This window comes from Aeromonas sp. S5(2024), from assembly GCF_041403025.1.
In the GTDB taxonomy this organism is placed as follows: Bacteria; Pseudomonadota; Gammaproteobacteria; order Enterobacterales; family Aeromonadaceae; genus Aeromonas; species Aeromonas hydrophila.
The window spans coordinates 56,537-114,207 of the sequence record NZ_JBGLRI010000008.1; the positions used below are offsets into that span (position 1 = coordinate 56,537).

Annotated in this window: 48 protein-coding genes and 1 tRNA gene (2 of these 49 running past the window's edge); 23 read left to right on the plus strand and 26 right to left on the minus strand. The window is 61.9% G+C overall.

Going from position 1 to position 57,671, the window contains the following annotated elements; translation table 11 throughout:
- The 7 genes from ACB032_RS15625 to yqhD all read right to left on the minus strand — a co-directional run.
- Positions 1–1,180 carry the 5' portion of a CoA-disulfide reductase gene (locus ACB032_RS15625; protein ID WP_371138272.1) on the minus strand. 149 nt of this gene lie to the left of the window's left edge, so 1,180 of the gene's 1,329 nt are visible here — the first part of the coding sequence; its start codon is at positions 1,178–1,180; its stop codon lies beyond the left edge, outside the window.
- Between the two features lie 93 nt (positions 1,181–1,273).
- A complete protein-coding gene (locus ACB032_RS15630; protein WP_029304921.1) occupies positions 1,274–2,674 on the minus strand; it encodes an L-cystine transporter in 1,401 nt (466 codons plus the stop codon).
- A gap of 165 nt (positions 2,675–2,839) precedes the next feature.
- Positions 2,840–4,147, minus strand: coding sequence for a serine dehydratase subunit alpha family protein (locus ACB032_RS15635; protein WP_270814131.1), 1,308 nt, complete (start codon positions 4,145–4,147; stop codon positions 2,840–2,842).
- Between the two features lie 311 nt (positions 4,148–4,458).
- Positions 4,459–5,211, minus strand: coding sequence for an ABC transporter substrate-binding protein (locus ACB032_RS15640; protein ID WP_024945181.1), 753 nt, complete (start codon positions 5,209–5,211; stop codon positions 4,459–4,461).
- Between the two features lie 96 nt (positions 5,212–5,307).
- A complete protein-coding gene (pntB, locus tag ACB032_RS15645; RefSeq protein WP_011707742.1) occupies positions 5,308–6,792 on the minus strand; it encodes a Re/Si-specific NAD(P)(+) transhydrogenase subunit beta in 1,485 nt (494 codons plus the stop codon).
- A gap of 11 nt (positions 6,793–6,803) precedes the next feature.
- Positions 6,804–8,330 (minus strand): Re/Si-specific NAD(P)(+) transhydrogenase subunit alpha, encoded by a 1,527-nt coding sequence (gene pntA / locus ACB032_RS15650; protein WP_011707743.1) that lies wholly within the window; start codon positions 8,328–8,330, stop codon positions 6,804–6,806.
- Positions 8,331–8,837: 507 nt separating this feature from the next.
- Positions 8,838–10,001: an alcohol dehydrogenase gene (yqhD, locus tag ACB032_RS15655; RefSeq protein ID WP_026080327.1), complete on the minus strand. Its 1,164-nt coding sequence runs from the start codon at positions 9,999–10,001 to the stop codon at positions 8,838–8,840.
- A 146-nt stretch (positions 10,002–10,147) separates the two neighbouring features.
- Between yqhD and ACB032_RS15660 the strand changes: the two genes are divergently transcribed.
- Together ACB032_RS15660 and ACB032_RS15665 are read left to right on the plus strand one after the other, a co-directional pair.
- Positions 10,148–11,050: an AraC family transcriptional regulator N-terminal domain-containing protein gene (locus ACB032_RS15660; protein WP_371138273.1), complete on the plus strand. Its 903-nt coding sequence runs from the start codon at positions 10,148–10,150 to the stop codon at positions 11,048–11,050.
- A 17-nt stretch (positions 11,051–11,067) separates the two neighbouring features.
- Positions 11,068–11,580, plus strand: coding sequence for a lipocalin family protein (locus ACB032_RS15665; RefSeq protein ID WP_016352297.1), 513 nt, complete (start codon positions 11,068–11,070; stop codon positions 11,578–11,580).
- A gap of 65 nt (positions 11,581–11,645) precedes the next feature.
- On the opposite strand, the gene ACB032_RS15670 is transcribed toward ACB032_RS15665, so the two are convergent.
- Positions 11,646–13,538: a methyl-accepting chemotaxis protein gene (locus tag ACB032_RS15670; protein WP_371138274.1), complete on the minus strand. Its 1,893-nt coding sequence runs from the start codon at positions 13,536–13,538 to the stop codon at positions 11,646–11,648.
- 209 nt (positions 13,539–13,747) lie between these two features.
- On the minus strand, positions 13,748–14,245 hold the full coding sequence (locus ACB032_RS15675; RefSeq protein WP_371138275.1) for a lactoylglutathione lyase family protein: 498 nt from the start codon (positions 14,243–14,245) through the stop codon (positions 13,748–13,750).
- A gap of 100 nt (positions 14,246–14,345) precedes the next feature.
- Between ACB032_RS15675 and ACB032_RS15680 the strand changes: the two genes are divergently transcribed.
- Positions 14,346–15,218 (plus strand): LysR family transcriptional regulator, encoded by an 873-nt coding sequence (locus ACB032_RS15680; protein WP_371138276.1) that lies wholly within the window; start codon positions 14,346–14,348, stop codon positions 15,216–15,218.
- Positions 15,219–15,284: 66 nt separating this feature from the next.
- Here ACB032_RS15680 and ACB032_RS15685 read toward each other — a convergent pair whose 3' ends face one another.
- From ACB032_RS15685 to ACB032_RS15695, 3 genes are all read right to left on the minus strand, one after another.
- On the minus strand, positions 15,285–15,884 hold the full coding sequence (locus ACB032_RS15685; RefSeq protein ID WP_371138277.1) for a hypothetical protein: 600 nt from the start codon (positions 15,882–15,884) through the stop codon (positions 15,285–15,287).
- Positions 15,885–16,018: 134 nt separating this feature from the next.
- A complete protein-coding gene (locus tag ACB032_RS15690; protein WP_371138278.1) occupies positions 16,019–17,389 on the minus strand; it encodes a phosphatidylserine decarboxylase family protein in 1,371 nt (456 codons plus the stop codon).
- Positions 17,390–17,681: 292 nt separating this feature from the next.
- Positions 17,682–17,758, minus strand: a tRNA-Trp gene (locus ACB032_RS15695).
- A 208-nt stretch (positions 17,759–17,966) separates the two neighbouring features.
- On the opposite strand from ACB032_RS15695, the gene ACB032_RS15700 reads away from it, so the two are divergent.
- From ACB032_RS15700 to ACB032_RS15720, 5 genes are all read left to right on the plus strand, one after another.
- On the plus strand, positions 17,967–18,509 hold the full coding sequence (locus ACB032_RS15700) for a hypothetical protein (RefSeq protein WP_371138279.1): 543 nt from the start codon (positions 17,967–17,969) through the stop codon (positions 18,507–18,509).
- 99 nt (positions 18,510–18,608) lie between these two features.
- Positions 18,609–18,803, plus strand: a complete 195-nt coding sequence (locus ACB032_RS15705) for a hypothetical protein (RefSeq protein WP_123785055.1) — start codon at positions 18,609–18,611, stop codon at positions 18,801–18,803.
- The gene (gene pyrB / locus ACB032_RS15710; protein WP_371138280.1) at positions 18,784–19,704 is read left to right on the plus strand and encodes an aspartate carbamoyltransferase; all 921 of its coding nucleotides are present in this window, start codon (positions 18,784–18,786) and stop codon (positions 19,702–19,704) included. The genes ACB032_RS15705 and pyrB overlap by 20 nt, the downstream gene beginning before the upstream one ends.
- Before the next feature lie 16 nt (positions 19,705–19,720).
- Complete coding sequence (gene pyrI / locus ACB032_RS15715; protein WP_011707750.1) at positions 19,721–20,185, plus strand: aspartate carbamoyltransferase regulatory subunit; 465 nt, start codon at positions 19,721–19,723, stop codon at positions 20,183–20,185.
- 217 nt (positions 20,186–20,402) lie between these two features.
- Complete coding sequence (locus ACB032_RS15720; RefSeq protein ID WP_016352302.1) at positions 20,403–20,894, plus strand: arginine repressor; 492 nt, start codon at positions 20,403–20,405, stop codon at positions 20,892–20,894.
- Positions 20,895–21,071: 177 nt separating this feature from the next.
- Here ACB032_RS15720 and ACB032_RS15725 read toward each other — a convergent pair whose 3' ends face one another.
- The 4 genes from ACB032_RS15725 to arcA all read right to left on the minus strand — a co-directional run bounded on the left by ACB032_RS15725 (position 21,072) and on the right by arcA (position 25,891).
- Positions 21,072–22,475 (minus strand): YfcC family protein, encoded by a 1,404-nt coding sequence (locus ACB032_RS15725; RefSeq protein ID WP_011707752.1) that lies wholly within the window; start codon positions 22,473–22,475, stop codon positions 21,072–21,074.
- Between the two features lie 123 nt (positions 22,476–22,598).
- On the minus strand, positions 22,599–23,603 hold the full coding sequence (gene argF, locus ACB032_RS15730) for an ornithine carbamoyltransferase (RefSeq protein WP_017409770.1): 1,005 nt from the start codon (positions 23,601–23,603) through the stop codon (positions 22,599–22,601).
- Between the two features lie 77 nt (positions 23,604–23,680).
- The gene (gene arcC, locus ACB032_RS15735) at positions 23,681–24,607 is read right to left on the minus strand and encodes a carbamate kinase (RefSeq protein ID WP_073352119.1); all 927 of its coding nucleotides are present in this window, start codon (positions 24,605–24,607) and stop codon (positions 23,681–23,683) included.
- Positions 24,608–24,670: 63 nt separating this feature from the next.
- The gene (gene arcA, locus ACB032_RS15740) at positions 24,671–25,891 is read right to left on the minus strand and encodes an arginine deiminase (protein WP_011707755.1); all 1,221 of its coding nucleotides are present in this window, start codon (positions 25,889–25,891) and stop codon (positions 24,671–24,673) included.
- Between the two features lie 745 nt (positions 25,892–26,636).
- Between arcA and ACB032_RS15745 the strand changes: the two genes are divergently transcribed.
- The 3 genes from ACB032_RS15745 to ACB032_RS15755 all read left to right on the plus strand — a co-directional run bounded on the left by ACB032_RS15745 (position 26,637) and on the right by ACB032_RS15755 (position 27,931).
- Positions 26,637–26,813, plus strand: coding sequence for a hypothetical protein (locus tag ACB032_RS15745; RefSeq protein ID WP_017409769.1), 177 nt, complete (start codon positions 26,637–26,639; stop codon positions 26,811–26,813).
- A gap of 100 nt (positions 26,814–26,913) precedes the next feature.
- Positions 26,914–27,561: an AAA family ATPase gene (locus ACB032_RS15750; RefSeq protein WP_011707757.1), complete on the plus strand. Its 648-nt coding sequence runs from the start codon at positions 26,914–26,916 to the stop codon at positions 27,559–27,561.
- 1 nt (position 27,562) lies between these two features.
- Positions 27,563–27,931: a CopG family transcriptional regulator gene (locus ACB032_RS15755; protein WP_011707758.1), complete on the plus strand. Its 369-nt coding sequence runs from the start codon at positions 27,563–27,565 to the stop codon at positions 27,929–27,931.
- Between the two features lie 600 nt (positions 27,932–28,531).
- Here the strand turns inward: ACB032_RS15755 and ACB032_RS15760 are convergent.
- The 6 genes from ACB032_RS15760 to ACB032_RS15785 all read right to left on the minus strand — a co-directional run bounded on the left by ACB032_RS15760 (position 28,532) and on the right by ACB032_RS15785 (position 38,440).
- Positions 28,532–30,265, minus strand: coding sequence for a methyl-accepting chemotaxis protein (locus tag ACB032_RS15760; RefSeq protein WP_371138281.1), 1,734 nt, complete (start codon positions 30,263–30,265; stop codon positions 28,532–28,534).
- Between the two features lie 51 nt (positions 30,266–30,316).
- On the minus strand, positions 30,317–31,327 hold the full coding sequence (mglC, locus tag ACB032_RS15765) for a galactose/methyl galactoside ABC transporter permease MglC (RefSeq protein ID WP_011707760.1): 1,011 nt from the start codon (positions 31,325–31,327) through the stop codon (positions 30,317–30,319).
- Positions 31,328–31,343: 16 nt separating this feature from the next.
- Entirely contained in the window at positions 31,344–32,864 is a 1,521-nt protein-coding gene (gene mglA, locus ACB032_RS15770) for a galactose/methyl galactoside ABC transporter ATP-binding protein MglA (protein ID WP_011707761.1), read from the minus strand.
- A 54-nt stretch (positions 32,865–32,918) separates the two neighbouring features.
- Positions 32,919–33,905 carry a galactose/glucose ABC transporter substrate-binding protein MglB gene (gene mglB, locus ACB032_RS15775; RefSeq protein WP_011707762.1) on the minus strand — a complete coding sequence of 329 codons (987 nt, stop codon included), beginning with the start codon at positions 33,903–33,905 and terminating at the stop codon, positions 32,919–32,921.
- Between the two features lie 234 nt (positions 33,906–34,139).
- Positions 34,140–37,217: a beta-galactosidase gene (locus ACB032_RS15780; protein WP_371138282.1), complete on the minus strand. Its 3,078-nt coding sequence runs from the start codon at positions 37,215–37,217 to the stop codon at positions 34,140–34,142.
- Between the two features lie 218 nt (positions 37,218–37,435).
- Complete coding sequence (locus ACB032_RS15785; protein ID WP_011707764.1) at positions 37,436–38,440, minus strand: substrate-binding domain-containing protein; 1,005 nt, start codon at positions 38,438–38,440, stop codon at positions 37,436–37,438.
- A gap of 204 nt (positions 38,441–38,644) precedes the next feature.
- Here ACB032_RS15785 and galE point away from each other — a divergent pair, with 204 nt between their 5' ends.
- The 6 genes from galE (at position 38,645) to bacA (ending at position 45,229) form a co-directional block, all read left to right on the plus strand.
- Positions 38,645–39,658 (plus strand): UDP-glucose 4-epimerase GalE, encoded by a 1,014-nt coding sequence (galE, locus tag ACB032_RS15790; protein WP_371138283.1) that lies wholly within the window; start codon positions 38,645–38,647, stop codon positions 39,656–39,658.
- A 107-nt stretch (positions 39,659–39,765) separates the two neighbouring features.
- Positions 39,766–40,824 (plus strand): UDP-glucose--hexose-1-phosphate uridylyltransferase, encoded by a 1,059-nt coding sequence (locus ACB032_RS15795; RefSeq protein ID WP_042862890.1) that lies wholly within the window; start codon positions 39,766–39,768, stop codon positions 40,822–40,824.
- Positions 40,821–41,969 (plus strand): galactokinase, encoded by a 1,149-nt coding sequence (gene galK, locus ACB032_RS15800; protein ID WP_139391305.1) that lies wholly within the window; start codon positions 40,821–40,823, stop codon positions 41,967–41,969. Before ACB032_RS15795 ends, galK begins: the two co-directional genes overlap by 4 nt.
- A 64-nt stretch (positions 41,970–42,033) precedes the next feature.
- Entirely contained in the window at positions 42,034–43,026 is a 993-nt protein-coding gene (gene galM, locus ACB032_RS15805) for a galactose-1-epimerase (protein WP_371138284.1), read from the plus strand.
- A gap of 184 nt (positions 43,027–43,210) precedes the next feature.
- Positions 43,211–44,221, plus strand: coding sequence for an aldo/keto reductase (locus ACB032_RS15810; protein ID WP_371138285.1), 1,011 nt, complete (start codon positions 43,211–43,213; stop codon positions 44,219–44,221).
- 192 nt (positions 44,222–44,413) lie between these two features.
- A complete protein-coding gene (gene bacA, locus ACB032_RS15815; protein WP_016352313.1) occupies positions 44,414–45,229 on the plus strand; it encodes an undecaprenyl-diphosphate phosphatase in 816 nt (271 codons plus the stop codon).
- 61 nt (positions 45,230–45,290) lie between these two features.
- Here bacA and ACB032_RS15820 read toward each other — a convergent pair whose 3' ends face one another.
- From ACB032_RS15820 to ACB032_RS15830, 3 genes are all read right to left on the minus strand, one after another.
- A complete protein-coding gene (locus tag ACB032_RS15820; protein ID WP_371138286.1) occupies positions 45,291–45,956 on the minus strand; it encodes a ChrR family anti-sigma-E factor in 666 nt (221 codons plus the stop codon).
- Entirely contained in the window at positions 45,949–46,518 is a 570-nt protein-coding gene (locus tag ACB032_RS15825; protein ID WP_065392591.1) for a sigma-70 family RNA polymerase sigma factor, read from the minus strand. Before ACB032_RS15825 ends, ACB032_RS15820 begins: the two co-directional genes overlap by 8 nt.
- Before the next feature lie 132 nt (positions 46,519–46,650).
- Positions 46,651–47,217: an LON peptidase substrate-binding domain-containing protein gene (locus tag ACB032_RS15830; RefSeq protein ID WP_024945164.1), complete on the minus strand. Its 567-nt coding sequence runs from the start codon at positions 47,215–47,217 to the stop codon at positions 46,651–46,653.
- 313 nt (positions 47,218–47,530) lie between these two features.
- On the opposite strand from ACB032_RS15830, the gene argS reads away from it, so the two are divergent.
- The 4 genes from argS (at position 47,531) to hslU (ending at position 52,264) form a co-directional block, all read left to right on the plus strand.
- Positions 47,531–49,276, plus strand: a complete 1,746-nt coding sequence (gene argS, locus ACB032_RS15835) for an arginine--tRNA ligase (protein WP_024945163.1) — start codon at positions 47,531–47,533, stop codon at positions 49,274–49,276.
- 3 nt (positions 49,277–49,279) lie between these two features.
- Positions 49,280–50,119 (plus strand): SPOR domain-containing protein, encoded by an 840-nt coding sequence (locus ACB032_RS15840; RefSeq protein WP_011707775.1) that lies wholly within the window; start codon positions 49,280–49,282, stop codon positions 50,117–50,119.
- A 187-nt stretch (positions 50,120–50,306) separates the two neighbouring features.
- The gene (gene hslV / locus ACB032_RS15845) at positions 50,307–50,840 is read left to right on the plus strand and encodes an ATP-dependent protease subunit HslV (protein ID WP_005306539.1); all 534 of its coding nucleotides are present in this window, start codon (positions 50,307–50,309) and stop codon (positions 50,838–50,840) included.
- Positions 50,841–50,935: 95 nt separating this feature from the next.
- The gene (gene hslU / locus ACB032_RS15850) at positions 50,936–52,264 is read left to right on the plus strand and encodes an HslU--HslV peptidase ATPase subunit (RefSeq protein WP_024945162.1); all 1,329 of its coding nucleotides are present in this window, start codon (positions 50,936–50,938) and stop codon (positions 52,262–52,264) included.
- A 142-nt stretch (positions 52,265–52,406) separates the two neighbouring features.
- Here hslU and ACB032_RS15855 read toward each other — a convergent pair whose 3' ends face one another.
- Complete coding sequence (locus ACB032_RS15855) at positions 52,407–53,831, minus strand: MFS transporter (protein WP_371138287.1); 1,425 nt, start codon at positions 53,829–53,831, stop codon at positions 52,407–52,409.
- Positions 53,832–53,998: 167 nt separating this feature from the next.
- Between ACB032_RS15855 and ACB032_RS15860 the strand changes: the two genes are divergently transcribed.
- Entirely contained in the window at positions 53,999–54,910 is a 912-nt protein-coding gene (locus ACB032_RS15860; RefSeq protein ID WP_371138288.1) for a LysR family transcriptional regulator, read from the plus strand.
- Between the two features lie 287 nt (positions 54,911–55,197).
- Positions 55,198–57,671 carry the 5' portion of a nitrite reductase large subunit NirB gene (gene nirB, locus ACB032_RS15865; protein ID WP_371138289.1) on the plus strand. Its footprint extends 73 nt past the window's final position, so the window shows 2,474 of its 2,547 coding nt (coding positions 1–2,474); the start codon lies at positions 55,198–55,200; its stop codon lies beyond the right edge, outside the window.

Here is a 57,671-nt window from a genome sequence, read left to right on the forward strand (position 1 = left end):
TGCGACCGAGGATCTGGCCCCCCAGCAGCCGCTTGCTGCCCGCCTCGTAGACCAGCTTGACGTGAATGTCGGACTGGCCCGGGCAGTAGTTGGTATGGCACTTGTCCTTGATCACCACGGTGCGATAGTCGATGCCCACCACCTTGGCCTCCTGCTCGGAGAGGCCGGTACGGCCCGCCTCCAGCCCCAGCACCTTGAGTGCGGCAGAGCCGAGGGTGCCCGGGAACTCCTGCTCGGCACCGGCCAGGTTCTCACCCACCATGCGCCCCAGCTTGTTGGCGATGGTGGCGAGCGGCACATAGACCTGCTGCTGCTTCACGGCGTGCCAGACGCTGGCACAGTCACCGGCCGACCAGACGTTGGCCAGCGAACTGCGCCCCTGCTGGTCCACCTTGATGGCGCCATTACCAAGCCGCTCGATGCCGGTATCGGCCAGAAACTCGGTGTTGGGTTTGACCCCGGTGCAGACCACCACGATGTCGGCCTCGTACTCGCCATGGCTGGTACGCACGCCGGTCACCCGGCCCTCCCCCAGCAGGGCTTCAACTCGCTCGCCAAGATGGAGAGAGACCCCCTGCTCGCGCAGTTCGGTCTCGATATGCTGGGTGATCTCGCCATCAAACGCGTCGGGGATGACCCGCTCCGCCAGCTCGATCAGACGCACCTCTTTACCCTGATGCACCAGCGCCTCCACCACCTCCAGCCCGATAAAGCCGGAGCCGATCACCAGGGCACGGCTGTTGGCCTTGTCCTGCACGGCGGCCTTCAGCGCCAACCCGTCGGCCATCCGGCGCAGACCGAATACCCCCTCCTGCTGCAGGCCGGGGATGGGGGGCATCACTTCGCGGGCGCCAGTGGCGATCATCAGCCGATCGTAGCGATCGGTGAAGGTATCGCCCTTGTGCTCCACTGTCAGCGTCTGCGCGGCGGCATCCAGGCCCAGCACCCGGTGGCCGGTCTTGACCTCGATCCCCTTGGCGGCGAACTGCGCCGGGGTGAACTCGGCCATGTAGCCGGGCTCCTGAAACTCGTCGCCAACGAAGTAGGGCAGACCGCAGGCACCAAAGGAGATCACCTCGGATGCCTCATACACCACTATCTCGGCCTCTTTGGCCAGCCGGCGCGCCTTGGCCGCCGCACTCATGCCGGCGGCTTCGCCACCGATGATCACGATTCTCATACTCGCTCCTTTCCATGCAACGGGGAGGGCATGCCCTCCCCGCTCTCTCTTGTTTGCTCGCCGGGGCAGGGTCAACTCCCCCGGACAGACGGATCAGATGGTGGACTCTTCGCCGTCCAGACACACCTCGTGCTCGCTGTTGAACACCGCCATGTCGGTCTCCCCCAGCAGACGGCTGGTGACCGTGCCCGCGGTGATGGAGCCGGAGACGTTCAGCGCAGTACGGCCCATGTCGATCAGCGGCTCGATGGAGATGAGCAAACCGGCCAGTGCCACCGGGAAGTCCAGCGCGGAGAGCACGATCAAGGCGGCGAAGGTGGCACCGCCACCAATGCCGGCCACCCCGAAGGAGCTGACTGTGATGATGGCGATCAGGGTCATGATGAAGCCGGGATCCATGGGGTTGACCCCCACAGTCGGGGCTATCATCACCGCCAGCATGGCCGGATAGATGCCGGCGCAGCCGTTCTGGCCGATGGTCGAACCGAACGAGGCGGCGAAGTTGGCGATCCCCTCGGGAATGCCGAGCGCCTTGGTCTGGGTCTGCACGTTCATCGGGATGGAGCCCGCACTGGTACGGGAGGTGAAGGCAAAGGCCAGCACCGGCATGATCTTCTTCAGGAAGCGAGCCGGGTTGATGCCTACCAGGCTCACCAGCAGCAGGTGCACCGCAAACATGATGGCGATGGCGCCGTAGGAAGCCATCACGAAGCTGAGCAGATTGAGGATGTCGGCATAGTTGGAGCCCGACACCACCTTGGTCATCAGCGCCAGCACGCCGTAGGGGGTGAGGCGCAGCACCAGGGTCACCATCCGCATCACGATGACGTGGGCAACCTGCATGAAGTGGCCGAAGCTCGCGAAGATCTCCGGCTTCTTGCGGGCGATACCGGTGGCCGACAAACCGATGAAGATGGAGAAGATCACCACGGCGATGGTGGAGGTCTTGCGCGCGCCCGTCATGTCGAGGAAGGGGTTGGCCGGGATGAACTCCAGCACCATCTTGGCAAAGGACATGCTCTCGACGCTGCCGAGAGTGGTCTGCAGGGCCGCGCCACGGGCGGTCTCGGCGGCGCCGGCGGTGAGCCCCTCGGCGGTCAGGCCGAACAGGTTGGACATCAGGATGCCCGCCCCGGCGGCAATCATGGTGGTGAAGATCAGCACGCCTATGGTCATGGCGCTGATCTTGCCGAGCGCGGTGCCGCCGTTGAGCTTGAGAATGGCGCCGATGATGGAGACCATGATGAGCGGCGTGATGATCATCTGCAGCAGCTTCACGTAGCCGCTGCCGACGATGTCCAGGTAGTCGCCGGTCTGTACCAGCACGTCGGAGCCGGCGCCGTAGAGCAGCTGCAGGGCGGCACCGAACAGGATGCCCAGCCCCAGCCCCGAGAAGACCCGGCGGGTGAAGCTGACGTGGGTTTGCTGCAACCGATAGAGAAACAGCAGCAACATGACCAGGATGGCCAGATTACCTATAACGCTAAGAGTCATGACGATATTCCCCAAATGATCGGGCCGGGCCCGAGGTGTACGGGCGAGTGCCCAGTGCGCACTCTCCCCTGAAACGCGCCGCATCGTGGCGGCCCGCCCCCCGGTGTGGCCGGGGTGGCGTCAACAGGCAGAAAAACGGAGGGTGGCCTGCGCCACCCTCTTGCATCACTCGGCCTTGCCTTGTTGCTTGGCCCGCATGATGTTGATGATCTCGATATCGGTATCCAGCATCCCCTGTTTGGAGAGGCGACCCAGGTTGGCGATGGTCTGATCCACATCGTCGGAGACGATGCCTTCGCTCTGGGGCACGTGCAGGTTGTTGATGGCCATCAGCGACGATTTGACCGCCGCCGAGGTGGAGGTAGAGACCTTCATGGAACAGGCGCTGCCCGCGCCGTCGCAGATGATACCGGAAACGTCGCCGATCATGTTGTTGATGCAGTGACTAATTTGCTCGAACTGGCCGCCCAGCAGCCAGGTGATGGCGGCCCCCGCCCCCATGGCGGCGGTGCTGGCGGCACAGAGGGCCGACAGCTTGTTCTGGTAGGTCTTGATGTAGATGGCCACCAGGTGGCTCATCACCAGCGCCCGGGTCAGCTGCTCGTCGCTCGCCTGGAGGAAGCGGGCGGCCGCCACCACCGGCATGGTGGCGGCAATGCCCTGGTTGCCGGAGCCCGAGTTGGACATGGCGGGCAGCATGGCGCCATCCATCCGCGCATCGGAGGCGGCGGACGACAAGCGCATGGCCAGGGTCATCAGGTCATCGGAGAGCAGCTTTCGCTCCACCTGCTCGGTGAGGATCTTGCCGATGCGCAGGCCATACCCCTGCAACCCTTCATCTGCCAGCGCCTGGTTCATGGTGGCCGCCTCGCGGATGAAGTCGATCTCGGCCAGCGGTACCTGCAGGGCGAACTCGACAATCTCGCGCAGGGTCATGGCTGGCTTGCTGGAAGGGGCGGCCTGGATCTGCACGCCGGGGGCGCTGTCCTGCGCCATCAGCACCTCGCCGTCACGCTCCATCAGGATGATGCGGGTATGATCGGTACAGATCACCACCCGGGCGCTGTGCCCCTCCACCTCTGCCAGCACCTCGGCGTAGAGCACGTCCGGCACGTCCTTCACATCCACCTTGATGGCGGGCAGCAGGGCCTTGGCGGCGTCGACCTGCTCCGGCGTGAGAGTCTTGAGCACCTCCAGCCCGGCATCCGGGTTGCCGCCGGTGATGCCGACGGCGGCCGCCACCGGCAGACCTATCATGCCGGTACCCGGCACGCCGACCCCCATGCCGTTCTTGAACAGATTCCCGCTGACCCAGACGCTGACGCGAGTCGGCACCTGCCCCAGCAGCTTGCGGCAGTTGGCCGCCGCCAGCGCCACCGACATGGGCTCGGTGCAGCCAAGGGCCGGCACCACTTCACGCTTGAGCAGGGTAATAAAGTCGGTCCATTGTGCTTTCATTGCGATGTGTCTCATGTTCACGGTGCCCGATGCGGGCTTGTCATTGTGCTGTCCGCTCCACAATGGCGGAGCGACATATAACCAGTATGGCGGGAGATGCCGGGTCGGCTGCAGCCGGTCGAGGGCCGAGCCGATGATCGGGGCCGCCTGAGTCGTTGGGCAATCCGATCAACTTTTGGTAACTCTAAAGCAATAGGACTCAAATAAATTTGAGCTGATTCGCTTTTTGCGCAGGCATTATGCCCAACTGGCGGTGAAGTGCCACAAAATGTGAACAAGCGCACGGCAGGTCGCTGCCGACCTGGTTCAGCCGGCAGCGGGAGGCGTCAGAGCCCGTAACGGGTCAACAGGGATTGATATTCGGGGGTCTGCTTGAAGGCCTTGAGGGCGAGGGAGAACTGATAAGCCAGCCGTTCGTTGCCAGGCCTGTGGGTAAAGGCGAGAAAATTACGGTTGCTCTCGCTCACCAGTTTTTCGCTGTGACCGACCTGATCCTGCAGCCCCTGCCCCTTGAGCAGGTAACGGCCCACCATCTGGTTCATCACGACCCCATCGAGCCGCCCCGCCATCATCAGGTGCAACTGCTTGATCATGTTGCTCTCCCCGGTCATGGCCACCCGGGTAAACAGGGCCGAGGTGAGGAACTCCTCGCCATAGGCGTAGTCGGCCTGGGTACCGATACGCAGCCCTTTGAGGCTGGCCAGCCCCTGGAAGTCGACGGGTCTGGCGAACGGGAAGAAGAGCACTTCTCCACTCTGGGAGAGGGGTTCATCCGGATAGTGCAACCACTCCAGCCGGCGCTCTTCGAAGAAGGCATCGACGATGGCATCACCGCGCTGGAACCTCGCCTCCTGCAGCACCCGCTTCCAGGGCAGTACCTTGACCGTGGTCCGGTAACCCATCCGCTTGAGCACGGTGCGGGCCAGCTCCAGATCGGCACCGCCCAGGCTGCCGTCATCGAGCCGCATCACATAGGGCGGCCACAGCTCGGTCAGCAGGGTCAGGGTCGGTGGCTCGCTCGCCTGTGCCGCCCACCCCCACCAGAGGCAAAGCAGGATCCATCCTTTACGCCACACCATGCAGTGATCTCCTCTGTGTATTGGCTGAGGATATACCAAAAAGTGAGTAATAAAAAAGGAGGCCGGAGCCTCCTTTTTTGCTTTCCTCTCCGGCGCTTACAGCGCTTTCAGGATAGCCTCGACGCTGGCCTTGGCATCGCCAAACAGCATCTGGGTGTTCTCCTTGAAGAACAGCGGGTTCTGCACACCGGCATAGCCAGTGTTCATGGAGCGCTTGAAGCCGATGACGTTCTGCGCCTTCCACACTTCCAGCACCGGCATGCCGGCGATGGGGCTGCCCGGATCTTCCATGGCGGCCGGGTTGACGGTGTCGTTGGCACCGATCACCAGCACGGTATCGGTATCGCTGAAGTCTTCGTTGATCTCGTCCATTTCCAGCACGATGTCATACGGGACTTTCGCTTCCGCCAGCAGCACGTTCATGTGGCCTGGCAGACGACCGGCCACCGGGTGGATACCGAAGCGCACCTTGACGCCGCGATCACGCAGCTTCTGGGTGATCTCGGCCACCGGATACTGGGCCTGTGCCACCGCCATGCCGTAGCCCGGGGTGATGATGACGGAGCTGGAGTTCTTCAGCAGGTCAGCCACGTCTTCAGCGCTGGTTTCGCGGTATTCGCCCATCTCCTGGTCGGCCGTGGAGGCCACGCCGTCGGAGCCGAAGCCACCGGCGATCACCGAGATGAAGGAGCGGTTCATCGCCTTGCACATGATGTAAGAGAGGATCGCACCGGAGGAACCCACCAGCGCACCCACCACGATCAGCAGGTCATTGGAGAGCATGAAGCCCGCCGCCGCCGCCGCCCAACCGGAGTAGGAGTTCAGCATGGAGACCACTACCGGCATGTCGGCGCCACCGATGGAGGCCACCAGGTGCCAGCCGAAGGCGAAGGCGATCAGGGTCATCACCAGCAAGGCGAAGGTAGAACCGCCCGCGTTGACGAAGTAGACCATCAGCGCCAGCGAAGCGACCACGGCCAGCAGGTTCAGCTTGTGGCGGTGCGGCAGCATCAGCGGCTTGGAGGAGATGAGGCCACGCAGCTTGCCGAACGCCACCACGGAACCGGTGAAGGTCACCGCACCGATGAAGACGCCGAGGAAGATCTCGACCAGGTGGATGTTCAGCATGGCGCCGGAGAGGTGCTCGACCTGGGCGACGCTGGCCGCCTGCTCGAACGCCGCACGGGCGGCAGCCAGGGTGGCATCCAGGTTCGAGCCAACAGACACGACCACTTCAGCAGGTGCGGAGGGGTGCAGGTCGATGAAGCTGTTGAAGCCCACCAGCACGGCCGCCATACCGACGAAGCTGTGCAGTACGGCCACCAGCTCGGGCATCTCGGTCATCTCGACCTTGAGCGCCAGACGCACGCCGATGGCACCACCGATCACCATGGCCAGAATGATCCAGTGCACGCCACTGGTTTCCGGGTTGAACACGGTCGCGAGCAGGGCGATGGCCATCCCCGCGATACCGAACAGGTTGCCATGCTTGGCCGTCTCTTGCTTCGACAGTCCCGCGAGACTGAGGATGAAGAGCACGGCGGCAACGATATAGGATGCTGTTACCAGTCCTTGAGACACGTTAAACCCCCTTAATCCTTACGGAACATCTTCAGCATGCGCTGAGTGACGGTGAAGCCACCGAAGATGTTGATACTGGCAATCAGCACGGCGACGAAGGCCAATGCGGTGACCAGGGTCGACCCTTGCCCAATCTGCAGCAGGGCACCGACCACGATAATGCCGGAGATGGCATTGGTGACCGACATCAGCGGCGTGTGCAGGGCGTGAGAGACGTTCCACACCACGTAGTAACCGACCACGCAGGCCAGGATGAATACGGTGAAGTGGGAGAGGAACGCCGCAGGCGCCACGGCAGCAACCCAACCGAAGGCAGCGATGCCGAGGGCACCGAACACGAACTTCTTGTTGGAGGGCTTGGCCGCTTCCTTCTTGGCGGCCGGTTTGGCGGCAGCCGGTTTTTGCGGGGCGGCAGAGACCGAGATGGCGGGCGGCGGGAAGGTCACTTCACCGGCCTGGATCACCGTCATGTTGCGCTGCACCACGTCTTCGAAGTTGATGGCAACGTTGCCGTCCTTCTCCTTGCACATCAGCTTCATCAGGTTGACCAGGTTGGTACCGTAGAGCTGGGAGGATTGGGCAGGCAGGCGGCCCGGCAGATCGGTGTAACCGATCACCTTGACGCCGTTGCCGGTGACATGCAGTTCACCTGGTACCGTGTATTCGCAGTTGCCGCCAGCCTGGGCAGCCATGTCCACGATCACCGAGCCCGGCTTCATGCTGTCCACCATCTCTTTGGTGATCAGCTTGGGTGCCGGCTTGCCCGGGATCAGGGCGGTAGTGATGATGATGTCCACTTCCTTGGCTTGCTGGGCAAACAGCGCCATCTCGGCCGCGATGAACTCTTCGCTCATCACCTTGGCGTAACCGTCGGAGGAGGAGCCATCCTCGCCACCGAAGTCCAGCTTGAGGAACTCGCCACCCATGGACTCGATCTGCTCGGCCACTTCCAGACGGGTATCGAACGCCCGCACGATGGCACCGAGGGAACCGGCAGTACCGATGGCGGCCAGACCGGCGACGCCGGCACCGATCACCAGTACCTTGGCGGGCGGCACCTTGCCGGCTGCGGTGATTTGGCCGGTGAAGAAGCGACCAAACTGGTGCGCGGCCTCAACCACGGCGCGATAGCCACCGATGTTGGCCATGGAGGAGAGGGCATCGAGGGACTGGGCACGGGAGATCCGCGGCACCATGTCCATCGCCATCACATTGATGTTGCGCGCGGACAGCTTCTTGACCAGCTCAGGGTTCTGGGCAGGCCAGATGAAGCTCACCAGGGTGGCACCATCTTTAATTTGTGCGATCTCGGCATCGGTCGGCGCATTGACCTTGAAGATGAGGTCGGCTTGCCAGACGCTCGGCACCACACTGGCACCGGCAGCCTCGAAGGCGGCATCATCGAAGCTGGCCAGCAGGCCGGCACCGGCCTCGATGGCGACCTCGAAGCCGAGCTTTTTCAGCTGCTCAACGGTGGCCGGGGTCGCTGCGACCCGGGTCTCACCGGCGAGACTCTCTCTCGGTATTCCAATCTGCATGACTATTCCCTGATGGTTAATAAACAATCGCTGCCCAGTGTCGCATTTCTGGCGAAACAAGACATGACCAAAGTGCAGGTCACGGGCCCTTTGTTATGAAAATCAGTAGGCTTTACCTCAACCTCCTGTCATGGCCAGGCCCCCGCTTTTCAGGCGCGAAGGTGATTAGTATCAAATTTTGGAGTTTTATTACAACCGCAGTCCCGGCGGGGCGCGTACAGAATTCAGCCCATCCCGGACCATGATTTAAAAAAACAAACCAAATTAGCGACTTATACCAGTAAAAAGCGCTGGAAAAAGTGATCCAACCAGTCAAAAAAAATGTTTTACCGGCCCTCTATCTTAGCGCTTTTTGTTCTTACGAAATCCGCACGGATCACAGATATCGGGCCGAAAACGAAAAAAGTAACTGTTTTGTAACAGACAAGGGGCCGGCTACCCGCCAAATGAGCGGATCCGGCCCCTGCTATTTAATCGTTTCGATGGTGACGGGCCAGTGCGCCCCGCTTACCAGGCCGCCTCATAAATATGCTGACTCTGCACCAGGTCGATATCGCCGTGCTCGCCGATGGCGGTCATGCCGTGTTCTGCCAGCTTGCCGAGCAGGGTATCAATTCCTGCGTCCGCCACGCCGTAATCCCGCAGCCGGGTCTTGACCCCCATCCGCTCGAAGAAGTCGCGGGTGGCGGCGATGGCGCCATCGATGCGCTCCGCTTCACTGCCGCTGCGCAGATCCCACACTCGCTCGGCGTATTGCAGCAGTTTGGCGTGTTTCTGCTGGCGCTTGGCCTGCAGCAGGGCCGGCAGCACCACTGCCAGGGTCTGGGCGTGGTCGAGGCCGTGCAAGGCGGTGATCTCGTGGCCCAGCATGTGGGTCGCCCAGTCCTGCGGTACACCGGCCCCGATCAGGCCGTTCAGCGCCAGGGTGGCGCTCCACATGATGTTGGCGCGCACCTCGTAGTTTTCCGGTTCCACCAGCGCCTTGGGGCCCTCTTCCAGCAGGGTCAGCAGCAAACCTTCGGCGAAGCGATCCTGCACCTTGGCGTTGACCGGATAGGTGAGGTACTGCTCCAGAATGTGGATGAAGGCATCCACCACCCCGTTGGCCACCTGACGGGCCGGTAGGGTGTAGGTCAGCACCGGATCGAGCACGGCGAAGCGCGGCATCACGAACGGCGAGAAGAAGTGCACCTTGTCGCCGCTGCTGCGACGGGTCACCACGGCGCCCATGTTCATCTCGGAACCGGTGGCCGGCAGGGTCAGCACGGCGCCAAGCGGGATGGCGGAGCGCACTTCGTTGCCCACGGTCTCGAGGATGTGCCAGGGATCCCGGGCCGGATCATAGTGAGCGGCCGCGGCGATGAACTTGGTGCCGTCGAGCACGGAGCCGCCGCCGACGGCCAGCAGGAAGTCGACCCGTTCGGCGCGGGCCAGCTCGACCGCTCCCATCAGGGTTTCATAGGTGGGGTTGGGCTCGATGCCACCGAATTCAAACAGGGTCATGCCGGCCAGCTCGCTGCGGATCTGGGCCAGCAGGCCGCTGCGTACCACGCTGCCGCCACCGTAGGTGATGAGGATGCGGGCATCGCGCGGCAGCTGTTCACGCAGCTGGGCGACCTGGCCCTTGCCGAACAGGATCTTGGTCGGGGTATGCAGGGTAAAGTTGTTCATCGACATTGCCTTTGTGAGTATCTGGCGGCCTGGCCGCAAAAATGTGATTGCATTTTTCTCCAGACAACCAATACCATCAAGGCAACATCCTGCTTTATTTTTGCCTATTCCTACAAAGCAGCCAAAACAGAACCCAAGAGCATCCCATGCAGACCCGCTACACCGATCTCGCAGCCAAGCTGGCTCGTCACGTCACTGCCCCCGGCATCACTCCCTCGCCAGTGGATCAGGTGAGCCTCATCTACACCACCGAATACCACGGCCGCACCCCTGTGCTCTATCAGCCGCGGATGATAGTGATCCTGCAGGGGCACAAGGTGGGCTATCTGGCGGACCAGGTGTTTCGCTACGACCCCAACCACTACCTGCTGATGACCCTGCCGCTGCCCTGCGAGTGCGAGTGCTTCGCCTCCCCCGAGCAACCCCTCATCGGCTTCTCCCTCGAGATCAACCTGGTCACCCTGCAGGAGTTGCTGCTGGAGCTGGGGGATGCCCTGCCCGCCCCCACCCAGCAAAAGAGCGGCGTCCACTCGGTGCCCCTGTCGGAGGCCATGTTCTGCGCCGCCGAGCGGCTGATCGATCTGATGGACAAGCCCCACCACGCCCGGGTGCTGGGGCCGCAGACGGTGCGGGAGATGCTGTTCTACGCCCTGCACGAAGGGGGAGGCCCGGCGTTGCAGGCACTCGCCAATCGCCACAACCATGTGGGCCAGATTGCCCGGGTGCTGCGTATGATAGAGTCGCGTTACGCCGACAACCTGACCATGGAGGAGCTGGCGCGGGAGGTGAACATGAGCGTCTCAGCCTTCCACCACCACTTCAAGGCGGTCACCGCCACCTCGCCGCTGCAGTACATCAAGTCGTTTCGCCTCCACAAGGCGCGGATGATGATGCTGCACGACGGCATCAAGGCGGGCACCGCGGCGACCAGGGTCGGCTACGAGAGCAACTCCCAGTTCAGCCGGGAGTACAAGCGCTTCTTCGGCAGCACGCCGATGGATCAGGCCTCCCGCTTCCGGGAAGGCCAGTTGCGCATCATAGAGGGATAACCAGAGAGGAATTGTTCATGCGTGCACTGCTTTGCCTGCTCACCGCCTGCCTGCTGACGGCCTGTACCGGCCTCGCCGACGGCATCCGCCCCGTTACCGGCTTCCAACTCGACCGCTACCTCGGCACCTGGTACGAGATCGCCCGCCTCGACCACGGTTTCGAGCGCGGACTGGAGCAGGTGAGCGCCACCTACAGCCTGCGGGACGACGGCGGGGTCAAGGTGCTCAACCGCGGCAAGCAGAGCGATGGCAGCTGGCGTGAAGCCGAGGGCAAGGCCTACTTCGTCGACAAACCGGACGAGGCACGGCTCAAGGTGAGCTTCTTCGGCCCCTTCTACGGCGGCTACAACGTCATCGAGCTGGATCCCGATTACCAGCTCTCGCTGGTGACCAGCTACAACCACGACTACCTCTGGATCCTCGCCCGCTCACCCAATCCGCCCAAGGCCAACGTGGATGCGCTGGTCGCCAAGGCGGCATCGCTGGGCTTTGCCACCGATCAGCTGATCTGGGTCAAGCAGACCCCCTGAGCCTGTCGCAAAACAAGAAAGGGCAGCCCGCAGGCTGCCCTTTTTCATGGACGTTCGCCTGATGATCAGAGCCGGAAGCGACCGATCTCCTGCTCCAGTCGCTCGGTCAGCCCCTTCAGCTCGGCCGCCTGCGCCGCCTCCTGATTGGCCTGCTCGGCCAGCTCCTGGGAGACGTGGCGGATATTCTCGGTGTTGCGGCTGATCTCGCTGGTGACCGAGGTCTGCTCTTCGGCCGCCGCTGCAATCTGGGTCGCCATGTCGCTGATGGCGCCGATCGCCTCGTTGATCTGCCCCAGGCTCAGGTTGGCGGACTCAGCGTCCTCCACGCTGGTACCCGCCAGCTGGCGACTGGTCTCCATGCCGCTCACCGCCCGACGGGTGGTCTGCTGCAGGGTCTCGATCATCTGCTGGATCTCGTCGGTGGAGTCGTGGGTACGGCGCGACAGCACCCGCACCTCGTCCGCCACCACCGCGAAACCGCGGCCCTGCTCGCCGGCCCGGGCTGCCTCAATGGCGGCGTTGAGCGCCAGCAGGTTGGTCTGCTCGGCGATACCGCTGATGGTGGCCAGAATGCCGCTGATCTTCTGGGCGTGGGCATCCAGCTCCACGATGATCTGGCTGGCGTCCGCCACTTCGTCCGCGAGCCCGGTGATGCTGCGCTGGCTCTGGCCGACCTGCGACTGACCGGCGACCGCCAGCTTGACCGCATCGCCCGAGGTGGTGGCGGCAAACTCGGCGTTGCCGGCGATCTCCTGGGTGGCGGAGGCCATCTCGGTCACCGCGGTCGCCACCATCACGATCTCGTCCTGCTGCTGGCGTACCCGCTGGCTGCGGGACTGGGCCCCGGCTGCCTGGGCGCGGGACTGGGCCGCCAGCTCGACGGTGACGTCCCGCAGCCGGCTGACGATGCCGTGCAGCCGCGCCACGAACTGATTGAAGCTCTCCGCCAGCTGACCCACCTCATCCTTGCTGCGGGTGTTGATGTGCACCGTGAGGTCCCCCTCGCCGTGGGCGATGTCGTGCAATGCGCCGGCCACCCGGCCCAGATCGGCAAACAGATACTTGAACATGGCGGTGAGCAGGGCACTGAACATCAGCATCAGCACCAGGGTCAGCCCCACCAGTTGCCACAGCAGGGAGGCGAGCGGCGCCTCCAGCACGTCGCGATACATCACCATGGCCAGCAGCCAGTCGGTGCCCGCCACCGGCTGCACCGCCAGCAGCACATCACGCCCGTCCAGGGTGGCGGCGTGCAGCTCGTTGTTCTCACGGCCCCACTGCTGGAAGGTGGCCGCCGACAGGTCAGGGGAGAGCTCCGCTATCTGCTTGAGCGCCAGCTCCTTGTTGGGATGGCCGACGATGAGACCGCTGCTGTCGAGCAGCATGGCGTACCCCTCGCCCTGCACCTGCATCGCCAGCACCTCGTCGATCAGCTTGTCGAGCGCCAGGTTGGCCCCCACGGCGCCGACCAGCTCACCCTGATGCAGCACCGGCTCGGAGAGGGTTACTACCAGCTTCTGCATGGTGACGCTGACATAGGGGGCAGTGACGATGAGCTGCCCCGCCTTCACCGCATCCTGATACCAGGGGCGCTCGCGCGGGTCATAGTTGCCGGTGTTGAGGGAGGGATCCTGGCGGGTCATCACCCCCTGGGTCGAGCCAAAGTAGGTGAGGCCGAAGCCGCCCGAGGTGTAGGCCTGCTTCAGGTGCGGCACCAACTCGGCCTGCGGATTGTCGGCGATCAGGTTCACCAGCGCGTGCACCGTGTTCTTGCGATCCGCCATCCAGTCGCCGATGGCGACCGAGTAGGCGTGACCATAGTTGACCGCCTCACTCTGGATGGCGCTCATGGTGCGGGATTTGAGGGTGTGAAAGGCAACGATGCCGAGCAGTGAGGCCATCAGCAGCACCACCCCCAGACTGGTGGCCAGCAGCTTGCCGCGCAACGAAAGTGTCATGACTACGGATCCTTGTTGTTGTGACGGGCCAGGGAGAGACCCTTATTTAATCAAGGCTATCGGCCACATGCTGAACAGACTTTAGTGAATCCCAGTATTTTTACATCTATCAACAACAGAACCCGCTACTCGTCATTACTGGATCGCTATTCCATGCTGCTGACCATCGCAACAACAAAGCAGCAGGCCGCCCTTAGGCGGCCTGTCACTTACTCCTGATATGCACCGGCGGAGTAGGTCAACTCATAGCTGTGGCTGTAGATCTCGATGATGTTGCCGAAGGGGTCTTCCATGTAGACCATGCGGTAGGGCTTCTCGCCCGGATAGTATTCGCGCACCGGCATCCGCTGCTTGCCGCCCGCCGCGACGATGCGCGCCGCCAGCCCCTCGACATCCGGATCCTGCACGCTGAAGTGGAACACCCCGGTCTTCCAGAATTCGAAGTTGTTGTCGCGCTGCTCGCTGTTGGGGAACTCGAACAGCTCGATGCCGATCTTGTCGCCGGTGGAGAGGTGAGCGATGCGGAAGGAGCCCCAGCCCGGGCCAAACACGTCGTTGCACATCACGCCGATGGCGGAGTCATCCTCGCTGATGGTGGTCGCCGGCATGATGAGATACCAGCCCATCACCTTGGTATAGAACTCGACTGCCTTGTCGAGGTCAGTCACCGTGATGCCGATGTGGGAGAAGTTGCGCGGGTAAGTCATAAGTCACCTTGAAATTGTGTGTGGGAAACAGGTGACATGATAGGAAGAAGAGACATAATGAAAAATAAGGCCAAACTAATGAAATGCATAAATTAAATTTATGGTTAATCCACTCTGGCTCCACACTCTGGTGGTGGTGCATGAAACCGGCAGTTTTACCCGTGCCGCCGATCGGCTGGATCTCACTCAGGCCGCCGTCAGTCAGCATATCTCGCGCCTCGAGGCCGAATTCGGCCCCCTGCTGCTGCGCAAGCCTCGTCTGCTGGAGCTCACCCCGCGCGGGCTGGTGCTGCTCGACTTTGCCCGCCAGCAGGAGCAGGCCGCCGAACAGCTGCGAGCCCGTCTCTCTGACGACGATCCTCACCGCGGCGCCATCACCCTCAGCACCCCCGGCAGCATTGGCCTGCTGCTCTATCCCCTGCTGCTCGACCAGCAACAGGAGCACCCCGGACTCACCATCCAGCACCGCTTTGCCCCCACCCCCGACATAGTGCAGGCGGTGCTGGCAGGGCGCAGCGATCTAGGACTGGTGGATCAACCGCCGGAGCACCCCAGCATCGCCGCCGAGCCCTTCGCCCGCGAGCCCCTCTGTCTGGTGGTGCCCAACGATGGCGAGGAGCAGAGCTGGCAGCACCTCTGCCAGCTCGGCTTTATCGATCACCCGGATGGCCGCAGCATGGCACAACGCCTGCTGGGACGGCGCTACCCCGGCCGGCGCTTCGACGAGATCCCGCTGCGCGGCTTTACCAACCAGATCGGCCTGATCCTGGAGCCGGTCGCCCGTGGCCTTGGCTTTACCGTGCTGCCCCGCTTCGCCGTCACCGCCTTTGCCCAACAGGAGAAGATCCGGGTGCTCCAGAGCCGGATCGAGGTGATCGACACCCTCTGGCTGATCTACCGCGCCGAGTGGCCGCTCCCAGCCCGCCACCAGCGGCTGGTGGAAACCCTGAAGAGTAAAATTGCGAGTAGCTAATAGCGCAGCAAATATCACCCTGTATTACATAGCTATAATGCAGGGTGATACTGATAATAAACTGGTTTATTTTTGTTCACTCTTTTCGGTTAAGGCTTTCAGCTTTCTAATCATATTAGCCCCAATGCCATTTCTATATACGCGGCCATCTGAGACTGGCAGTGTATTTTCACCATTTTGCAACATCAACTTGTACCTAATCCCAAATGCTAACTGCCTTGTTTCTGTAAGCAACTCAATCAAGGTCGCACTGCTTAAGCCGTGCTTGGGATGGGTTTCCCTTCCCACATAAACTGATTTATCTGCATGTGCCAACACAAGATTCCTGTAATCCTCTATGTTGATAGACTCCTTGATTTCCCTTATCACGTCCCTATGTATATTGAGTTCATCATCCAATAAATGCGCATAGGAATTAACCAAGTTACATAAACTGAAATATTCATATTTGATTTTTTTATATTTATAGCATTGGCCATCATATAGTACGCGAGCTATTGACATCAAAATGTCATCATGCAAAGAACGCTGAATTATTTGGATTCCTTGTGGGGATAGTTTATTAAGAACGTTTATTGTTTCATCACTACCATAAAGTTCATCATAAAAATGAACCAGTGTTTTCACTCTATCCAATTCAATAATAAACCTGTCCAAATCAGTCATGCTAAATTAATCTCATCTGGTTTCAATTCCAAACGACAATACAAGCGATGCTTTTAAGAAACAAGTAAACGGATATCACAAGTAAATAGTAAAAGGCCGCCTCTAGGGCGGCCTTTTACTATTCAGTGACGGTACTACTTAACCCGGGCGATGGCGTTATTGAGCCGCATATTGGTCGCATCCAGCCCGGGGGTCTGACCATGGAAGTCGAACTCCAGCCTGACGCCGGGGCGGAACAGCAGGCAGTGGGTGGAGCCGCCGAAGTGGAACATGCCGAGCGGATCCCCCTTCTGCACCCGATCCCCCGCCTGCACCGTGATCTCGCAGCTCGACACCTCGGCCATCCCCACCGGCACCACGCACATCAGACCGATTCTGGGGTTGTCGGCCTCGATGAAGATGAGTGCCCGGGTCGCCACCGAGGTGAGGAACGGCTGGGAATTGTTGGGGGCGCTGGGATCCGCCCCCTGCGGGTCGGCAAAGCCTTCGAACTGGTTTTCCAGATAGTAGGTGCCGTTGACGATGCGCACCTTGCGGATGGTGCCGCTCACCGGGCTGTGCCAGCGGTGGTAACTGAGCGCACTGAGGAAGGCCTGGTAGACGGTGCCGCCTTCGAAACGGGGCGCCAGATCGTCAAAATCGAGCATGTTGTCCAGCGAATAGGGCTGCCCCTTGAGCCAGAACTGATCGCTGCGGCTCACCTCCTTGCGTACCTGCAGTGGCGCCGACTCGCAGGCGTTGACGATGACACTGTCATCCGTCGGCGCAGATACCGGCCGCACCCCGGCCCGAAAACGGCGGGTGAAGAAGTCGTCCCAGCAGCTGAACCCGTGGTATTCGGCCGCCGGCTCGCACTCGAAGATCTGCTCGAAGCTGCCCGGCGTGGGGTTGGGCCCCTCCCCGACCGCCTCGTTCGCCACCTTGACCATCTCGGCCTTGGCCACCTTGCCGAGCCAGGGCACCACCAGGGTCTCCTGATCCAGCCGGCTGACCGGTTCATTCAACACATAGCGAGACGCCGGGCTTTGCAGGAACCGGGCCCAGTAGTCGAGGATCTTCTTGAACTGCTGGTTGATCAGGGCGTTGGCAAAGAAGTGATAGCCGGACTGGGTGGCCATGGGCCAGTCGAGCAGGGCATTGATGGGAAAGCCGATGAGACCTGATGGCTCGTGGCTGGGGATGTCCTGATACGCCTCGGGCGCCGTGGTCATGATGCCGTTGAGCAGCCCCAGGAACTCCTCGAACGAGCGTACCTCCGGCTGACCGAGCGGGGTCAGGTGCTTGTGGCGCCAGGCTTCCTTGAACATGGCTTCGGCCTGGGTATGCAGCGCAGGGTCGGCATGGACCAGATCCCGCAGCTCGGCGATGGGTGGCACCAGCGCCCGCGGCTGCTGGGTCACGTAGTGCTTGATCCGCCGGATCCAGCGCTCGATATGGGCGCCATCACGGGGGATCCAGCCACCGGGACGGGACTTGTTCAATCGGGTTTCCACTGCCTTGTTCATGGTTCGCTCTCCTCAGCTGATGTTCACGCCCACAATCCACGGCTTGAGCATTGAGTGCCGGCCTGCCAACGGCATGCCAGGGTACCGACCCTGTTATGTAGCACAGGGAGCGCAGCGGGACGATTGCCAGAAACGACAGGGCAAACCGGCGCAACAACGACTAGCGGTCGGGACGAACGAGTACAACGGGAGGGAACGCCCTGCTACAGCAGGCGGGACAAGGGACGGTGGGAAAAAACGGGAGGCCCGGAAAAGCGAAAAGCCAGCTCAATGAGCTGGCTTCTCTAAAAAATGGCAGGGGCGGCAGGACTCGAACCCGCAACCATCGGTTTTGGAGACCGCTGTTCTACCAATTGGAACTACGCCCCTGCAACAAACGAGGCGAATTATACAAAGCCGGGATCAAAGGTAAAGGCTTTTTTCTCACTTTCGGTGCGATTGCACAAAGGACGAGCAGATCTGGTTACTTTTTGCAGCCAAAGGGGGTAACTCGCTGTATTTACAGCCTTGTTTGGGTAGGAAAGCAGCGGCAATGGGGGTAGGGTGAAGAGGTGGCCAGGCAATGAGGAGGCTGCTCATGCTCAATTATCGGTTACTTCAACAACTTGCACCGCTCAACTTCCGGGATGAGAGCAAAACCGAGGGCCTGCCGGACTATCTGGCACGGGTCGCCCCGCTGGTGCCCTTCATTCCCGACAATGTGCTCTCCCAGTGGATTTACCGCCATTGGCGCGGTTTTGAATCCAACTGGAGCTTTATCGATCTCGCCCACCACCAGTTCGAGTGTGAAAGCTGGCCCACCGCCAGGATCATCGAGCAGACCGGCTCCCGCCATATGGAGGTGGTCGAACGCTGGGGCGAGATGCTGAGACACAACCGTTACGTCCGTCGATCCTGGCTCGGGGAGTACATGCTGAGCCAGGGTACCTGGTCCGAACCCATCATAGTGCTGGCATCGGCAGCAGGCAGCAGCTACCCGGACGGTCACCCGCTGCCACAACCCTATTGTCTGCTGGAGGGGCACCACAGACTCGCCTATCTGCGCAGCATGGCCGAAGATGCGCAGCCCTTGCAGGCCGAACACCAGGTGTGGGTTTGCCGGCCAGTTCACGACAGTTAAACGTTTTTCAGTGCAAATCTTGCCTTTGAAATAAATTTTTGACAATTCAAAATGCGACTCTATAATCTGTCCGGTTTGAAAAAAGGTCAGGACAGGACGATGCAGTTTTTGCTGAAAAAAACAGCCTTGCAGACGGGTGGAGCGCACCAGAGCGGCCCCGTTGTTTCCGGTTCCCGACCCACAGATCCCCAATTGTTTTTAAAAAAAGCCCCTGTTTCAGGGGCTTTTTTTTGTGCCCGAAAAACCTTCATTGATGTCAAAGGGAATGCAGACGATGACCAATCCACTCTATAAGAAACATGTCATCTCCATTTCGGACCTGACCCGGCCCGACATGGAACTGGTGGTCGCAACCGCACAGCGGTTGAAGACCGAGCCCGACACCCGCTTGCTGAAAGACAAGCTGGTTGCCAGCTGCTTCTTCGAAGCTTCCACCCGTACCCGCCTGTCGTTCGAGACCGCGGTCCAGCGCCTGGGCGGCAACATCATCGGCTTCGCCGACGGTGGCAACACCAGCGCCAAGAAGGGCGAGACCCTGGCCGACTCCATCAAGATCATCGGCTCCTACACCGATGCGGTAGTGATGCGTCACCCGAAAGAGGGCGCCGCCCGCCTCGCTTCCGAATTCTCCCGGGTACCGGTCATCAACGGCGGTGACGGTTCCAACCAGCATCCGACCCAGACCCTGCTCGACCTCTTCTCCATCCACGAGACGCAGGGCAAGCTGGACGGCCTCAATGTCGCCTTCGTCGGTGACCTCAAGTACGGCCGCACCGTGCACTCGCTGGCCCAGGCCCTCAGCCTGTTCAACTGCCGCTTCTTCTTCATCTCGCCGGAAGCGCTGGCGATGCCGGACTACATCTGCGAGGAGCTGGAAGAGAAGGGCATCCAGTTCAGCGTGCACGAGACCATGGAAGAGGTGATGCCGGAGCTCGACATCCTCTACATGACCCGGGTCCAGAAAGAGCGCTTCGACGAGACCGAATACAAGCACATGGCCGCCAAGTTCGTGCTGGAAGTGGCCACCCTGGAAGGCGCCAAGCCCACCATGAAGATCCTGCACCCCCTGCCCCGCGTCGACGAGATCGACGTCGCGGTCGACAAGACGCCCCACGCCTACTACTTCCAGCAGGCGGAGAACGGGGTTTATGCACGCCAGGCGCTGCTGGCTCTGGTACTGAACGAAACCGTCTAAGGGAAAGGGGTATATCATGTCCGAGAAGAACCAACTGCAAGTCGAAGCCATCCGTCACGGCTCCGTCATCGACCACGTCCCCGCCGGCCAGGGCATCAAGATCCTCAAGCTGTTCCAGCTGATCGAGACCCAGGAGCGCATCACCGTCGGTTTCAACCTGAAATCCGGCGCGCTGGGCAAGAAGGATCTCATCAAGATCGAGAACACCCGCCTGACCGAGCAGCAGGCCAACCAGCTGGCACTGTTCGCCCCCAAGGCGACCGTCAACATCATCGAAGACTTCGCCGTGGTGAAGAAACACCAGCTGGAGCTGCCGGAGTTCATCGCCGGGGTGTTCCACTGCCCCAACTCCAACTGCATCTCCCACAACGAGCCGGTGGACAGCTACTTCCGGGTGCGGGAGGTGAAAGGCGTGGTGCGGATGAAGTGCAAGTACTGCGAGAAGTCCTTCACCCAGGACATCGTCAGCGAACGCTACTGATAGCCAGACTCAAAAGATATCCAGGTGGGCCCCAAGGGGCCCATTTTTGACCCCTGTCACATCACCAAATAACCAGTTGGTTATAATTTGCCATCCAAACAGAGCTATTCCCGCTCATTTCCTGCCAGTGCATTGATTGCCAGTATTTTTTGCTGATATTCAGCGAATGCGGCAGATATCGAGCGTTTACCGTCGGTCATCATCAAAGGAATTCGCCGTGGTCAAAACCCTCAGTCGTCCCGTGGAACAAGAGCCCGATCTGGCCCAGCTGGATGCCTGTCGCCAGATCATCGGCCAGCATTGCTACAGCACCCAGGAGGAGATCCGGCGCGAGCTGTCGGAGCGCGGTTTCGCCGACATCAGCCAGTCCACCATCTCCCGTCTGCTGCGCCGGCTCGGCGTGGCCAAGGCCCAGAACGCCAACGGCAAGAAGGTCTACACCCTGGTGGACGAGCAGCTGGAGCCCGCCGGCAGTACCCGCTCAATCCACGACATGGTGCGCGAAGTGGTGCACAACCAGCAGATGGTGCTGATCCACACCACCCCGGGTGCCGCCACCGTGGTGGCCCGCCTGCTGGATCGCAACGCCAATCCCGAGATCATGGGCGCCGTCGCCGGCAACGACGTGGTGCTGGTTGCCCCGCGCCACATCAGCCGTACCCGTCAGGCCCACGCTGCCGTGGTGCGCACCCTGGCCCAAGCCCGCTAAGCCCTCTCCCATGAAGAGATCGAGGCGACCAGAAGGTCGCCTTTTTGTTGCAGCTGATCTTCGCCAAGGCAGTTCATCCTCATCCGTTCTCCCCTCCCCACGACTTGAGTCGTCATGAGTCAGCCATAAAAAACGGGAGCCAGTGGCTCCCGTTTTCAGCTTTCTCTTCGTGGTGGATCAGAGCACTGCACCCAGGCTCAGGCAGACCACGATCAGCACGGTCAGCAGGCCGAGCAGCGGGGCCACCCATTTCAGCCAGCGTACATAAGGCACCTTGGCAATCGCCAGACCCCCCATGACCACGGCGGAGGTCGGGGTCACCAGGTTCACCAGGCCGGAGGCGGACTGATAGGCGGTGACCACCAGCTCGCGGCCCACATTGGCGAAGTCGGCCAGCGGCGCCATGATCGGCATGGTCAGCACGGCTAGGCCGGAGGAGGACGGCACCAGGAAGGAGAGCACCACTTCCAGCACGAACATCACGTTGATGAACACCACGGTGGAGAGGCCGGTCACGATCCCTTCTGCGCTGTGCAGTATGGTGTGAGTGATCATGCCGTTGTCCATCACCACCACGATACCGCGGGCGATACCGATGATGAGGGCGACGCCGAGCAGGTCACGAGCACCGTCGATGAAGTTGGAGGTCAGTTCCTCTTCGCTCATGCGGGAGATGACACCGACTATGATGGCAGCGGCCAGGAACACACCGGAGATCTGCGCCATCCACCAGCCCAGCACGGCCACCCCGTAGATCATCACGGCGAAGGCGGCGACGAAGATACCCAGCACGATTTTACGGGTCAGGGTGAACTCCAGCATCTGGTCGCTCTTGTTGCCGAGGAAGTGGGCGCGGTTCTCTTCCCACTTGTCAGCCACCAGGGATTTGCTCGGGTCGTTGCGCACCATCTTGGCGTAACGCATCACATAGGCCACGCACAGCAGCCAGCCGGCAACCAGCATGGCGACGCGCAACCAGATGCCGTCGGTGAAGGAGATACCGGCCGCGTTGGCGGCAATCACGGTGGCGAACGGGTTGATGGTGGAACCCAGGGTACCGATACCGGCCCCCAGCAACACGGTTGCGGCAGCCACGACCGGGTCGAAGCGAGCGGCCATCATCACCGGCACCAGCAGGGTGTAGAACGGCAGCGACTCTTCGGCCATGCCGTAGATGGTGCCGCCCGCGGCGAACAGCGCCATCAGGATCGGGATCATCCACTCTTCCCGGCCGCGCAGACGGTCGGTTACACGCTCGATACCGGCATCGATGGCACCGGTCTTGGTCACAATGCCAAGAAAACCACCGATGATCAGGATGAACAGGGAGACGTCGATGGCGCCTGCCTGATAGGTGTCATGGTTATAAAGACCGTCGATAGGTGCCAGCAGCACGTCGACGATCCCCTGGGGATTACCCTCCACCAGTTTGTAGGTACCAGCCACCGGCACTTCCTTGCCGAGGGCTTCGTTCATGGTCATTTCATATTTGCCGGCCGGCACTATCCAGCTCAGGGCGGCCACCAGGGCGATCAGCACGAACAGTATCGTGTAGGCTGACGGGAACTTGAATTTGGTCATGGTCCAGCTTCCTTCTGTGGGTGTGGTATCCATGCAGGCTGCGGGTCGTAGGGTTAGAGGTATTATGCCGCTGTCACATGGTCGAAAAGCCGGGGGTCACCCCCCGGCACCACTACTGCGACCTTAGTCGCCCAGCGTAGCAACCATCACTGCCTTGATGGTGTGCATCCGGTTTTCGGCCTCGTCGAACACGATGCTGTGCTCGGATTCGAACACGTCCTCGGTCACTTCCAGGCCTTTCATGCCATATTTGTCAGCCACTTCCTTGCCCATGGTGGTCTCATCGTTGTGGAACGCCGGCAGGCAGTGCATGAACTTCACATCCGGGTTCTTGGTGGCGTTGATGACATCCATGTTGACCTGATACGGGGTCATCAGTTTGACGCGTTGATCCCAGGCTTCTTTTGCTTCACCCATGGAAACCCAGACGTCGGTGTAGAGGAAGTCGGTACCCAGCACACCCTCTTTGACGTCTTCGGTCAGGGTGATGCGTGCGCCGGTCTCTTCGGCGATCAGGCGGCACTTGGCAACCAGCTCTTCTTCCGGCCAGAAGGCTTTCGGCGCAACCAGGCGGATGTCCATGCCCATCTTGGCGGCACCGACCATCAGGGAGTTGCCCATGTTGTTGCGGGCATCACCCAGGTAGGCGAACTTGATTTGATCCAGACGTTTGCCCTTGCCGTGCTCCAGCATGGTCATGAAGTCGGCCAGGATCTGGGTCGGGTGGAATTCGTTGGTCAGGCCGTTCCAGACCGGTACACCGGCGTAGGCACCCAGCTCTTCCACGATCTCCTGACCGTAGCCACGGTACTCGATGCCGTCATACATGCGACCCAGTACCCGGGCGGTGTCCTTCATGGACTCCTTGTGACCGATCTGGGAACCGCTTGGGCCGAGGTAGGAGACTTGCGCGCCCTGGTCGAAGGCCGCCACTTCAAACGCACAACGGGTGCGGGTGGAGGTCTTCTCGAAAATCAGGGCAATGTTTTTGCCGGTCAGGTGTTTACGCTCATAGCCACCGTATTTGGCTTTCTTCAGGTCGATGGCCAGATCGATCATGTATTGGATTTCGCGCGGGGTGAAGTCCAGCAGTTTCAGGAAGTTACGGTTACGCAGATTAAAAGCCATGATGAGTTCTCTCTATATTTGTTCAGACCAATTTAGGCAGTAGTGTTGACTACGCATTCTTCAGTACAGATTTGTAACTATGCATTCACGGTACGGGTGGCGACTATATTGGTACCGGCTTCGCCCTTGAGGATGGCCAGGCCATCTTCCAGCGAACCGATGCCGACCATGCCGCCGGTAGCTTTGACAAATTCACAGGAGGCTTCGACTTTCGGCCCCATGGAGCCGGCATCGAACTTGACCCCGGCCAGCTCGTCCGGGCTGGTGATCCGCAGCGGACGCTGGGTCGGTTTGCCCCAGTCGAGATAGACGGCATCAGCATCGGTCAGGATCAGCAGGGCGTCGGCCTTGATCTGCTTGGCCAGGTAGGCGGCTGACATGTCCTTGTCGATGACGGCTTCGATGCCGGTCAGGCTCTGGCCATCCCAGGTCACCGGAATGCCACCACCACCGGTACAGATGATGAGGTGACCCTGGGCGATCAGGGTTTCGATGGCGTCGCCTTCGACGATGCGCTGGGGCAGCGGGGACGGCACTACACGGCGGAAGAACTTGCCGTCAGCCTTGACCACCCAGTGCTTCTCGGTCGCCAGGGTGCGGGCTTCCGCTTCTTCGTAGACGGGGCCGATAAATTTGGTCGGATTGGCAAACGCCGGATCCTTGGGATCAACCTGCACCTGGGTCAGCAGCGCGGTGACGTTGCGGCTCGGCATCAGGTTTTTCAGCTCCTGGATCAGCATGTAGCCGATCATGCCTTGAGACTCGGCACCCAGCACATCCAGCGGATAGGGGGATACCTTGGTGTAGGCACTGTTTTGCAGGGCCAGCAGACCGACTTGTGGGCCGTTGCCATGCACCAGCACCACGTTGTACTCCTGAGCGATCAGGGCGATGGTCTTGGCCGCGGTGGCGATGTTTTTGCGCTGGATGTCAGCTTCGAGCGGCTCGCCACGACGGAGCAAAGCATTGCCACCCAGGGCGACGACGACAGTTGGTTTTTTCATGAGTGTTACTCTCGAGTCTTGGTATCTGTGGCGCCGGCCTCTTGCCGGCGCCACGCCGTCTTGTTAGATGCCGTCGCGTTCCATCGGGCAGCTCATGCAGCGGGCGCCGCCGCGACCACGTCCCAGCTCTTCACCCGGGATGGGCAGCACTGTGATGCCTGCCTTGTCGTACTTCTCGTTGGTGTAGGTATTGCGCTCGTAACCCACCACCACGCCGGGACGCACGGTCAGCACGTTGTTGGCATCGTTCCACTGCTCGCGCTCGGCCTCGAAGGTGTCACCACCTGTGGTGATGAGCTTGAGCTGATCGACACCCAGTGCCTTCTCAATGGCGGTGACGAAGTAACCCTCTTCCTTGATGTTCATGCCGGTGGCGCCGCCCGGAGTCAGGCTCCAGCAGTTCACATCCTTGCGGATGACTTCCGGATAAACGGAGAAGGTGTCTATGTCCATGTGGGTCATGACGGTATCGAGGTGCATGCAGCTGCGGTGTTTCGGCAGTTGCATGGCGATGACCTGCTTGGCCTGGCCGTGTTTGAACAGGCCGCGCGCCAGGTGTTCGACCCCTTGCGGTGTGGTGCGCTCGGACATGCCGATGAGCACGGAACCGCGGCCGATGACCAGCACGTCACCCCCCTCGATGGTGGAGTTGTCGTAGTCGCGATCTTCATCACCGAAGTATTTGATGAAGTCCTGACCGGCGAACTGCGGGTGCCAGCGGTAGATGGCCTTCACATGGTTGGTCTCGCGACGACGGGCGGCCTTGGCCATGGGGTTGATGGAAACGCCACCATAGACCCAGCAGGAGGTGTCACGGGTAAAAAGGTGGTTGGGCAGCGGCTCGATGATGAAGTCGGTCGGGGCGTGCATGCCGACGACCATGTTGACGCCGCTGTAGGGCATCTCGGAGTAGGTCAGGCCGCCGGAAAGAATGCGGGCCAATTCACGGTGCGGCATGTCTGCCAGGAAGCAGCGCACGTCGTTGGCAAAGGAGGTGCCGAGGCGATAGTCGGAGACCTGATGTTGCAGCAGCCAGGTTTTGGCTTCCGGCACGTCCAGGGTTTCGGCCAGCAGATTGGTCAGCAGGAAAACTTCGACATTCTGATCGCGCAGTACCTGAGCGAATTTGTCGTGCTCCTGACCGGCACGTTCAACTGACAGGACGTCATCAAACAGCAGATCCTGGCAGTTGGAAGGAGTCAGACGCTTCAGACTGAGGTTGGGGCGGTGCAACATGACACGGCGCAATTGGCCAACTTCAGAACCTACATAAAATTTGCTCATGATTATATTCCGTCTAGCAGTGGTCCCTGCGAGTGATTGAATAGATTCCTTCTATTCATGCTCGTGGCTAAGGCGGGATATTCTTTATGTAGGGTAATCGGCTTGTGTTCTATCCTGCCCTTGCCTTTCGAGACCGAGGTTAGACCTGCGAATCACACCAAACTTAGACATTGATCACATTCACTTATAACTGAATAAAATCACGGTTTATTCTTTGATAGGGATAACAGAACTGACAATCTCCCATTCATTACCTTCGTTTAAATACGCACTTTTCATCGTGAATTTTTCATATTTCTTCTTATTTCATTCATCCGATATATCTACTAAGGGATATATAGAAAAACAAAAAACCTTCAATTTCATAGAGATAAAAACAAAATCAACATTCATTGAATTTAATATGCAAAAAAATGAATTTTATGAGATTTCAAAGCGGTGATACGGGGAAATAAATAGTCATTGCCTGCCTGCTCACTGAATAATCTGTTTGTTGTCCCAGATCATGGCATCTCGTCTAACCCGCTCGCGCAGGCCCGCTGCGGCGCACCTGCCGGCTCATCATTTATATGGATATGCACCCAGCCCGCATCTTGGCCGCTCATTTTTCAGGACGCCTGCCATCGGCTCTTTTCAAACTTTTTTCATTAGTTGAATTTATTTCAGCACCTTGCGTCACCAACCACCTCGGCTTAACTCAGAAAGTGATCAGGATCACACCCGTTTTATCACCAAGGAGCTAACCATGAAGATCAAATCACTGCTGTTGTTTGCAAGCCTGCTGCTGCCCATGACCCCAGCACTGGTCAGTGCAGAAGGGGCGCCGGCCATGCCGCTGGTGGTATGCCAGGTCGATAAGGCTCCCCAGATGCTGGTGCCGGCCTATGTCTGTCAGTGGTATGGCGGCAGCCAGCACTACTGAGAGTGAGAGCCCAAGAGGAGGCCACCTCCTCTTGGCTTGTCATGGCCCAACCCCCTCCTATACTCAATGCAGCTGTTTTTCATAGGGATAGGAGACGGTCATGATCCTGCTGGTCGGTGGCGAAAAAGGGGGGAGCGGCAAGAGTTGCCTGGCCCAGAATCTGGCGGTTTACCTCAGGACCCAGTTTCATGGCGAGGTGTTGCTGGTCGATTGCGATCCACAGCGCACCACCTCGGACTGGATCCAGGAGCGCAATGACAATCCGGACCTGCCCCAGATAAATTGTGTTCAGCTCTACGGCAACATCCGCAACGACCTGCTCAGCCTGAAGAACCGCTATGACTATCTCATTGTCGATTGCGGCGGCCAGGACAACCGGGCATTGCGTTCCACCATGGCAGTTGCCACCCACGCCCTGATCCCGCTGCGCCCCAAACGCCGCGACCTCAAGACCTTGCCGCACATGGAAGACCTCATCACCACCTGCAAGATGGTCAACCCCAGCCTGCGGGCGGCCGTGGTGCTGACCCAGTGCCCTGCCCTCCCCAACCAGGTGAAACGGATCCTGGAGGCCAAGGAGGTGTGCTCTTCCTTCGGTGTCGACGTACTCAACTCCATTACCTATGGCCGCAATGTCTACGACGACAGCGAGGAGAAGGGGTTGTCGGTGATGGAAATAGAACCGGATGGCAAATCGGCCGAAGAGATCCGGGCCATCGCCAAGGAGTTTCTGGAGCTGGGGGTGTGAGATGGGCCTTGCCGACCTGAAGAAGAAACACAATCTGCATCATCAGAAGAAGTTCACCATTGACGAGTTCATCGAAGATGCTGACTTCTACGCCAAGGGCAAACCCAAGGTTGTCAGCCTGGAACTGAATCTGCATCGGGAGGAAGCCCTCACTGCACTCGCCTTCATCGAGAATGGTGAACACCTGAAACCCAGCTACAAAAAAGCGACCTTTTCACTGAGTACCACTGCTATCGATGAGCTTGGCAGCCTGACCCAGCAGGATGGCATGAACAAATCTCTGTTGCTGCGTCTGTTTACCCATTACTTCTCCTCCTTGAGCCCGGAAGAGCGCCAAACCATCTATGAACGGCTGCAGGAACACAACTGACACGACGCTAGTGACACGTATTATCGCCCCCAGCTCCCCACGATCTGCTCCCCTTATCCCTTTCTGAACCCCGGTTAAACGGGGTGTGAGACATTCGCCATTCACCTCGTGAGCAAAGCGCCGAAAAATCTCTCGCGATAGTCGGAAGATAGGATCAAAAACCTGAACACAAACAAACCAAACCACTGATTTAAAATGAAATATATCGAAACAAGTTTCCTTCGTAACGAGATGCGTAAAAACGTTTTTCAATCTACCGTTGTCGTGCCCCGTGAAATCCTTATAGTTACTCCTGCACGGACGCAATGAAGTCGGTCAGGAAGACTGGCTGCCAGGGTTGGGCAAATGGACTCACCACAGGATGTGGTAAAGGACACCTCCCAGGACGGAGAAAGTGCGACGGGAAAGGATGACTCGTCAGGCCATGATGGCTAAAGGACACCCCAAAGGATTGGGAAGGGGAAACCTAAAGGAAGAGGTATAGTCAGGGATTGCAGGGAGCAACTTCGTTCAAGGACATGAGCGATAAGACTATCGGGGGCGACGCAAGTCGCCCCCATCTTTTTTGGCCATTTTTCTTAGGCGGCCAGCCTCCAACATCTACTCGAGCCGGAAGTGGCCCACAATCTCCCGCAGCCTGTCATAGGTCTGCTGCATCGCGGCGGAGCTGGCTACCGTCTCCTCCCCGTTGTGAGTCAGCTGGCGGATCACCTCGGCAATTGTACTCATGTTGCGATTGATCTCTTCGGCTACCGCGCTCTGTTGTTCCGCCGCCGTGGCGATGTGGCTGATAAGATCGTTGATCTCCACCACCTCTCTCGCCATCAGATCCAGCGATTCATTGACCCGGGTGGTGTTCTCGGCGGCGCCCTGGCAACTCTGCTTGGTGTTGCCCATGGCATCCACCACCGTCTGGGTACCCCGCTGCAGACTGGCCAGCATGGTCTGGATCTCCGCCGTGCTCTGCTGGGTGCGAGCGGCGAGGGAACGCACCTCGTCGGCCACCACCGCAAAACCGCGCCCCTGTTCGCCGGCGCGGGCCGCCTCGATGGCGGCGTTGAGGGCCAGCAGGTTGGTCTGCTCGGCTATGCTGCCGATAACCCCCAGCACTGAGCCAATCTGCTGCACATCTTGCTGCATCGCCTCGATGGAGCGGGCAGTGGCCTCCACCTCGTCCACCAGCGCCATCACGCTGGCCATGGCCTGATCCACCACCTGGCGGGACTGGCTCGCCAGCTGCTGGCTCTGGCCGGTCAACTGGGCCGTGCTGGCCGCACTCTCCGATACCGAGACCGCGGTGCGGCTCATCTCGTTGATGGCGGTCACCACCTGTTCGGTCTCGCGCACATGATCCGCCAGCAGGGACTGGGCGGCGCCGGTCTGGCTGGCCAGCCCCTCGATACCGCTGTTGAGCTGGCCGCTGGCCTGCCGTACCTCGTTCATCATCTCCTGCAGTCGCTCGATAAAGCGGTTGATACCGGCTGAAATCTGGCCAAGGTCATCGGTACTGGTTACCGCCAGCCGACGGGTCAGGTCGCCGCTGCCACGGGAGAGCTCCAGCACCAGATCCCGCAGCGAAAGGATGGGACGGTAGGCAAGATTGAGCGCCAGTACGGCGAGCACCATCACCACCGCCGCCACCCCGAGCAACGCCATGATGATCTGGCCATTGAGCGCCTGGGTCATGGTGCGGATGTAGTCGAGATCGATGTAGCCAGTCAGCGTCCAGCTGCTGCCACGGATATCCAGCGGATTGGGACGAGCCTCGTTCTCTCCCTGCGGCTTGCTGCTGTAAAGCACATTGCCCTGGCCATCGGCCAGCGAGAAGTAACGCCCCTCGCCGCTCACCTTCTCCAGCAGGTTCTTGAACTCGCTCATGTCGAGGTAATAAAGGTAGGCAGAGTCGGCCCCTCGCGGCACCAGAATGGAGATGACGGGCTTGCCATCCACCTGCTGCAGCGGGCTGATGGTGATCTGGTTGTTGGCGGCGGGGATCAGCTTGCGCAGCGCATCGACCTTGGCCGTATCGTTGATGACCCCGCTCACGTCGAACGCCATGTCGCCAATAACCTTGACGATATTGTGAAAGCCGGTCTCTTCCAGCGTCTTCTTGACGTTGGTGACCCCGAAGTTGAGGTTGGCCGCCAGCAGGATTTTTTGATTGATGTCGCTGGCCAGCTTCTCTTTGACCAGAGAGATCTGCTCGTTGATGTTCTGGGTGGCCTGGGTGCGGATGTAGGCGCTGATGAAGTGATTGACGCTGAACCAGGCAGTGCCGATGGTGACCAGAATGGCCAGCAGCAGCAAGACGTAAATCTTGACCTTGAATGGCATGGGATCCCTCCAGAAGAGAGGGCTGGCACTGCCAACCCTCTCTGCCAATCGTTATTTCTTCTTGGCGTACTTCATGGAGTCCAGCGCCACCGCCAGAATGATGATGCCGCCCTTGATGATGAACTGCCAGTAAGGGCTGACCCCGATATAGGTCAAACCATAGTTGATCAATGTAAAGATGAGTACCCCGGTGATCACCCCGGCGACCGTGCCCACCCCGCCGGCAAACGACACCCCACCCACCACGCAGGCGGCGATGGCATCGAGTTCATACATGAAGCCAAGGTTGTTGGTGGCACTGCCGATCCGGCCTGCTTCCAGCATGCCACCGAAGGCGTAGAACACCCCAGCCAGCGCATAGATCATCACCAGGTTGACCGCCACGTTGACGCCCGAAACCTTGGCGGCTTCCGGGTTGCCGCCGATGGCGAAGATGTTCTTGCCAAAGCGGGTCTTGTTCCACAGCACCCAGACGAACACGCTGGCTATGGCGGCGTAGAAGGTCAGATAGGATAGCTTGAAGCCGCCCAGCTTGATGAACCCCTGCGCGAAGCTGGAGAAACGGGGGTCAAAACCGGCTACCGGCGAGGCCCCTACCGAGTCAAAGTAGAGGGAGTTGATGCCGTAGACGATGATCATGGTCCCCAGGGTGGTAATGAACGGGGTGACGTTCAGATAGGCCACGATGAGACCATTGACCAGACCAATCAAGGCCCCCACCACGCACACCAGCAGGATCACCGCCGGAATGGGTACTTCGCCCAGGCTGGGAAACACCTTGTTGACGTTCGTCAACGCCTGCAGCATGGTCGCCGCGATGAGCGCCGCCAGGCCGACCTGACGGCCGGCCGACAGATCCGTCCCCTGGGTGATGATGATGCCAGCCACCCCCAGCGCTATGATGACCCGCACCGAAGACTGGGTCAGGATGTTGCTGAAGTTGGTGAGACTCAGGAAGGAGGGTTCCTTTATCACGATGATCATGAGCAGCACCAGCAGCACCACGTAGATGCCGTTCTCCTTGAGCGCCCGCATCAGATTGAAATTTTTAGCCGACTCCATAAATGTCTTCCTGTCTCTAGAGGTACAGAGATGCCAGGCGCAGTATCTCGCTCTGGTCAGTTTCTTTGGTATTGACGATCCCGGCGACCCGGCCATTGCTCATGACCATGATGCGATCAGTGATGCCGAGCAGCTCGGGCATTTCCGACGAGATGATGATGATCCCCTTGTCCTTCTTCGCCAGCTCCAGGATGAGCTGGTAGATCTCGAACTTGGCCCCCACGTCGATGCCGCGAGTCGGTTCATCCAGCATCAGGATCTCCGGCTGGGTCAGCAGCCAGCGGCCGATGATCACCTTCTGCTGGTTGCCCCCCGAGAGGGAGCCGATCTGGGTCTGCTGGGTCGGGGTTTTGACCCGCATGGAGTCGATGACCCACTGGGTATCGCTCTTCATCTTGTTGTCGCTGAGCAGCCCCATGGAACCTTTGTAGTTGTCCATGTTGGCGATCAGGGAGTTGAAGGCGATGTCGAGACGCGAATAGATGCCGGTGGAGCGCCGCTCCTCGGTCACCAGTGCAAAGCCGTTGCGGATCGCCTCGTGGGCATTGTGGTTCGCCACCGGCTGACCGTGCAGCTTGATGATACCTTCACTGCGATCGCGGATGCCGAACAGGGTCTCGACGATGTCGGTGCGCTTGGCCCCCACCAGTCCGGCGATGCCGAGGATCTCCCCCTTGTGCAGGTTGAAGGTGATGTCCTGAATGGAGGGCTGGTTCTTCGCCGTCAGGTGCTCGACTTCGAGGATCACCTCTTTCGGCTGGTTGGTCTTCTCCGGGAAACGCTGGGTCAACTCACGGCCGACCATCATGCCGATGATCTGATCCATGGTCATGCCCTTGAGCGGCTGGGTCGCCACCCACTGGCCATCCCGCAATATGGTGATCTCGTCACACAGCTGGAAGATCTCTTCCATCTTGTGGGAGATGTAGACGATGCCGCAGCCCTTCTCCTTGAGCTTGTTGATGATCTTGAAGAGGTGGCTCACCTCTTTCTCGGTCAGCGAGGAGGTGGGCTCGTCCATGATGACGATCTTGGCGTCATAGGAGAACGCCTTGGCGATCTCGATCATCTGCATCTGGGAAACGGAGAGGGTCCCGACCTTGACCCGCGGGTCGATGTCGATGTCCAGCTCGTCGAAGATATGCTTGGTGTCCTGATACATCTTGCCGTGGTCGACGAACAGTCCCTTGGTGGGATAGCGGCCGAGCCACATGTTGTCCATCACCGAGCGTTGCAGCACCAGGTTCAACTCCTGATGCACCATGGAGACGCCATTCTCCAGCGCCTCTTTCGAGGAGGTGAAGTTGATCTCCTGCCCCTTGAAGAAGATCTTGCCCTGATCCTTCTCGTAAATGCCGAACAGGCACTTGAGCAACGTGGATTTTCCTGCCCCGTTCTCGCCCATCAACGCATGCACAGAATGAGGACGGACCCGTAAATTGACATTATCGAGTGCCTTGACGCCGGGAAAGCTTTTACTGACGTCAATCATCTCCAACAGCCATTCTGATTGTTGCTGTGTTGTCATATCAGCCATCACATCTGGTTGAAACTGAGGGCAAGGGGAGACCCCTTGCCCGGGAGGAGGGAATTATTCGAATTTGGACAGGTTGTCAGCATCGACACCAACGTAGGGAACGCGCACAACCTTGTTGACGATGTTCCACTTGGTACCTTCCCCGGCCGCTTTGCCTTCCGCCAGGTTCTTGGTCAGCTCGTAAGTCGCCTTGGCCTGGTTGGCGGCATCGTTCAGCACGGTACCGGCCATGGCACCGCTCTTGACCAGTGCCAGCGCTTCCGGCAGGGCATCAACCCCGAATACCGGGATGGCGGTCTTGCCCTGGGCCTTCAGCGACTCGACGGCACCCATCGCCATACCATCGTTGTTGGCGATGACCACTTCGATCTTGTTGGCGTTGGGGCCGGAGATCCAGGCGTCCATCTTGTCCTTGGCCATGGCGGTATCCCACATACCGGTATCCATGTGAAGCTGCTCGGTCTTGATGCCGCCGTCGTTCAGGGTCTTGATGACGTAGGTGGTACGGGCTTCCGCATCGGGGTGACCCGGCTCCCCTTTCAGCAGCACGAACTGGATGACGCCATCCTTGTTCAGATCCCAGGCCGGGTTGGCTTTCCAGTGCTTGGCGATCAGCTGACCCTGGATGATGCCTGACTCCTTGGAGTCGGTACCCACGTAGTAAGCCTTGTCATAGCTGGCGAGATCGGCAGCGCTCGGCTCCTTGTTGTAGAACACCACGGGCACATCCTCGCCACGGGCCTTCTCGATCACGACCGGGGCCGCAGCCGGGTCAACCAGGTTGATGGCCAGCGCCTTCACGCCTTTGGCCAGCAGTACGTCGACCTGATCGTTCTGCTTGGACTGGTCATTCTGGGAGTCATTCATCAGCAGCTCCACCCCCGGGTTGGCCGCAGCTTCCTTCTCGATTGCCTTACGCACTACCGCCATGAAGTTGTCGTCGTATTTGTAGACGGTCACCCCGATGCGGGTTTCGGCATGAGCGGTGGCCCCAGCCATCAGGCTCATCAATACGGCGGCAATGGTCGTGATCTTTTTCATTGTTATGCTCCGATCTCTCTATCTGTTTTTGTAGGGAATGCTGTACACCAAGTGAACTGGCGCCAGCCTAATGTAATCAGTTTGTTGTATGACAATCTGTGATCATGACAACAAAATGAAAACGTTTACACTCTGTTACATAGCAACAAATCAATTAAAAATCATGTAGTTACATTTGACTTCCGAGACTAAAGCCCTGAATGAGGCTCTTTCTTGTTAAGCAATCGCTCAGATTCAGCGTAGAACACAGTTCCAATAGTAGCCGCCCGGCTGCAACCAATATTCCGGCCGCACGCTCTGGCTCCAGGAGTCATCGCCCCCAATCCCCATATGAAAGCCATCGAGACAGAGGTGCAGCCCTCCCTCGGCCACCAAATCGGTCTGGTGGCGGGCCTGTGCCAGCTGCTGCTGACTGAAGCGGCTCAAGCTGAAATGGAACAGCCCCTCGACCTCGACAGTACCCAGCTGCAGCTGGCGGGTGTCGCAGCGCAGTCCGTTGTCGGTCGGGAACACATACGCGGTGTGCAGCGCATCGAGCGACGACTGCCAGCGACCGAGGTCGGCAGCCAACAGGCGATCCGGGTAGTTCTCGTGCGGACCGCGCCCCAGCCAACTCACCTCCTCCCCTGTCGCCAGCACCTCGTCGGTCAGCCAGAGCCGGGCGCCGATGCGTGGCAGAGAGGGCATCTCGGCCGCCACCTCCACTTCGATGGCGAGGCGCATGGCCCCATCCTGATCGAACTGGTGGCGCCAGCGGGTCAGCAGCTTGAGCGCCTCACCGACGAAGTAGCCGTGATACACCGTCACAACCCCTTGGTCAGGGCTCACTACCAGGTCGAGACAGCGATGCTGCAACTCATTGAGCCCGGCCTCCTGCCAGCGAGCGATCCAGGCGTTGGGATCGGCGTGGTCCGCCTCGCTGGTACCGATGTCGTTGTCGAGCGGCGCCCGATAGAAGTGATCGGCGATGGCCTCTTTCAGTTGCTCGCGGCCCAGCTTGCACCAGCTGTGGACGCGGCCGCTGGCCTTGTCCAGCCGCCACTCGCTGGTGGCCGCCCGGATCTGCCAGCCATCCGCCAGCTCGATGAAGGTGGCTGGCGTGCGGGCGACAGGCAGCGCCAGCGGCGCAGGCAACATGCATTGCTGGCGCGCCACCTCGTGACCGACCGCAGACCAGGGCGTGGCGGCAGGCTGCACGATGGCGAGATCCAGCAAGGCGAGCGCCCCCGGCGCAAAGGCCGGCAACCTATCCAGCAGAGTCAGCGTCACGCTTTCCTGCGGTGCCAGGGTGAGTGGGCATTCACCCTGGCTCACCACTACGCCGTCTTCGCACAGCCGCCACTGCAGCCGCTCGTTGTCCGTCTCGCGAAACAGGTATTCACTGCGGATTTCGACCGTCAGCGGTTGGCGCTCGAGCAGCCTCAACCCGAACGGCTGCTGGGCACGTTTTGCCTCAAACAGGGCGGGATGGGGGGTGCGGTCGGGGAACACCAAACCGTTGCAGCAGAACTGGCGATCATTCGGGGTATCGCCGAAATCACCGCCATAGGCCCAGAAATGGCGGCCGTCATCGGTCAGCTTGTCCAGTCCCTGATCGACCCAATCCCAGACGAAACCACCCTGCAACCGTGGATGATCGCGAAATGCCTGCCAGTAGTGGGCATAGCCCCCCAGGCTGTTGCCCATGGCGTGGGCGTATTCACACAGGATCAGCGGGCGAGTCTCTCCCGGCAGGCCGATCCACTTGGCCAGCGCCCACTTGGGCACCGCCGGGAAGGGCTGATCCTGATGGGTACGGGCATACATGGGGCAGATGATGTCGGTGGCCGGCGTATCGGCCCCACCCCCTTCGTATTGCACCGGACGGCTCGGATCCGCCCGCTTGACCCAGCCATACATGGCATCGTGGGCCGGGCCGTAGCCCGACTCGTTGCCAAGGGACCAGATGATGATGCTGGGGTGGTTGAAGTCGCGGGCCACCATGCGGGTCACCCGCTCCAGGAAGGCGTTGCTCCAGGCGGGATCCCGCGCCAGCCGCCCCATGGGGGTCATGCCGTGGGTCTCCAGGTTCGCCTCGTCCACCACATAGAGACCGAGCCGGTCGCACAGCCGATAAAGCTCGGGGTGATTGGGGTAGTGAGAGCAGCGCACCGCGTTGAAGTTGTGCCGCTTCATCAACAGCAGATCCTGCTCGATGGCTGCGGGGGTCACCACATGACCGCTGGCCGCATCGTGTTCGTGACGGTTGGCGCCGCGAATGAGCAGCGGCTGGCCGTTGACCCGCAGCAGGCCGCCACGGATCTCCACCGCCCGAAAGCCCACGTCATAGGCTTCGCTCTCGATGGGCTCCCCCTGCTCGTCCAGCAGGGTCAGGGTGAGCCGATAGAGGTGGGGGGTCTCGGCGCTCCATTTGCGCGGGGCCGCCACCTCGAGCCAGCACTCGGCGCGATCGTCATACACCCCTTTCTCGTCAATGGCTTGCGTGCCGATCGGCTGGCGCAGGGTCGCCACCCGCTCACCGCCGTCATAGAGATTGGCCGCCACCGACAGACCGGCCCCATTGGCCGCCTGCAGCGCGATCTTGAGTCGGCCATCCCGATAGCAGGCGTCCAGCTCTGGGGTGACCCGGATGTCCATCAGATGACGAGCCGGTTTGTGCAGCAGGCTGACGGAGCGGAAGATACCGCTCATGCGCCACATGTCCTGATCTTCCAGATAGGAGCCGTCGGACCAGCGCAGCACCAGCACTGCCAGCCGGTTGTCACCGCTGCAGAGGAAAGAGGTCAGGTCAAATTCGGCAGGCAGCCGGCTGTCCTGGGAGTAACCGACCCAGCGGCCGTTGCAGAAGAGGTGAAAAGCGCTGTCCACCCCGTCGAAGATGATCCGGGTCTGGCCGCTGGCGAGCCAGTCGGCCGGCACGCTGAACTCGCGGGAGTAGCAGCCGGTGGGATTCTCGGCCGGCACCCGCGGTGGATCGCACGGGAAGGGATATTTGATGTTGGTGTAGATGGGCACATCTGTCGCAGGCCGCAACCCTGGGTAGGCCGCATCCAGCTGCCAGTTGCCCGGCACCTTGATGGGACAGGCATCCGGCAGATCCTTGACCAGCCAGTGCTCCGGCACCAGCTCGGGCGCCGCGAAGAAGGAGAAACGCCACTCCCCGTCCAGCAGGGTGCGCGATGGCGAGGCGAGATCATCCCGCGCCGCGGCTTCGCTGCGCCAGCTGAACAAGGGGGTATGGGCAGGCAACCGATTCACTGCGGTAATCGCCTGGGTCTGCCAGTCCTGACGGGCCACTATCTCCCTGAGCATTCTTCTCTCTCCCTGCATGAACGCCGAAAACGTATGCAGTGTAGGGGAGTTTTGCCCGGTGATCGGCGATCTCGCTCACACAGATGTAAACGATTACACTGAATTTGTTAAGTAAAACAGGGTAAAAATGCGCTAAATGCAGGTAAAAGACCAAGGCTCCGGATCAGGCGCCGCAAAAACGGCGATCCGGAGCGACAAACAGAGGTAAATGAAAGGGATCAGCTTCGAACGGGCGCCACCGAGTGGCGGTTGATCAGGGTCGGGGTGTAAATGCGGCTCTGCACCGCCTCGCTTTCCCCCGCCGCCAGCTGCAGTGCCAGCTTGGCCGCCTGGGCTGCCATCAGTTCAACCGGGTAGCGCATGGTGGAGAGCTTGGGGCGCAGGTATCTGGCATAGATAATGTCATCGAAGCCCACCACCGACACCTCCTCCGGCACCTTGAGGCCGTTGTCCGCCAGTACCGAGATAGCCCCCGCCGCCATGGCATCGTTGTAGGCCACCACGGCCGTGATGGGCAGCCCCTTGGCCAACAGGTTGAGCATGGCGCGCTCGCCGCCCTCCTCGTTGGGCATGCCGCTCTCCACCAGCTCGGGATCGGCCCGTAGCCCCGCCTCGGCCAGCGCATCCTGATAGCCCTGCAGCCGCAGGATGGCATCCTCGATGGCGTGATCCGAACTCAGGAAGGCGATGTGGCGGTGGCCTAGCTCCAGCAGATGGCGGGTCGCCGTGGCGGCCCCCTGCCGGTTGTTGAGGGCGATGCAGCGCCCCTTGAGCGCCGGGATGTCGCGGTTGATCAGCACCATGCCAGGCACCCGCAGCGCGTAGTCGATCAGCTCCTCGTCGCTCAGCGCCTTGCTGTGCACCACCAGCGCCTCGCAGCGCTTGCCGATCAGTAGTTCGATGGATTCGCGCTCCTGCCGTGCCTTGTGAAAACCATTACCCATCAACAGGTGCAGACCCTGCTCCACCGCCACCGCGGCCACCCCCTTGACCAGGGCGCCGAAGAAGGGATCCGCCACGTCGCCCACCAGCACCCCCATGGTGTCACAGGTCTGGCTGACCAGTGCCCGCGCGTTGGCATTGGGGGTGTAGCCCAGTTCGGCCATGGCCTTCTGCACCACCTCGCGGGAGGCGGCGCTAGCCTTGGGTGAGTTGTTCATCACCCGTGAAACCGTTGCCACCGATACGTTGGCCAAACGGGCGACATCCTTGATGGTACTCATGCTGTTTTCACTTATTTCACGGCTCGGGATGGCGCCATTATACCGAGCAATGTCACTGATAACAGGGGGGAAAACCATATTGCTGAAATGATGACCATCAAAACAAGTGTAATCGTTTACACATATTTGTTAGCCAGTTCACAGTTTGCCCGCCGGCCCCTCGGCTAGACTCCTTCACAGGCTTTTTTCAGCGTGGAGATGAGGATGAAAGTACTGGTCACCGGCGGCTGCGGCTACATCGGCAGCCACACCTGCCTGGCACTGCAAGCGGCTGGCATGGAGCCCGTGGTGGTGGACAACCTCTGCAACAGCAAGGCGGGCGTACTGGCTCGCATCGCCGCCATCAGCGGGCGCGAGCCCCGCTTCTATCAGGGGGACATCCGTGACCCGGCTCTGCTGGATCGCATCTTCAGCGAGCAACGGATAGACGCCGTGATCCACTTCGCCGCCCTCAAGGCGGTCGGCGAGTCCACCCGCCTCCCCCTCGCATACTACGAGAACAACCTGAGCGGCACCCTGGTATTGCTGCAAGCGATGCAGCGGGCCGGCGTCCATAACCTGGTGTTCAGCTCGTCGGCCACCGTCTACGGCGACCCGGCCAGCACCCCCATCCGGGAGGATTTCCCGCGCAGCGCCACCAACCCCTACGGCCGCTCCAAGCTGATCATCGAAGAGATCCTCGAGGATCTGCAACGGGCCGAGCCGCACTGGAGCATGACCCTGCTGCGCTACTTCAACCCGGTTGGCGCCCACGAGTCGGGCACCATGGGGGAAGATCCCCAGGGGATCCCCAACAACCTCATGCCGTTTTTGACCCAGGTCGCCATCGGCCGGCGCGACTGCCTTTCCATCTTTGGTAACGATTACCCCACCGTCGACGGTACCGGCGTACGCGACTACATCCACGTGATGGATCTCGCCGAAGGGCACGTCAAGGCGCTGCAGCACTGCGCCAGCAAGGGTGGCGTGCACGTCTACAACCTGGGCACGGGCCAGGGCCAGAGCGTGCTGCAGATGGTCACGGCGTTCGAGACGGCCAGCGGCCGCCCCTTGCCCTATCGCATCGAACCAAGACGTCCCGGCGACATCGCCGAATGCTGGGCCGATCCCGCCAAGGCCGAGCGCGAGCTGGGCTGGCGTGCCCGGCGGGATCTGGCCGCCATGTGTGCCGACAGCTGGCGCTGGCAATCTGCCAACCCCCAGGGGTACGAGGCGTGATGTCCGTTTTGCTCCCTTCTCCCGTCGCGGGAGAGGGGCCACAGATGAGCGGCGCACCTGCCCTCATCACTGCCCGCAATTCCTTTTATTGAGCTTGAGGAGTGATGATGTTCAACCCGGTTGATCACCCCCACCGTCGTTTCAACCCGCTGACCGGCCAATACGTGCTGGTCTCCCCTCACAGGGCCAAGCGCCCCTGGCAGGGCCAGGTAGAGAAGGTGAGCCAGGCGCCGAGCCAGGCCCATGACCCCGACTGCTTCCTCTGTGCCGGCAACAAGCGCGTCACCGGCGACCAGAATCCCGACTATCGGGACACCTTCGTCTTTACCAACGACTTCGCCGCCCTGATGCAGGACACCCCGGCCGCCAGTGGCGAGCAGGATCCCCTGCTCAAGCTGGAAGCCGCCCGTGGCACCAGCCGGGTCATCTGCTTCTCGCCGGATCACGGCAAGACCCTGCCCGAGCTGCCCCTGCCTGCCATCGAGCAGGTGATCACCACCTGGATGGAGCAGGTGGCCGAACTGTCGGCCCAGTGGGAGTGGGTGCAGGTGTTTGAAAACAAGGGCGCCGTCATGGGCTGCTCCAACCCTCATCCCCACGGCCAGCTGTGGGGCAGCGACTTCCTGCCCAATGAAATTGCCCGCGAAGAGCAGCACCAGCGCGACTGGCTGGCGGAGCACGGCCGCCCGCTGCTGGTCGACTACGTGGAGCGGGAGCTGCAGGATCGCTCCCGCATCGTGGTAGAGACCGCCCACTGGCTGGCGGTAGTCCCCTTCTGGGCGGCCTGGCCGTTCGAGACCCTGCTGCTGCCCAAGCGCCACGTTCCCTCTCTGCTCGACCTCACCCCCGAGCTGCAGCAGGATCTGGCCATCGCGCTCAAGGAGCTCACCAGCCGCTACGACAACCTGTTCGAGTGCAGCTTCCCCTACTCCATGGGCTGGCACTTTGCCCCGCCCCGCTCCGACTGCCCAGAGGCGTGGCAACTGCACGCCCACTTCTATCCGCCGCTGCTGCGCTCCGCCACGGTGCGCAAATTCATGGTGGGCTTCGAGATGCTGGCCGAGACCCAGCGAGACCTTACCCCGGAGCAAGCCGCGGAACGGCTGCGGGCGCTTTCCCCCATTCATTACAACCAAACCAATCAGGCCAACGAGGAGGCCCTATGACCCCGAGCCAGCGCGTCAGCGCCGTGTTTGCCGAGCAGTTTGAGCAACAACCCGACCTGCTGGTGCGGGCCCCCGGCCGCGTCAACCTCATCGGCGAGCACACCGACTACAACGATGGCTTCGTGCTGCCCTGCGCCATCGACTACGAGACCTGCGTCGCCATCGGCCTGCGCGATGACAGCCTGGTGCACGTGATCGCCGCCGACTACGGCAACCAGCGCGACCTGTTCGATCTCGACCAGCCCATCGGCCACCATGCCGATCAGCGCTGGAGCGACTACATCCGCGGGGTGGTGAAGTACCTGCAGGAGCGAGGCTATCCACTGCGCGGCCTCAATCTGGTGGTCTCCGGCAACGTGCCGCAGGGGGCCGGCCTCTCCTCTTCCGCCTCGCTGGAGGTGGCCATCGGCCAGGCCTTCAAGGAGGCACTGGGGCTCGCCATCACGCAGGCCGAGATTGCCCTCAACGGCCAGCAGGCGGAGAACCAGTTCGTCGGCTGCAACTGCGGCATCATGGACCAGATGATCTCCGCCAGCGGCAAACAGGATCACGCCCTGCTGCTCGACTGCCGTTCGCTGGAGACCCGACTCATCCCCATGCCCACCGATCTGGCGGTGCTGATCGTCAACTCCAACGTGCGCCGCGGCCTGGTGGACAGCGAATACAACACCCGCCGCCAGCAGTGCGAAGCAGCCGCTCGTCACTACGGGGTCAAGGCGCTGCGCGATCTGGATCTGGCGGCGCTGGAAGCGGGCAAGGCCGGGCTGGATGAGGTCTGCTACCGCCGTGCCCGTCACGTGGTGGGCGACAACAGCCGCACCCTGGCCGCCGCCGACGCGTTGGCGCAAGGGGATCTGGTGCGCCTCGGCGAGCTGATGGCCGACTCCCACGCCGCCATGCGCGATGACTTCGAAATTACCGTGCCCGCCATCGATGGTCTGGTGGAGATCATCAAGGCCAGGATCGGCACCGAGGGCGGTGTGCGGATGACCGGTGGCGGCTTCGGTGGCTGCGTGGTCGCCCTGCTGCACCCCGACAAGGTGGCCGAGGTGATCGCCGCGGTCGATGTCGAGTACCCGGCCCGCTTCGGCCTCAAGGCCGACAGCTACGTCTGCCGCGCCAGCGCGGGGGCGGGAAAACTATGAGCCCATTGATGATGCAGGCCGACGGCGACGTCTGCCTGATCGGCAATACAGGTGCAGGCAGACTATGAACGACGCCATGATCCCGTTCGAGCTGGAAAATGAGGAGGGGCTGCGCCTGCGCGGCCTCGATTTTGGCGCCACCCTCACCTCCCTCACCCTGCCGGTGGCGGGCGGGCGCCGCGAAGTGCTGCTGGGCTGTGCCGATGAGGCCTACCCCGCTCAGCAGGTGTGGCTGGGGGCAGTGGCGGGGCGCTTTGCCAACCGCATCGGCGGCGCCGAGCTGCTGCGCGACGGCCAGCGCTGGCCGCTGGATGCCAACCAGTCACCCCACTGCCTGCACGGCGGACGGGCGGGGTTTCATCGCCAGCAGTGGCAGCTCAAGGAGCGGGAGGCGGACCGGGTCAGGCTGACCCTGCTCTCCCGGGCGGGGGATCAGGGCTTTCCCGGCAACCTGCGGGTCACGCTGGAGTACCGGCTGGAGCAGTGCGATCTGGTGGTGGATTTCGTCGCCAGCACGGATGCCCCGACCCCGGTCAGCCTCACCAGCCACACCTACTTCAATCTCGATGGACAAGCCGCCGATGGCAATGTCCGCGATCACCTCATCCGCCTCAATGCCGACCGTTTCCTGCCGACCGACCCGAGCGGGCTCCCGCTCGCGCTCGCACCGGTGGAGGGGCCGTTCGATCTGCGCCACGAACGCCTTATCGGACAAGAGTGGCTGAGCCATCCGCAGCAGCAACAGGCCAAGGGGTATGACCACGCCTTCGTGCTCAACGGGCCGAGCGCCGAGTGGGCGGCGCGGATGGTCTCGGGGGATCGCCAGCTGGCGATGGAGGTCTACACCAACCAGCCCTCGCTGCAGTTCTACACCGGCAACTGGCTGGCCAATACGCCAGCACGCGATGGCCAACTCCATCAGGATCACGCCGGCTTCTGTCTGGAGGCCCAGCAGCTGCCGGACAGTCCCAACCGGCCCGAGCTGGGGGACCCCTGGCTGTTGCCGGGGCAGACCTATCGTCACCAGACCCGTTATCGCTTTATCGCCGCCGGCTGACCCGGCGCCCTCCGCCAGGCCTGCGCTGACTACCACAGGCGAGGCCGGGGCGGCGTCACCGTTTCGCGGCACTCTGGCTACATGCTGGCCCCGTGCACTCTGCTCCACGCCGACATGGCGGATGAAGAGGGCGCGGGGTCACCCGTCACATCCGCTCGCACACAAGTCCACGCAAGGAGTCGTTATGGATGATCACTACCTCGCCGCCCCCGACCGCTATCAGCGCCAGGTCTATCGACCCGCCGGTCGCCACGGCCTGCGTCTGCCCGGTATCGGTCTCGGGCTCTGGCACAACTTCGGCGCCGAGTGCGATCCCGCCACCGCGAAAGCCATGGTGCACCAGGCGTTCGATCTGGGCATCACCCACTTCGATCTGGCCAACAACTACGGGCCGCCGCCGGGGTCGGCCGAAATCACCTTCGGCAAGCTGCTCAAGGGGAGCCTGGCTCCCTATCGAGACGAGCTCATCATCGCCAGCAAGGCGGGGTACATCATGTGGGATGGTCCCTACGGCGATGGCGGCAGCGCCAAATACCTGTTTGCCAGCCTGCACCAGAGCCTGCGCCGGCTCGGCCTCGACTACGTGGACATCTTCTACCACCACAGGCCGGATCCTCGCACCCCGCTGGAAGAGACCTGTCAGGCGCTGGCCCTGATGGTACGTCAGGGCAAGGCGCTCTACGTCGGCCTCTCCAACTACCCGGCCCCGCTCGCCGCGCAGGCCGCCGCCCGGCTGGCGGAGCTGGGCACCCCCTGTCTGGTCAATCAGCTCAAATACTCCCTGTTCCAGCGCGATATTGAAGCCGACACCCTGCCGGTCTGCCGCGAGCACGGCATGGGGGTGGTCGCCTTCTCCCCGCTGGCCGGCGGGCTGCTGAGCGATCGCTACCTGGCCGGCATTCCAGCGGATTCGCGCGCCGCCAGTGCCAGCCCCTTCCTCAAACCCGAGCAGATCACCGCCGGCAAGCTGGCCACCATCCGAGCCCTGCATGCGCTGGCGCAGCAGCGGGGCCAACCGCTGTCGCAACTGGCGCTGCAGTGGGTGCTGCGCGACTCTGTGGTGAGCTGCGCCCTGATCGGTGCCAGCAGCCCGCAGCAGATTGTCAGCGCGGTGGAAGCCCAGGCCCAACCCCCGCTGGATGCGGCGCTGCTGCAGCAAATCGAGGGGATCCTGGCCAGCCAGGGCACCGCCTGATCGGGGCCGATGCCGACGGCAAACAAATCTGACTCGAACGAAAACCCATGGCCCCGCCGTCGATCCCGCCAGCGGGGCCTGCCACCGACACAATATTCACTGGTTGCCCGCCCGATTTTCCTCCATCATTGGTCGCCCCTGGCTCGGCTCGGGGCCGACTTCATCCGGACCAATAATCAAGAGATCTGAAACATGACAGAGTCTTACGCCCTGTTTGTCGCCTTCGTGCTGGGCATAGTGGAGGGCCTGACCGAGTTCCTCCCCGTCTCCTCCACCGGCCACATGATCATCGTCGGCCACCTGCTTGGCTTCGACGGCCCCAAGGCTGCCACCTTCGAAGTGGTGATCCAGATGGGCTCCATCCTGGCGGTGGTCGCCGTGTTCTGGCGCCGCCTGTTTGGCCTGATCGGCATCCACTTCGGCCAGAAACCGGCGCAGGGACACGCCACCCTCTCGCTGGTACACATCATCCTCGGCATGCTGCCCGCCGTGATCATCGGCCTCGCCATCCACAGCTGGATCAAGGCTAATCTGTTCGGCCCGCAAACCGTGATGTACGCCCTGGTGGCCGGCGGCATCCTGCTGATCATCGCCGAGAAGTTCCGCCCGGCAGTGCGTTCCGAAACCCTGGACGACATCAGCTACAAGCAGGCGCTCGGCATCGGTCTGTTCCAGTGTCTGGCGCTCTGGCCCGGTTTCTCCCGCTCCGGTGCCACCATCAGCGGCGGCATGCTGATGGGGATCAGCCGCCAGGCGGCGGCCGAGTTCTCCTTCATCCTGGCGGTACCCATGATGGTGGCGGCCAGCGGACTGGATCTCTACAAGAGCCGGGATCTGCTCTCCATGGCCGACTTCCCCATGTTCGCGGTGGGCTTCATCACCGCCTTCGTGGTGGCCATGATCGCCATCAAGACCTTCCTGGCGCTGATCCGTCGCCTCGACTTCATTCCGTTCGCCATCTACCGCTTCGTGGTGGCCTTCGCCGTCTATCTGGTGTTCGTCGCCTGATCCGGCCGCGACACCATGCAAAAAGGGACCTCGAGGGTCCCTTTTTTATTGTCGCCATGACTCAGTAGAGACGATGGCTGATGCCGTTGAGCAGCCGCGACAGCCCCTTGGTGAACTGTACCGGCGCATCCTGCACCGTGTAGCAGAGGCAGCCGTCCGGGGTGTGCGGACTGTGGGCGTGGCTGGCATCGCGCCAGATGAAGTCCCCGGCCTGATAGCAGGTGTCGCCATCTTCGATGGTGCCTGCCAGCAGCAGGGTCAGCTCGTAACCCTTGTGGGTGTGCTCCGGGATGCGGCCGCCTGCCTCTATGTGCAGCAGGCTGGCGCGGGCCCCCTGCTCGTCGAGCGGCAGGCTCACCTGCCGGATGGCACCGATGTGGCGCCAGCTGGGGGCGTGGTGACGGGCCAGCACCCGCGGCAACCGGTACGACTGGCCCGCCACCTGCAGCTCGGGCTGGACCGCCGCCGACTGACTCAACGCGGCGGCACTGGCCACCGGCTGCTGCAGGATGCCGGCCAGCATGGCATCGAACGCCGCCGGCAGCGGCTCGCACTCTTCGGCGGGCGCCAGGTATTGCCGGGCCAGCTCCTCTTCGCAGGCCCGCAGCCGGGCCGCGCAATCGGGGCAGAGCTCGCAGTGAGCGGAAACGCCGACGGCCAGCGGCAGGGGCAGTTCGTCGGCGGCAAAGGCGCGCAACATGGCCTGAACGGGATGGGCTTTAATCATGGCCTTGCTCCACTTGTTCCTTCAATTTTTGTAATGCCAGTCTGAGGCGGGATTTGATGGTGCCGAGCGGCACGCCGAGCCGGTCCGCCAGCTCCTGCTGGGAGAGCTCCTGCAGGTAGATGCCGCGCACCACCTGCTGCTGCGGTTCCGGCAGGGTGCCGACGTAATGGGCCATCTGGCGGGTCAGCACGGCGTCTTCGCCGCCGCTCAGGTGCTCCTCTTCCGCCCTGAACTCCAGCATGGGCCACAGCTCCTCGGCACACAGCTCTTCTTTGCTGGCGCGGCGTCGGCGCAGCATGTCGAAGCCCTGATTGCGCATCACGGTGTAGATCCAGGTGGTGGCAGCCCCCTTGTCGGGGTGATAGAGCCGGGCCTTCTGCCACACCAGCAGCATGGTCTCCTGTACCAGCTCCATGGCGTTGGCCTCGCTGCCGAGGTGGCGCAGCCCGTAGCTGCGGATGCGCGGGGCAAAGTGCTGGAACAGGGTGGCGAAGGCGGCCTTGTCACCATGCTCGGCCACCCGCACCAGCAGGGATTTCAGATCGCCGGCGGAGTCATCCATGGGGGGCGATATCCTGTGCGGAGTCGATTGTGATTGGCCAGTATATGCCATGGCGCCGTACCTTGAAGAGGGTGATGAGTGCCAATACGTGCGCCGCGGCAAAAGGATCACCTGCGCCGTATCAAAGAGGGCTCAATGGCTGGCGACCAGCAACCCGCTCAGCAGGGAGAGCGCCGGCTGGTTGTCTTCCGCCGCCACCAGCCACTGCTTCTGCTCCACCGGGATCGGCAGCACCTCCAGCCAGCGCTGGGCCACCCAGCTGGCATCGCCCCAGTCGGGGTTGCGATAGAGGGCCGCGTATTCCGGGTAGTCCTCGAACACCTCCTGCAGCGCCCTGGCCAGCGAGTGCTGGTCGGCATTGAGCCGGCCGGTGCGCCAGGCGGGCAATTGCTCCACCTCCCCAAGCCGCAAGCCGTCTGCCTCCTGCCACAGATCGGTGATCCTGACCCGCTCCATGCCAAGCACCGTGATGCCGAGCAGGCCGTCCGGCAGTTGATCGAAGTCGACGATCCGCACCCGGGTGGCGATGGGATACATGTTGCGCAGCGCATCGGGCTGGCGGGGATCCAGCATGCAGAGGGCGAAGCCCTGATCTCCCGCCTGGGCGATCATGCGCTGGTATCTGGGCTCGAAGATGCGCAGCGGCATGATGCCACCGGGCAGCAGATGGGCCGAGAGGGGAAACAGCGCCAGTTTCATCGACAGATTCCTCGGTAAAAGGTCCCTGTTGATACGACCGTACCGACGGGGCAGATCATTCAGAACGAGTTGGAATAAAAAACCCCTTAACAATCAGGGGAAAATAGCCTGGACAAGCCGCTTCGATATGCAGTAGAAATGGATAAGCACCACAATTTCCGTCCAATATTCTGGATTACGGTGCCAAATGCAGTGAAATATCCGCCCGTCCAACTCCGGCGGGCCGTCCCTATAGTTTTCTCGGGCCGATGCGGGTAAAATTCACGCCCTTATATATCAGTCATTTTTCGACGCGCAACCTTGGTGGTCAGTTATGAAAGAGCATATTCATCATCTACTTGAACAAACGGTAGCCAATCTGAAGTCAGCGGGCGTCCTGCCGGCGGACCTGGAAGCCCGCGTGCAAGTAGACCGATGCAAGGAGAAGGCTCACGGCGACCTGGCCACCAACCTGGCCATGCTGCTGGCCAAACCGGCCCGCAAGAATCCCCGTGAGCTGGCCGCTGCCATCATCGAGCACCTGCCCGCCTCCGATCTGATCGCCAAGGTCGAGATCGCCGGCCCCGGCTTCATCAACTTCTTCTTCGACCCGAGCTGGCTGGCCGGTCAGGTGGAAGCCATGGTCGCCTCTGCCAACGCCAACGTGAAGCTGCCGGCGCCGCAGACCGTGGTGGTGGACTACTCCGCCCCCAACGTGGCCAAGGAGATGGCGGTGCACCACATCCGCTCCACCGTCCTCGGTGACGTGGCCGCCCGCGCGCTGGAGTTCCTCGGCCACAAGGTGGTGCGTGCCAACCACATCGGTGACTGGGGTACCCAGTTCGGCATGTTGATCGCCTATCTGGAGAAGATGGCCAACGAGCACGCCTCCGACATGGAGCTGCGCGATCTGGAAGCCTTTTACACCCAGGCCAAGCGCCACTATGACGAAGACGAAGCCTTCGCCGAGCGCGCGCGCAACTACGTGGTCAAGCTGCAGGGCGGCGATGAGTACTGCCGCACCATGTGGAAGAAGCTGGTCGACATGACCATGGAGCAGAACCAGCGCAACTACGACCGCCTGAATGTCTCCCTGACCAACAAGGACATCATGGGCGAGTCCATGTACAACGACATGCTGCCGGAGATCGTCGCCGATCTGAAAGCGCGCGGCCTGGCGGTCGAGAGCGAAGGCGCCACCGTCGTCTTCCTGGACGAGTACAAGAACAAGGATGGCGAGCCCATGGGCGTCATCATCCAGAAGAGCGATGGCGGTTTCCTCTACACCACCACCGACATCGCCTGTGCCAAGTATCGTTACGAAACCCTGGGCGCCGACCGGGTGATGTACTTCATCGACTCCCGTCAGCACCAGCATCTGATGCAGGCCTGGACCATCACCCGCAAGGCGGGCTATGTGCCGGAATCCGTACCGCTCGAGCACCACGCCTTCGGCATGATGCTGGGCAAGGACGGCCGTCCCTACAAGACCCGTTCCGGCGGTACCGTCAAGCTGGTCGAACTGCTGAACGAAGCCGAAGAGCGCGCCAGCGCCCTGCTGGAGAGCCGCAACAGCGACCTCTCCGCCGAAGAGAAGGCCCAGGTGGTGCACGCCATCGCCATGGGCGCGGTCAAGTATGCGGATCTCTCCAAGAACCGCACCACCGACTACATCTTCGACTGGGACCTGATGCTCTCCTTTGAAGGCAACACGGCGCCATACCTGCAATACGCCTACACCCGTATCCAGTCCATCTTCCGCAAGGCCGGCGTCGATGCCGACACCCTGAGCGGTCATGTGATCCTGAACGAGGAAGCGGAAGAGGTGCTGGCCCAGAAGCTGATCCAGTTCTCCGACGCGGTCAACGGCGTGGCGGACAAGGGCATGCCGCACCTGCTCTGTACCTATCTGTACGAGCTGTCCGGCAACTTCATGACCTTCTACGAAGCCTGCCCGATCAACAAGGATGGCGTCGACGAAGCGACCCGTCAGAGCCGTCTGCTGCTGTGCGCCGCCACCGCCAAGGTCCTCAAGCTGGGTCTGGGCGTACTGGGCATCCACACCCTGGAGCGCATGTAATAGATGGCGACCCGGGATTATGTCGGCAGCCGCCCGCGACGTCGGGCGGGTGGTCGCAACACCAAGAAAGCGGCACCTCGCCGCTTTCCTGTTATCCCGGCCCTGCTGGCCGGGGCGCTGCTGGCAGGGTTCGGCGGCTTCCTCTACACCATCAGTGGCAAGGGTCATGATGCCCCGACCATCGAAGAGCAGGTGAAAGCCAACAAGCCCAAGGCACAGAACAACGGTCTGCCGCAGGAGAAGTGGAGCTATATCGAACGGCTGGAGAACAAGCAGGTCGATATCACCGAGCCGCCGCCCCAGCCGGGCGTGCTGCCACCACCGCCGGCGGAAACCATGACCCTGCAGCCGGAGAAGCTGCCGCAACCGGTACCGACCGACATTCCCCAACCGGGCACCCCCATCGGTCAGGTGCAGCCCTACAAGCCGCAACCGGTACAACCGGCCAAGCCGGCGACTGGCGCACCGGTGGCCAGTGCTCAGGAGCAGGTGATCGACCGCAAGGCCGAACGGGATCGGATGGAGCGGGAGCTGCGTGCCGAACTGGAGCGGGAACGAGCCGAAGCCGCCAAGGCCAAGGCGGCAACCCCGCCCGCGACGGCCGACAACGAACGCTACATGATGCAGTGCGCCGCCCTGCGCTCGCAGGATTCCGCCGAATCGCTCAAGGCGCGCATCGCCTTCACCGCCGGGCTCTCTTCCAGCCTGCAGGTGGTCAACGGGGCCGGTGGCGCCGTCTACAAGGTGATGGTCGGTCCCTTCAGCGGCAAGGCGGCGGCCGATGCGGCCAACCGCAAGCTGCAGGGCTCCGGCATCAGCGGCTGCATCCCCAAGAAGGGCTGATCGCCGCATGCATACAACAGGGCCGGGTGGCGACACCCGGCCCTGTTTCTTTTGGTGCCACTTGCCACCGCTCCTCTCCCGCCCCGTTTGTCTCGCCACACCGCAGGCTTGAAAAGCCGGTTCGCCATCCCCATCTTTCTTGCCATGCACAGTCAGGCCGTCATTCGGCTCAAGCGAGGTAAGTAAAGTGACTACCATAGTTTCAGTTCGCCGCAACGGTCAGGTCGTCATCGGTGGCGATGGCCAGGTTTCCCTTGGCAACACCGTCATGAAGGGCAATGCCCGCAAGGTTCATCGCCTCTACAACGGCAAGGTACTGGCTGGTTTCGCCGGCGGTACCGCCGACGCCTTCACCCTGCTCGAGCGCTTCGAAGCCAAACTGCAGGCCCATCAGGGCAACCTGGAGCGCGCCGCCGTGGCGCTGGCCAAGGACTGGCGCACCGATCGCGCCCTGCGCCGCCTCGAGGCCCTGCTGGCCGTCGCCGACGAGCACAAATCCTTCATCATCACCGGCAACGGTGACGTGGTGCAGCCGGAACACGATCTCATCGCCATCGGCAGCGGCGGCAACTTTGCCCAGTCCGCCGCCATCGCCCTGCTGGAAAACACCGAGCTCGACGCCAAGAGCATCGTCGAGAAGTCCCTCAAGATTGCGGGCGACATCTGTGTGTTCACCAACGGCAACCACACCATCGAAGTGCTGGATTATTCAGCTAAATAAGTCGGCGAAATAGGGCCGCCAAATAAGGCCGCCTTGCCAGACACCCCATTTTCCAAGGGGTGGGCCCTGCCCGCCCCGGATACAGGAACGCCATCATGTCCGAGATGACCCCGAGAGAAATCGTCCACGAGCTGGATCGTCACATCATCGGCCAGGCCGATGCCAAGCGCGCGGTCGCCGTCGCCCTGCGCAACCGCTGGCGCCGGATGCAACTCGATGAAGAGATGCGCCATGAAGTGACCCCGAAAAACATCCTGATGATCGGCCCGACCGGCGTCGGCAAGACCGAGATCGCCCGTCGTCTGGCCAAGCTGGCCAACGCCCCCTTCATCAAGGTGGAAGCGACCAAGTTCACCGAAGTGGGCTATGTCGGCAAGGAAGTGGACAGCATCATCCGCGATCTGACCGATGCCGCCATCAAGCTGGTGCGCGAAACCGAGATGGAGAAGATGAAATACCGCGCCGAGGAAGCCGCCGAAGAGCGCATCCTCGACGCCCTGCTGCCCAACCCGCGCAACAGCTGGGGCGAGGAAGAGAAAGCCGACAACTCCAACACCCGCCAGATCTTCCGCAAGAAACTGCGGGAAGGTCAGCTGGATGACAAGGAGATCGAACTGGAGCTCTCCGCCTCCCCGATGGGCGTCGAAATCATGACCCCGCCGGGCATGGAAGAGATGGCCAACCAGTTGCAGGGGCTGTTCCAGAACCTGGGCCAGAACCAGAAGAAGAAGCGCAAGATCAAGGTCAAAGAGGCCATGAAGGCGCTGATCGAAGAGGAAGCGGCCCGCCTGGTCAATCCGGAAGAGCTGAAGCAGAAAGCCATCGCCGCAGTCGAGAACAACGGCATCGTCTTCCTCGACGAGATCGACAAGATCTGCAAACGCGGCGAGAGCTCGGGCCCCGACGTCTCCCGTGAAGGGGTACAGCGCGACCTGCTGCCACTGGTCGAGGGCTGCACCGTCAACACCAAGCACGGCATGGTCAAGACCGACCACATCCTGTTCGTCGCCTCCGGCGCCTTCCAGATCGCCAAGCCGTCTGATCTCATCCCCGAGCTGCAGGGCCGCCTGCCGATCCGGGTCGAGCTGACCGCGCTGACCACCGATGACTTCGAGCGGATCCTGACCGAGCCGAACGCCTCGCTGACCGATCAGTACCAGGCGCTGATGGCTACCGAAGGGGTCAAGATCGAGTTCACCAAGGATGGCATCCGCCGTCTGGCCGAAGCGGCCTGGCAGGTCAACGAGCGCACCGAGAACATCGGCGCCCGCCGCCTGCACACCGTGATGGAGCGCCTGATGGAAGACATCTCCTACGACGCCTCCGAGAAGTCCGGCGAGACCTTCGTCATCGACACCGACTACGTCAACGCCCACCTCGGCAAACTGATTGAAGACGAGGATCTGAGCCGCTTTATCCTGTAACAGGTTGATCGAAGACGAGGATCTGAGCGGTTTACTCCTGTAACAGACTGATCGAAAGCGAGGAGCTGAGCGGTTTAATCTCCTGTAAACGAGCCGCTTAATCTCATAGCAAGACGCCTCCCCTGTGGAGGCGTCTTTGTTTTCAGCCTCCTCCCGACTCGCAGCCTGCCCGGGTCGCTTCGCCCGGCGTACTGCACTGGTCTCTTCCCGCCAGCCAGAGCGCGGCCAGCAACAACACACCGCTCAGGGCGAAGCTGGCCTGCATGGCGAAGTGCAGCTCGCTGGCACTGGCGACGGCCGGATTGCCCCCGCCCGCCAGACCAGCAAACAGGGCGCCGAGTCCAGCCGCCCCCGTCAGCTGACCCAGATTGCGCGCCAGGGTCAGCAACCCGGCCACGGCCCCGCGGGCCTGTCCGCCGCAGCCACCGATCACGGCGCTGTTGTTGGCGGTCTGAAACAGGGCGTAGCCGGCGGTCAGCAACAGGATCGGCAGCAGATAGCCGAGCGGGCCAAGGGCTGGGCTCAGCACCGCCAGCAAGGCCGCGGCGCCGCTCATCAGCGACAATCCCAGCCGCACCACTGTGATGGCGCCGACCCTGTCCACCAGCCAGCCGGCGGGCAGCCCGGTCAGCGCCGCCAGCAGGGGCCCACCCGAGATGAGCAACCCGCTGGTCAGCGGATCGAGCCCGAATGCCCCCTGCAGATAGAAGGGGCCGATCAGCAGGGTCAGCACCATGATGCCGGCCACCAGTGCACTGGCCGCCAGACCACCGCGCAGCCGACGGGTACCCAGCAGCGCCAGCGGCAACAGGGGGGTGGCAGCACCCAGCTCGCTGCGCACCAGCCAGGCGGTGGCCAGCAGTGCCCCGCCCCCCAGCCAGAGGGCCAGCGCCCCCGTCGAAGTGAGGGCCAGCCCGTAGCAGAGCAGCGCCACCAGCAAGAGTGACAGACTCGCCAGATTGAGCCCCTCCCCCTCTGTGCACGCCGCATCCCGAGGCAGGCCGAACAGGCCACAGACCAGCGCCAGCAGGCCGATCGGCAGCAGCGCGAGAAAGGCCGGCTGCCAGCCGGCAACATCCAGCAGCAGACCGCCAAACGAGGGGCCGAGGGCCGTGCCGCAGGCCGAGAGGGTACCGAGCAGCCCCATGCCCCGGCCGCGCCGAGCCGGCGACACCAGCTGGCCCACCATGGCCAGCGACAGCACCAGCATGCAGGCCGCTCCCGTCCCCTGCAGCACCCGGGCGGCGAGCAGCCAGCCGATGGTCGGGGCCAGCGCGCAGAGCAGGCTGGCCAGCACAAACAGCCCCATGCCCCAGAGCAGCAGGCGGCGCCGGCCGAACCTGTCCCCCAACCGGCCCGCCACCACCGTCAGGCAGGTGAGTCCCAGCAGATAGGCCACCAGCACCCACTGCAGACTGGCGAAGGGAACGGCAAAGTCCGCGCCCAGTGCCGGCAGCAGCATGCTGGCCATGCTCCCCGCCAACATGGGCAACAGGGTGGCGAGGCCAAGCGCCAGCAGACCGAGGCGGCGCGCAGCGGGAGGTAAAACGCGGGTGAAGGGTGACATGATCCGGGCTCCACAAGGGGGTGATGACGACAAGGCTAGTGGGGCCGGTGAACAGGCGGAAGACGCACCCGTTGCAGCTTATCAATGCACTGGACGCCATATGAGGGAGTCCATTCTCGGGTATGATGAAGCTGGCCCCTTGCACCCACCTCGATGAAGGCATGCACATGAGCACTCCCGACCTCAACCTGCTGATCACCCTGGATGCCCTGCTGGACGAAGGCAGCGTGGCGGGGGCGGCCAGGCGACTGGGCTTGAGCCCCTCCGCCATGAGCCGGGCCCTGGCCAGGCTGCGGGAGACCACCGGCGACCCGCTGCTGGTGCGGGCCGGCCGCGGCCTGGTGCCCACCCCCAGGGCGTTGCTGCTGCGCGAACAGGTCGGCCGGCTGGTGCAGGAGGCCGAGGAGGTGCTGCGCCCCCGGCTGGAGGTCGACCCGACGCGGCTGGAGCGTACCTTCACCCTGCGCGCCAGCGAGGGGCTGGTGGAACTGTTCGGCGCCGCCCTGCTGAGCCGACTCGCCGCCGAGGCGCCGGGGGTGCGGCTGCACTTTCTGACCAAACCCGACAAGGAGAGCGGCCCCCTGCGCAGCGGCGAGCTGGATTTCGAGACCGGAGTCATCAGCGCCACCACGGCGCCCGAGTTGCGTACCCAGGCGCTGTTTCAGGACCACTTCGTCGCGGTGGTGAGGCCAGGCCATCCACTGAGCGACGGCCCGCTGACCGCCAGCCGCTACGCCGAGGCGCGCCACGTGCTGGTGTCCCGCCGCGGCCAGCCCCACAGCCCGGTCGATGAGGCGCTGGCCAAGCTGGGGCTGACCCGCACCGTCGCCACCCTGGTCCCCGGCTTTGCCACCGCGCTGGCGCTGGTGCGCGGCAGCGATCTGGTGGCCACGGTGCCGGAACACCACTGCGCCGCCCTGCTGGGCGATCTGGTTGTGCGGCCCCTGCCCTTCACGCTGCCCGGGATCCGGGTCGCCCTGCTCTGGCACCCCCGGCTGGACGCGGATCCGGCCCACCGCTGGCTGCGCACCCTCATCCGCGACATCTGTGCCCAGAACCCCTACCGCCCCCTGCCGTAGGCCCCTCGTCTTGCCAACCTGCCAATGAAGGAATCTTTCACGTCTTTTGGCGGTACGGGCATTGCTTTGCGTGGTCAGCTAGGCCGCCCCTGCGGCGGTTGTCCCGATCCGCATTCCGCCACCAATTGCACCACTGGTATACCTATTTATGTATAGCTTTGAATTATCAGGAATTACCCCTGAGGGGATATATAAATAGACACTTGATTTGCATCAATCGTCTGCCCCTGCCGACTGGGTAGCCTAGCCTCAGAATGATGTTTTATTACTCCAAACTTGAGGCAACTATGAGCAAAGTCAGACTGGTCGTTGTGGGCAACGGCATGGTGGGGCACCGCTTCATCGAAGAGCTGATCGAGCGGGCCGACCCGGGCCGCTACGAGATCACCGTCTTCGGTGCAGAACCCCGTCCCGCCTACGATCGCGTCCATCTCTCCTCCTACTTCTCCCATCACACCAGCGAAGATCTCTCCCTCGTCAAACCCGGCTTCTACGACAAGCACGGCATCCGCCTGCTGCTCGGCGAAGCGGTGAAAAAAATCGACAGGGCCAACCGCGAAGTGCACTCCAACAAGGGCACTGTGGTCGAGTACGACAAGCTGGTGCTGGCCACCGGCTCCTACCCCTGGGTGCCGCCCATCCAGGGCAGTCAGCACCACGAGTGCTTCGTCTATCGCACCATCGAGGATCTGAAAGCCATCCGCAGCGCCGCCAAGAGCGGCAAGAGCGGGGTGGTGATCGGGGGCGGCCTGCTTGGCCTCGAAGCCGCCGGCGCCCTCAAGGCACTGGGTCTCGAGACCCACGTGGTGGAGTTTGCTCCGGTGCTGATGGCCGAGCAGCTCGACGGTCAGGGCGGCCAGCTGCTGCGCCGCAAGATTGAATCCATGGGCGTGCAGGTGCACACCAGCAAGAGCACCAGCGAGATCCTGATGCACGGCGGCCGCGACGCCCAGCACCGCCTCGCCTTCGCCGACGGCAGCCAGCTGGAAGTAGACGTGGTGGTCTTCTCCACCGGCATCCGCCCGCAGGATACCCTCGGCCGTTACTGTGAGTTGGCCATCGCCGACCGTGGCGGCGTGCTGATCGACGATCACTGCCTCACCTCCGACCCCGACATCTACGCCATCGGCGAGTGCGCCGCCTGGCAGGGCCGCTTCTTCGGGCTGGTGGCGCCGGGTTACAAGATGGCCCAGATCACCGTCGACCATCTGCTCGGCGGCGACAGCCGTTTCGAGGGGGCGGACATGAGCGCCAAGCTCAAGCTGCTCGGCGTCTCCGTCGGCTCCATCGGTGATGCCCATGGCCGCACCCCGGGCAGCCACAGCTATGTATTCCAGGATGACCAGGCCGGCGTCTACAAGAAGATCGTGGTGAGCGAAGACAACAGCCGCCTGCTCGGCGCCGTGCTGGTGGGTGACGTGGAAGATTACGGCAACCTGCTGCAGATGATGCTCAACGCCCTGCCGCTGCCGAGCCACCCGGACACCCTGATCCTGCCCGCCTACGCCGGTGCCAAGCCGACCCTGGGGGTGGATGCCCTGCCAGAGAGCGCCCAGATCTGCTCCTGCTTCGACGTCTCCAAGGGTGACATCGCCAAGGCGGTGGCCGAGGGTCACACCACGCTGGCCGCCATCAAGCAGCACACCAAGGCTGGTACCGGCTGTGGCGGCTGCGTGCCGCTCATCAGCCAGGTGCTCAACGCCGAGCTGGTGAAGCAGGGCATCGAGGTCAACAACCACCTCTGCGGCCACTTCCCCTACTCCCGTCAGGAGCTGTTCCACCTGGTCAAGGTGGAGGGGATCAAGAGCTTCGACGAGCTGCTGGCCAAGCACGGCCACGGCCATGGCTGCGAGGTGTGCAAACCGACCGTCGGCTCCATCCTCGCCTCCTGCTGGAACGACTATGTGCTGAGCCCGCTCAACACCCAGCTGCAGGACACCAACGACATCTTCCTCGGCAACATGCAAAAGGACGGCAGCTACTCCGTTATCCCGCGCATGGCCGGCGGTGAAGTGACCCCGGAAGGGCTGCTGGCGGTGGCCGAAGTGGCCCGCGACTACAAGCTCTACACCAAGATCACCGGCGCCCAGCGCATCGGTCTGTTCGGGGCCCAGAAGGATGATCTGCCCGCCATCTGGCGCAAACTGCTGGCGGCGGGCTTCGAGACCGGTCAAGCCTACGCCAAGGCGCTACGCATGGCCAAGACCTGCGTCGGCAGCACCTGGTGCCGCTTCGGCGTGCAGGACAGCGTCGGCCTCGGGGTCTTCCTCGAGAACCGCTACAAGGGTATTCGCACCCCACACAAGATGAAGTTCGGCGTCTCCGGCTGTACCCGTGAATGTGCGGAAGCGCAGGGCAAGGACGTCGGCATCATCGCAACCGACGCGGGCTGGAACCTCTATGTGGGCGGCAACGGCGGTATGAAGCCGCGCCACGCCGATCTGCTGGCCTCCGATCTCGACCGCGAGACGCTGATCAAGCTGATCGACCGCTTCATGATGTTCTACGTCACCAGCGCCGACAAACTGCAGCGCACCTCGGTCTGGCTCGGCAATCTGGAAGGGGGCGTCGACTACCTGCGCGAAGTGATCGTCGACGACAAGCTGGGGCTGGCCGACACCCTGGAGCGCGATATCCAGACCCTCATCGACAGCTACGAGTGCGAATGGTCGCGCACCCTCAACGAAGAGCAAGCGTTGCAGCGCTTCAGCCACTTCATCAACAGCGACAAGCGCGACCCGGACGTTCAGTTCGTCAGCGA

Coding starts and splice junctions, on each gene's coding strand:
- ACB032_RS15855 (WP_371138287.1), bottom strand. CDS start 53,831: ATGTCACCCTTCACCCGCGTTTTACCTCCCGCTGCGCGCCGCCTCGGT.
- bacA (WP_016352313.1), top strand. CDS start 44,414: ATGACAGAGTCTTACGCCCTGTTTGTCGCCTTCGTGCTGGGCATAGTG.
- mglA (WP_011707761.1), bottom strand. CDS start 32,864: ATGGCTGATATGACAACACAGCAACAATCAGAATGGCTGTTGGAGATG.
- argS (WP_024945163.1), top strand. CDS start 47,531: ATGAAAGAGCATATTCATCATCTACTTGAACAAACGGTAGCCAATCTG.
- pyrB (WP_371138280.1), top strand. CDS start 18,784: ATGACCAATCCACTCTATAAGAAACATGTCATCTCCATTTCGGACCTG.
- ACB032_RS15660 (WP_371138273.1), top strand. CDS start 10,148: ATGCAGACCCGCTACACCGATCTCGCAGCCAAGCTGGCTCGTCACGTC.
- ACB032_RS15640 (WP_024945181.1), bottom strand. CDS start 5,211: ATGGTGTGGCGTAAAGGATGGATCCTGCTTTGCCTCTGGTGGGGGTGG.
- galK (WP_139391305.1), top strand. CDS start 40,821: ATGACCCCGAGCCAGCGCGTCAGCGCCGTGTTTGCCGAGCAGTTTGAG.
- ACB032_RS15830 (WP_024945164.1), bottom strand. CDS start 47,217: ATGAAACTGGCGCTGTTTCCCCTCTCGGCCCATCTGCTGCCCGGTGGC.
- ACB032_RS15675 (WP_371138275.1), bottom strand. CDS start 14,245: ATGACTTACCCGCGCAACTTCTCCCACATCGGCATCACGGTGACTGAC.
- ACB032_RS15840 (WP_011707775.1), top strand. CDS start 49,280: ATGGCGACCCGGGATTATGTCGGCAGCCGCCCGCGACGTCGGGCGGGT.
- arcA (WP_011707755.1), bottom strand. CDS start 25,891: ATGAGCAAATTTTATGTAGGTTCTGAAGTTGGCCAATTGCGCCGTGTC.
- yqhD (WP_026080327.1), bottom strand. CDS start 10,001: ATGAACAACTTTACCCTGCATACCCCGACCAAGATCCTGTTCGGCAAG.
- ACB032_RS15670 (WP_371138274.1), bottom strand. CDS start 13,538: ATGACACTTTCGTTGCGCGGCAAGCTGCTGGCCACCAGTCTGGGGGTG.
- mglC (WP_011707760.1), bottom strand. CDS start 31,327: ATGGAGTCGGCTAAAAATTTCAATCTGATGCGGGCGCTCAAGGAGAAC.
- ACB032_RS15665 (WP_016352297.1), top strand. CDS start 11,068: ATGCGTGCACTGCTTTGCCTGCTCACCGCCTGCCTGCTGACGGCCTGT.
- ACB032_RS15795 (WP_042862890.1), top strand. CDS start 39,766: ATGTTCAACCCGGTTGATCACCCCCACCGTCGTTTCAACCCGCTGACC.
- ACB032_RS15785 (WP_011707764.1), bottom strand. CDS start 38,440: ATGAGTACCATCAAGGATGTCGCCCGTTTGGCCAACGTATCGGTGGCA.
- ACB032_RS15780 (WP_371138282.1), bottom strand. CDS start 37,217: ATGCTCAGGGAGATAGTGGCCCGTCAGGACTGGCAGACCCAGGCGATT.
- hslU (WP_024945162.1), top strand. CDS start 50,936: ATGTCCGAGATGACCCCGAGAGAAATCGTCCACGAGCTGGATCGTCAC.
- ACB032_RS15690 (WP_371138278.1), bottom strand. CDS start 17,389: ATGAACAAGGCAGTGGAAACCCGATTGAACAAGTCCCGTCCCGGTGGC.
- galE (WP_371138283.1), top strand. CDS start 38,645: ATGAAAGTACTGGTCACCGGCGGCTGCGGCTACATCGGCAGCCACACC.
- ACB032_RS15685 (WP_371138277.1), bottom strand. CDS start 15,884: ATGACTGATTTGGACAGGTTTATTATTGAATTGGATAGAGTGAAAACA.
- arcC (WP_073352119.1), bottom strand. CDS start 24,607: ATGAAAAAACCAACTGTCGTCGTCGCCCTGGGTGGCAATGCTTTGCTC.
- ACB032_RS15630 (WP_029304921.1), bottom strand. CDS start 2,674: ATGACTCTTAGCGTTATAGGTAATCTGGCCATCCTGGTCATGTTGCTG.
- ACB032_RS15745 (WP_017409769.1), top strand. CDS start 26,637: ATGAAGATCAAATCACTGCTGTTGTTTGCAAGCCTGCTGCTGCCCATG.
- ACB032_RS15705 (WP_123785055.1), top strand. CDS start 18,609: ATGCAGTTTTTGCTGAAAAAAACAGCCTTGCAGACGGGTGGAGCGCAC.
- ACB032_RS15825 (WP_065392591.1), bottom strand. CDS start 46,518: ATGGATGACTCCGCCGGCGATCTGAAATCCCTGCTGGTGCGGGTGGCC.
- ACB032_RS15810 (WP_371138285.1), top strand. CDS start 43,211: ATGGATGATCACTACCTCGCCGCCCCCGACCGCTATCAGCGCCAGGTC.
- ACB032_RS15750 (WP_011707757.1), top strand. CDS start 26,914: ATGATCCTGCTGGTCGGTGGCGAAAAAGGGGGGAGCGGCAAGAGTTGC.
- mglB (WP_011707762.1), bottom strand. CDS start 33,905: ATGAAAAAGATCACGACCATTGCCGCCGTATTGATGAGCCTGATGGCT.
- ACB032_RS15860 (WP_371138288.1), top strand. CDS start 53,999: ATGAGCACTCCCGACCTCAACCTGCTGATCACCCTGGATGCCCTGCTG.
- ACB032_RS15820 (WP_371138286.1), bottom strand. CDS start 45,956: ATGATTAAAGCCCATCCCGTTCAGGCCATGTTGCGCGCCTTTGCCGCC.
- pyrI (WP_011707750.1), top strand. CDS start 19,721: ATGTCCGAGAAGAACCAACTGCAAGTCGAAGCCATCCGTCACGGCTCC.
- pntA (WP_011707743.1), bottom strand. CDS start 8,330: ATGCAGATTGGAATACCGAGAGAGAGTCTCGCCGGTGAGACCCGGGTC.
- ACB032_RS15700 (WP_371138279.1), top strand. CDS start 17,967: ATGCTCAATTATCGGTTACTTCAACAACTTGCACCGCTCAACTTCCGG.
- ACB032_RS15760 (WP_371138281.1), bottom strand. CDS start 30,265: ATGCCATTCAAGGTCAAGATTTACGTCTTGCTGCTGCTGGCCATTCTG.
- ACB032_RS15680 (WP_371138276.1), top strand. CDS start 14,346: ATGGTTAATCCACTCTGGCTCCACACTCTGGTGGTGGTGCATGAAACC.
- argF (WP_017409770.1), bottom strand. CDS start 23,603: ATGGCTTTTAATCTGCGTAACCGTAACTTCCTGAAACTGCTGGACTTC.
- ACB032_RS15755 (WP_011707758.1), top strand. CDS start 27,563: ATGGGCCTTGCCGACCTGAAGAAGAAACACAATCTGCATCATCAGAAG.
- ACB032_RS15635 (WP_270814131.1), bottom strand. CDS start 4,147: ATGAGACACATCGCAATGAAAGCACAATGGACCGACTTTATTACCCTG.
- galM (WP_371138284.1), top strand. CDS start 42,034: ATGAACGACGCCATGATCCCGTTCGAGCTGGAAAATGAGGAGGGGCTG.
- ACB032_RS15725 (WP_011707752.1), bottom strand. CDS start 22,475: ATGACCAAATTCAAGTTCCCGTCAGCCTACACGATACTGTTCGTGCTG.